Source organism: Methylobacterium amylolyticum (genome assembly GCF_030700245.1).
Lineage (GTDB): Bacteria > Pseudomonadota > Alphaproteobacteria > Rhizobiales > Beijerinckiaceae > Methylobacterium.
Map to the genome: position 1 here is coordinate 1 of NZ_JAUYZI010000037.1, position 54,481 is coordinate 54,481.

The window sequence follows — 54,481 nt, forward strand, 5'->3', positions numbered from 1 at the left end:
CCGGCCTGGGCGTACATCTTCTCCGGGCTGTCCTGGTCCTGGTACAGGTCCGGCAGCGTCAGCGTCCGCACCCGCACACGCCCCGCGTCCAGCGCGCCCCGCTCGGCCAGGAGGTGCAGAACCTGCGCCCCGAACCCGCCCCGCGAGCCCTCCTCCACCGTGATCAGCACCTCGTGGCGCCCCGCCAGATCCAGGATCAGCGCCTCGTCCAGGGGCTTGGCGAACCGCGCGTCCGCCACCGTCACCGGCACGCCCCGCTCCGCCAGGCTGTCGGCCGCCTTCAGCGCCTCCGCCAGCCGCGTGCCGAGCGACAGCAGCGCCACCCGCGGGTTCGCGTCCGCGCGCACGATCCGCCCCTTGCCGATCGGCAGAACCTCGCCCCGCTCCGGAAGCTCGACCCCCACCCCCTCGCCGCGCGGGTAGCGCAGCGCGCTCGGGCCCGCGTCGTGCGCGTGCTGGGTCGCCACCATGTGCACCAGCTCGGCCTCGTCGGCGGCCGCCATCACCGTCATGTTCGGCAGGCAGCACAGGTAGGCCAGGTCGAACGCGCCCGCGTGCGTCGCCCCGTCCGCGCCCACCAGTCCCGCCCGGTCCAGGCAGAACCGTACAGCTAAGTTCTGCAACGCCACGTCGTGCACGACCTGGTCGTAGGCCCGCTGCAGGAACGTCGAGTAGATCGCCACGAACGGCTTGTACCCCTCGGTCGCGAGCCCCCCCGCGAACGTCACCGCGTGCTGCTCGGCGATGCCCACATCGAAGGTCCTGTCCGGGTGCGCCTTGCCGAACAGGTCGATGCCGGTGCCCCCGGGCATCGCCGCGGTGATCGCCACCACCTTCTCGTCGGCGTCCGCGGCCTTGATCAGGCTCTCGCCGAACACCCGGGTGTAGGCCGGCGCGTTCGGCTTGGCCTTGGCCTGCACGCCTGAGACCACGTCGAACTTCACCACCCCGTGGTAGCGGTCGGCCGAGGCTTCCGCGGGGGCGTAGCCCTTGCCCTTGCGGGTGACCACGTGCAGCAGGATCGGGCCCTGCTCGGTGTCGCGCACGTTCTTGAGCACCGGCAGCAGGTGGTCGAGGTTGTGCCCGTCGACGGGGCCGACGTAGTGGAAGCCCATCTCCTCGAACATCGTGCCCCCGCCCACCACCAGCGAGCGGGCGTACTCCTCGGCGGCGGCCGCGCGCTGGTAGAGCGCCCGCGGCAGCAGCTTGCCGAGCTGCTTGGCGGTCTCGCGCAAGCTCCGGTAGGTGTCGCCGGAGGCGAGCCGGGCGAGGTAGGCCGACATGGCGCCCACAGGGGGGGCAATCGACATGTCGTTGTCGTTGAGGATGACGATCAGGCGCGAGTGCAGGGCGCCGGCGTTGTTCATGGCCTCGTAGGCCATGCCCGCCGACATCGAGCCGTCGCCGATCACCGCGATGCTGTTGCGGCGCTTGCGCGCCGGCAGGCCGTTCTGCCTGGCGGCGGCGGCGTCGAGGTCGCGGCCCACCGCCATGCCCAGCGCGGCGGAGATGGAGGTGGAGGAGTGTGCGGCGCCGAACGGGTCGTAGACGCTCTCGGAGCGCTTGGTGAAGCCGGACAGGCCGCCGCCCTGGCGGAGCGTGCGGATGCGGTCGCGGCGTCCGGTGAGGATCTTGTGGGGGTAGCACTGGTGGCCGACGTCCCAGACGATCCGGTCGTCGGGGGTGTCGAACACGTGGTGCAGCGCCACCGTCAGCTCGACCACGCCGAGCCCCGAGCCGAGATGGCCGCCGGTGATCGAGACCGCGTCGATCATCTCGGCGCGCACCGCGTCCGCCACCGCCTGGAGCTCGCTCTCCGGCAGACGCCGCAGAGCCGCAGGCTCCGGGATCCGGTCGAGAAGCGCGGAATGCTCGGAAGAAATCGCCACGTCACCAACCTCTCTCGCGGGGGATCGACCCCGGCTCTCAGGACACGTCGAGCGGCGCCACGCCGTCCGGTCGCCCGTCGGCGGTCAGCGTGATCCTCTGGATCCGCGCCTCGGCACGCTTGAGCAACTGCTCGCAGTGCCGCTTGAGCACCTCGCCGCGCTCGTAGATCGCCACGGACTCGTCGAGCGGCACGTCGCCGCGCTCGAGCCTGCGCACGATCTCCTCGAGCTGTCCCAGCGCTTCTTCGAAGGGCAGGTCGCCCGCGGACGGGTTCGCGTCGGGTCGGCTCGCGTTCATGCCAGACACATCCTTTGGGTCGGTTCTAAGGCGGGCGGCGGCGCGGCGACAACCCGGCCCCCGGGGCGGCCCGCGCCGACGCGGTGCACGGTGTGGTGTTTTGCCGGGTACGGGCGCGTTCGCGCCACAGGCCGGGGGCGGCGTCCCGCGCTCAGATCAGGGCGAGGCTGAACGGCGTCCCCTCGAAGGCGTCGGCGCCGCGGCCGATGCCGGCCACCGCCGCGACCATGCGGCCGTCGCGGCCGAGCAGCCGGTCGGCGATCTCCACGAACAGGCGGTTCGGCGTCGCGGACGGCGCGGCGGCGCGCAGCGCGCGGGCGACCTCCGCTTCGTCGCGCTCCGGCGCCAGGGCGCAGGCGGCGATGTAGGCCGCCGCGGTCGAGCGGCTGATGCCGGCGTAGCAGTGGATCACGAGAGGTTTCTCCCGCGGCCAGCCGCGCACGAAGGCCAGGATCGCCTCCACGTGCTCCTCGGCCGGCAGGACGTGGCCGTCCATCGCCGCGGCGATGTCGCTGACGCCGATCACCGCGTGGTTCTCAAGCGCGATGGCCGCCGGCCGCTCCAGCGGCGTGCCGACGTTGACGAGGGTGAGCACGTGGCTCGCGCCGGTGGCGGCGACGGTCTCGGGCAGGCGCGAGAGCGGACAGACGTGAAGGGTCGGCATCGTCTCTCGGCTCCTGACCGGCGATCGTGTCCGATCCGGGGCAGATCGGCCCGATGCGGGGCCCGCGAACGATCAACGCCCGAAGGGCGGACCGGGTGGGCGTGGGGTGTCGGGGGCTGCCGCCTTCAGAAGGTCGCAGGCCTGAAGGAGGGCCTTCCGGAGATCCTCGCGATCGAGGGTCGGGAAGTTCTCGATGATCTCGTCGACGGAGTACCCCTCGGCGAGATTCTCGAACAGGAGTTCGACCTGGACGCGGGTGCCGCGGAAGATGGGGCGCCCGGCCATGATCCGCTCGTTGCGGACCACCACCGATTCGGGACTGGCCGACATCGTCACACCCGCGTCGCGTTCGCCGACCGCACCATAGGCCTCGGGCCGCAGCCCGGGAAGCGCCGCGCTCTCAGGCTCCGCCGAGTGCCCGGAACCGGTCGAGGAACCGTGCCTGCGCCGCGTCCGTCGGCCACGGCGCGGCAAGCGCCAGGACCGGCTCCGGCAGCGCCACCGCCCGGCCGAAATAGCGCGACGCCTCGGCCTCCGAGAACCCCGCGAGACACACCGCCTCGACATGGGCGGCGATCCGGTCCGCCCGCTTGACCCGGCGGACGAGGTCCGGCGGCGGCGGCGGCAGCCCGAACCGGCGGCGGATCGCGGCGAGCAGCCGGCCCTCCACCCCGCGATAGGCGTCGCCGATCGCGGCCTTCAGGGGCGAGATGATGTCGCCGACGACGTATTCCGGCGCGTCGTGCAGCAGCAGCTCAAGCCCCTCGGCGGCGGTGCAGGCCGGGGCGAGGTGGCGGCCCACCCCCTCCACCAGCAGGCTGTGCTGCGCCACGGAGAACACGTGCGGGCCCGCCGTCTGCCCGTTCCAGCGGGCGACCCGGGCGAGCCCGTGGGCGATATCGGCGATCTCGATGTCCAGCGGCGAGGGGTCGAGCAGGTCGAGGCGGCGGCCCGAGAGCATCCGTTGCCACGCCCGCGGCGGCGGGCTCATGCCCTCCGCCCGAGGGCGGCGCAGGGGCCGTGCCGATGGCAGCCGACGAGGTGATCGTTGACCATGCCGACCGCCTGCATGAAGGCGTGGACGATGGTCGGCCCGCAGAAGGCGAAGCCCTCCGCCTTCAGGGCCTTCCCCATCGCCCGCGAGACCGGCGTCTGCGTCGCGATCTCGCCCCGCGTGCGCGCGGTGCCCTGAATGGGCGCGCCGTCGACGAAATCCCAGAGGAACCCCGAGAAGCCGGGGCCGCGCTCCTCGATCCGCAGCCACGCCCGCGCGCCCGCGATCGTGCCGAGGACCTTGGCGCGGTTGCGGATGATGCGGGTGTCCGACATCAGCCGGGCGACGTCGGCCTCGGTGTAGCGCGCGATCGTTTCGGGGTCGAAATCGTGGAACGCCGCGCGGAATCCGTCGCGGCGGCGCAGGATGGTGATCCACGACAGGCCGGCCTGGAAACCGTCGAGGATCAGCTTCTCGTAGAGCGCCCGGCCGTCGTGCTCGGGCACGCCCCACTCGGTGTCGTGGTAGGCGACGTAGGTCGGGTCGAGGCCGGCCCACCAGCAGCGCGGGCAGCCGTCGGCGTGCAGGACGAGGCCGTCGGCGGGCTCCGCGGCCACGCTCAGACCGCCGTCCCGGCGGGCTCGGGCATCGCGAAGGTGGCGTAGGCCGGCCGCGCCACGCCGAGCAGCCGGCCGTCCGCGCGCAGGGGCTCGCCCGCCGCCAGCGCGTCGCCGAGCCGGTCGAGGCGCAGGGTCACGAGACCCCGCGCGCCCGCGGCGCTGCCGGTGGTGCCGAGGGTCTTTCCGCCCGCGCTCACCTCGGAGCCCGGTGCGGCGGCCGCGCCCTCGGGATACGCCGCCGCCAGGATGCGGGTGCGGGCGGTGCCGCGGTGCTGCATGCGCGAGACCACCTCCTGGCCGACGTAGCAGCCCTTGCGGAAGTCGACGCCGCCGAGCTGGTCCACCAGCGCCTCGTGCGGGAAGGCGTCGCCGAACGCGTAGTCGCGGCCGCCCTCGGGGATCGCCAGGGCGATGCGGTGGGCGTGGTACGCGGCCTCCGACGCGTCGGCCGAGAAGGCGCCCTCGGCCGCGTAGAGCCGCGCGCCGAGATCCGGGTGGCGGGCGTCGGCGACCCGGTCGGTCTCGGCGGCCGGGCTCGCCCCGTCCCAGGCGACGGCCACGGCGACCGTCGGCTCGGCGGCGATCTCGGCCTTGGCGCGCAGCCGGTACAGGCTCAGCCGCTTGGCGAGGTCGGCGGCGCGGTCGGCCGCCGTGTCGAGCCGGAAGCCGTCAGGGATCCGCGAGATCAGGAAGTCGAAGAAGATCTTGCCCTGCGGCGTGAGCAGGGCGCCGAGCCGGGCTTCGCCGGGGCCGAGCGTCTCGACGTTGCAGGTCAGCACGCCCTGGAGCAGCGCGGGGGCATCGGGGCCGGTGACGGTGACGAGGGCGCGGTCCGGCAGCAGGGCGATGGGCATGGGGCTCGATGATCCTCCGGCGGGCTGTCCCGCCGGCAGGTAGGCTTTGCGCCCGTGGGTCTCAACCGCGCGGGCGGCAAGGCTGCATGCTCAGGGGTTCAGTGCTGGAGCGTCGTGGTGAAGGCGCCGCCGCGGATGCGCTCGGGGAAGCCTTCGGCGTAGCGGGCGGTGGCTTCCTCGCCGTAGGTGGTCACGAGTTCCTGGAACGCCGCGAACAGGGCGGCCTGGGCCATGCAGTCGGCGTCGAGTCCGTCCAGGCAGCCTTCCGCGAACGCCTCCGAGACGTAGCTCAGCGCGACGCGTTTCTCATCGACATCGGCCTCGACGGGGGCGGTGTGAGAGATGTGCTGCATGGCGGGGTACTTCCGTTGCACCGGACTGAGACAGTTCGGCGGACGGGAGGATGATAGGCGGCTCATCGCGGGACGGCCAGCCGGTAATTTCGGATCGGTTAACGCGGCCGCGCGAATGCGACGGTTCCGCGGGATGGGTCCGTCCTGTTGCATTCCTGCACCGGAGCGGTCTCCGCCTCACCCCCCGAACCGCCCGGCCAGGGCGTGCGACAGGCGCTCGCCCTCGGCGACGAAGCGGGCGGCCGCCTCGTGGGCCGCGGGGGTGCAGACCCGGTAGGTCAGGGCGTAGCCCCGGTAGCCGCGGTTGTAGGCGCCGGCCAGCCGGTCGCGCCGGGCGGGGGTGACGCCCTCGGCCTCGATCAGCGCCTTCATCCGCGCCGGCCACTCGGCGGCGTCCGGTGCCGCGCACAGAGCGCGCAGGAAGGCGAGCGAGCCGATCACCTCGGACATCCGCATCAGGTCGCGGTCGTAGGGCGCGGGCACGTCGGCGGGCGGGGCCGGCTCCTTCGGCGCCTCCTTGGCCGGGGCTTGCGGGGCGCGGGGGCGCTGCTGGGCGAGGGCGGGGGTGGCGAGGAGACAGAGCAGCGCCATGAGCGCCGCGGATTCCCTCCCCCCTTTGCGGGGGAGGGTGGCCCGCGAAGCGGGTCGGGAGAGGGGAGCGACGGTGCCCGACGGGGCGCTCTGCATCGGCCTCGGCGACCTCGCCTGAAGCCGGGCTCCCCTCTCCCGACCCCTGCTCACGCAAGGGCCACCCTCCCCCGCAGAGGGGGGAGGATGCATGTCGGAAGTCGGACGCCACACCTCTCTGAAGTCCCTCACTCCGCCGCTCTCCGCGCATCGACGCGCGCGAACGCTTCGCGCAGGGTGTCGACGAGCCCCGGCGTCGTCGGCAGCTCCGCCACTTCGGACAGGCTCGCCCAGCGCACGCCCAGAGCCTCGGGACCCGCCTCCGGCTCGCCGCCCCGCCACAGGGCGGCGTGGGGGTGGACGACGTAGTGGTGGCGGGCGCGGCCGTCCGCGTCGCGGACGATGATCTCGGTGGGGGAGAGCACGCCGACGACCTCGGCGGTGAGGCCGACCTCCTCGGTCAGCTCGCGCAGGGCCGCCTCGGCCAGCGTCTCGCCGGCCTCGACGAGGCCCCCCGGCAGGGTCCAGACGCCGCGCATCGGCTCGTTGGCGCGGGCGGCGAGCAGCACGGTCGCGCCGCGGATCACCGCGATCGAGGCGCCGACGAACGGGCGGGCCGGGAAGGCGCGGGACTCGCTCACGGCCGGCCCCCGTCGGGGGCGACCACCGCGACGCGCCCGTCGGCGAGCCCGACGACGAGGCGGAGCGCCGCGCCCTCGCCGAGCGCGGCGACCCCGGTGGCGGCGGGGGCCGGCAGCGTCACGCGCAGGCGCTCCCTGAGCCCGCCCTTCGCGGCGACGACGGCGAGAGCCGGCATCCCCATGACCGGCAGCGCGAGTTCCGGCGCGCCGCCGGTCTCGACGACGGCCGCCAGGTCGGCGTCGCCCTCGCCCAGCGTGTAGCCCGCGGCCTCGCCGGCGGCCGCGAGGCTCGCCGGGCCGAGCGTCCACAGCCGCAGCAGGCCGCGCGCGTCGACGGTGGCCGCCTGCGGCGCGCCGGTCCCGGCGAAGTCGGCGAGGGCGGCGATCTTCAGGGGTGGGCCCGGCGGGGTGCGGGCGGTCACCGCCCAAGTCCTGGAGTCGCCCGCCTTCGCGTCGCCGCCCGGACGGGCGATCAGGGCGAGGCCGCCCGTGTCCTGCCCTGAGAGCGTCGCGGCGAGGAAGACCGGCTGCCCGGCCAGCCGGGTCACCCGCGGACGGTACGGCGCGAACACCGCGTCGTCCCCGGCCGAGACCGTGACGGTCGTGACCGGCACCGGCTTCGGGTCGGCGGAGACCGCCATCGGCTGGCGCTCGCGGATCGTGAGCACGGCGGCGGCCGGCCCGCCATCGGGGGCGCGGGTGCGGCCGGTGAGGTAGGCCGAGAGCGGCCCGGCCAGCGCCCGGCGGGAGCCCGGCAGGGCGCCGCGTGGGGTCTCGGCGGCGGTCAGGCCCTCGATCGCCTCGCGGCCGACCGGCTTCACCGCGACCGAGCCGCCCTCCAGGCTGAGCACCGCGCCACCGTCCTCGCCCCAGACCACGGCGATCGGCGCCTGCTCCTCGTCGCCCGCTGCCTTGCCGTCGCGCTCCGGCCTGGCGCGGGCGATCGGCAGCAGCCCGGAGGTCGCCACCGAGACCGCGGCCTCGCTGCGGGGGCCGCGGATCTCGCGGGTCTTGAACGGCAGGTCGAGGATCCGCACCGCCGGCTCGGCCTGGGCGGGCACGGCCGTGAGCAGGATCAGGGTGCAGGCGAGCCGGCGCGATGCTCCGCCCCATCGCAGGGAGGCGATGGGGATGGCGCGACGCTCGACGGCCGGCACGACGGCCTCCCTCCCCCCTCTGCGGGGGAGGGTCCCCTGCACAGCAGGGGGGGAGAGGGGTGGCGCGACGCTGGAGGATGCGGCCCGTGGCGCGGCCTCTCCGGAGACGGGGCTCCCCTCTCCCGACCCTCGCTCACGCGAGGGGCGCCCATCGGGCCACCCTCCCCCGCAGCGGGGGGAGGGAGAGGGCGTGCGCGGCACGACGCGGCGTGCGAGCAGCCCACCCGCCGCTGGAAAGAAACCGGTCCGTGCCGGTACGGAAGGCCCGGAGCGGGCCTCACACATGCTGGCCGCCGTTGATGTGGAGTTCCGCGCCGTTCACGTAGGACGAGGCCTCCGTGCACAGGAAGTAGATCGCCTTGGCGACCTCGTCCGGGGTGCCGAGCCGCCGCTGCGGAATCTGCTCGACGAGTTTTTCCGTGCCGGGGGAGAGGATCGAGGTGTCGATCTCGCCGGGCGAGATCGCGTTGACCCGCACCCCCAGCGGCCCGAAATCGGCGGCCATCTCGCGGGTCAGGCCGGCGAGCGCCGCCTTCGAGGTGCCGTAGGCCGCCCCCGCGAAGGGGTGGACGCGCGAGCCGGCGATCGAGGTGACGTTGACCACCGAGCCCTTGGCCCGGGCCAGTTCCTCGCGCAGGCCGCGGGCCAGCAGGATCGTGGCGAAGACGTTGACCTGGAACACCCGCTGCCAGTCGGCGAACTCGGTGGCGAGCGCGCCCATGCGCGCGCCGTCCGGCCCCTTGGGCGAGATGCCGGCGTTGTTGACCAGCGCGTGCAGCACCCCGCCCTCGGCGGCGAGCCGGCCGCGGACCTCCTCGACGGCGCGGATCGTGTCCTCGGCGTCGGCCAGATCGACCTGGAGGTGATCCTCGGGGCCCATCTCCCAGGGGCAATTCTCGGGAAAGGCGTGGCGCGAGCAGGTGATCACCCGCCAGCCCGCGGCGGAGAAGCGTTTGACGGTGGCGTGGCCGATGCCGCGGCTCGCGCCCGTGAGCAGCATGATGCGCCGGCGTTCGTTGGCGGGGAGAGCCACGGGTCGAGCCTCGCTGTCGCGTGGGACCGGACGCGGGATGAGCCCGCCGGTGCACTGCAACGTCTAGGCGCGTGGGGGGCAGAAATCCAGCGCGGCCGGCGCCTGCGCAGTCCGCGCGAGGCCCGGCGCCCGCTCACGCCGCCGGCGCGAGCGGCTTGGCCCGCGCGATCCGCTCCCGCTCGTGCGGGGAGTGCAACGCGTTCCACAGGTCGCTGCGGCGCTGCACGTTCAGCCAGAAATCCGGGCTGTTCCCGAAGACGCGTGCCAGGATGAGCGCTGTCGCCGCCGTGACGCTGCGCCGGTCGTTGCACAACTCGTTCACGTGCTTGCGCTGGACGCCCATCGCCTCGGCCAGGGCAGCCTGCGTCAGGCCGAGCGGCTGCATGAATTCTTCGATCAGGATTTCACCGACCGTGGCGGGCTTTCGGGTGGTCATCAGCACGGGTCGCCTCATCGGATTGCCGGTCGAAGAGTTCGCGATCACCGCCTCCGTCTTTGCGAGCGGAGCGAAGCAATCCAGTTGCGCCACGGTTTGAAGTCGCGTGCAGCCCTGGGTCGCTTCGCTGCGCTCGCGATGACGGCGCGGGTTTGGACAACAGAACGGTTCAGCCGGAAATGCTATCGCCCACCGTCCTAACCCATCCATCATGACTCAGCGCGTGGCCCGCTTCCGCGGAGGCGTCCACGTAAGGGCATTGCCTGCGCAGTCCGCGCGTAGCCGGTGCCCCGCGGCATCCGCCCCGGCGTGTCGCCAAGGCGGGCCCCGGTTGCTACAGAGCGCCCGCGAGAGGATGACCATGACACGACCGGAGGCGGGCGAGACGGGGGTGGGGAGCCAGGCGGGGGCGCGGCTGCTCGCGCATCTGGCGGCGGCGGGCTACGCGCCCGTGACGCCGCCCGTGCTGCAACCGGTGGAGCCGTTCCTGGAACTGTCCGGCGAGGACATCCGGCGGCGCATCTTCGTGACGCAGGACGCGGCCGGGGCCGAGATGTGCCTGCGGCCGGAATTCACCATCCCCGTCTGCCGGCTGCACCTGTCGCGGCCGCGATCGGAGCGCGCCGAGGGTGCGGCGGATTACAGCTATCACGGGCCGGTGTTCCGGCTGGCGGCGGACGAGCCGGACGAGTTCTTCCAGGTCGGCATCGAGTCGATCGGCCGGGCCGACACGCCGGCCGCCGACGCGGAGGTGCTGGGATTGGCCCTCGAAGGGCTCGCCCTGTTCGGGCGCGCCAGCCCGGCGGTGCGGCTCGGCGACATGGGGCTGACCGTGGCGCTCCTCGACGGCCTCGGCGTGCCGCCGGCCGCCAAGCGGCGGACCCTGCGGGCACTCGCCGCCGGCCGCTCCCTCGACGCGGTCACCAACGGGGTCGAGGGCACGCCGGGCGAGGATCCGCACGCGGGCTTGCTCGCGGCGATCCAGGGGCAGGACCCGCGCGGCGTGCGCGCCTTCGTGGAGGACGTCCTGGCCATCGCCGGCATCTCGGCGGTGGGCGGGCGCAGCGCCGGCGAGATCGCCGAGCGCTTCCTCGGCAAGGCCGCGGCGCAGGCCAACGGCGGCGCGGGGCTCAACGCCGAGAACCGGGCGATCCTCGACCGCTACCGGGCGGTGGCCGGCGATCCCGACGCGGCGGCCCGCGACCTGCGGGCGCTCGCCGCCGACGCGGGGGTGCGCCACGGACCCCTCGACGCGGCCCTCGACCTGTTCGAGGAGCGCGCCGGCTTCATCGCCGCCCGCGGCCTCGACATCGCGGGCTTCCGCTTCCAGGGCGGCTTCGCGCGCAACCTCGACTACTACAGCGGCTTCATCTTCGAGGTGACGGCCGGGGATGGGACCGCGGAGGGGCCGGTGCTCGTCGGCGGCGGCCGCTACGACGGGCTGCTCGGCCATCTCGGCAGCCCGACCCCGCTGCCGGCGGTGGGCTGCACCTTCTGGATCGAGCGCGTGGCGGGAGCCGGCCGGTGAGTTCCTCGGATGTCCTCGTCCTGGCCGTTCCGTCCAAGGGTCGGTTGCAGGAGAACGCCAACGCCTTCTTCGCCCGGGCCGGGCTGAAGCTCGCGCAGGGGTCGGGCGCCCGCGACTACCGCGGCAGGCTCGTGGGCGTGCCCGACGTGGAGGTGCGCTACCTCTCGGCCTCCGAGATCGCCAGCCAGCTCGCGAGCGGCACGGCCCATCTCGGCGTCACCGGCGAGGACCTGATCCGCGAGACCCTGCCCGACGCCCGGGGCCAGGTGGAGCTGCTGACGCCGCTGGGCTTCGGCAACGCCACGGTGGTGGTGGCCGTGCCCCAGGCGTGGATCGACGTGCGGGCGATGGGCGACCTCGACGAGGTCGCGGCCCTGATGCGCGCCCGCCACGGGCGGCGGCTGCGGGTGGCGACCAAGTACGTCAACCTCACCCGCCGCTTCTTCGCGGAGAAGGGGGTCGCCGACTACCGCATCGTCGAGAGCCTCGGCGCCACCGAGGGCGCCCCGGCGGCGGGCTCGGCCGAGATCGTGGTCGACATCACCACCACCGGTGCGACGCTCCGGGCCAACGCCCTGAAGGTGCTCGACGACGGCATCATCCTGCGCTCGGAGGCGAACCTCGTCGCCTCGCTGAAGGCCGCCTGGGGCGAGACCCAGCGCGGGGCGCTGCGCGCCGTGCTCGGCCGCATCGCCGCGGAGGAGCGCGCCCGCACCACCCGCGAGGTGCGCGCGGCCTTGCCCGAGGACGGGACCATCGACCTCGCCACGCTCGCCGGCCTGCACGAGGCCGAGCTGCCCTACGGCGCCCCGCGCGGGCCCGACGGCGAGATCGTGCTGCGCTGCCCCGAGGCGGCGGTGTTCGACCTCGCCGACGCGCTGGTGCGGGCGGGAGCCCGGGCGGTGAGCGTGCGCCGCATCGACTACGCCTTCGCGGCGGAGAACCCGCTGGCGGAGCGGCTGCTGGCCCGGCTCTAACGCGCGGGCCCGGCAAGCTCGTCCTGGAAGGGCCATCGCCCGGCCGCCCGCGATCGCCTTCGGTTCGCGACGACGGCGCAGGCAGGGGCGACGGTGCGGCTCGGCCGGGGGGATCATACCGTTTCCGGGTGAACCGTTCGGTGATCCGGGCCTGCGCCGTCACCGCGAGCCGTAGGCGAAGCCCCCCAGGGCAGCGCGCGTTCTCGGAGGTCGGCGCCGCTGGGTTGCTTCGCTCCGCTCGTAAGGACGGAGAGCGTCGATCCCGAACCCTTCGGCCGGACGTCGTAGCCAGACAGGGCTCCGGACTCGGGTCAACGATCCGCACCCTGTGAGAGGTGCAACTGCCTCTCTCACGCCACGGTACACGACAGTTCGGCGTTTGCGTCGGCTGATCCCACCAACCCCCTCATCCTGAGGTGCCCCTTGCCTCGGCAAGGGGCCTCGAAGGAGCCCTCCAGCCAGCCGCGCGATCCCTGGAGCCCTCCTTCGAGGCCCGCTCTCGCGGGCACCTCAGGATGAGGGGGTGGGTCGGAAACGCCCTTCGACCCGCCGCGTCGTGTACCGTGCTCTCACGCAGTCCGTCGTTCCGGGCCCTGCTGGGCAGTCCCGGAATGATGGGGCCTCTCGCCAACACCGCTGCCAGGCCGGCGTTGACCCAAGTCCGGAGCCCTGGGCCTATTACACCACCAGATTGACGATCCGCCCCGGCACGACGATCACCTTCCGCGGCGCCCGACCCTCCAGCACCTTCCGCACCGCGTCGAGGGCCAGCGTCGCCGCCTCGACCGCCGCGGCGTCGGCATCCCGCGGCACGGTCACGTCCGCGCGCTTCTTGCCGTTGATCTGGACCGGCAGGGTGATCTCGTCCTCGACGAGCAGCGCGGCGTCGGCCTGCGGCCAGGGCGCGCGGGCGACGAAGCCGTCGCGGCCGAGCACCGACCAGCATTCCTCGGCGAGATGCGGCATCATCGGCGCGATGAGCTGCACGAGGATGCCGGCGGCCTCTTCCGCCGCGGTGCGGGTGACCGGACCGCGCAGGCCCTCCTCCAGGGCGTTGGCCAGGGTGTAGACGTGAGCGACGCAGCGGTTGAAGCGCAGCCGCTCGACATCCTCGCCGACCGCGGCGAGCGCCCGGTGGGCGGCCTTGCGCAGGGCGAGGTCGGCGGTGCCGTCCCCCGTGGCGGCGGACGCCGCGTTGACCAGCCGCCACACCCGCTGGACGAAGCGGGCGGCGCCCTGCACGCCCTCCTCGGTCCAGATCACGTCGCGCTCGGGCGGCGAGTCGGACAGCATGAACCAGCGCGCGGTGTCGGCGCCGTAGCTGACGATGATGTCGTCCGGATCGACGACGTTCTTCTTCGACTTCGACATCTTCTCGATCGCGCCGATCGCGAGCGGCGCCTGGGTTTTCACGTGAAACGCCCGGCGTTCCCCGTCCTCGGTCGCGAGCCGCACGTCGGCCGGCGGCACCCACGCCCCGGCCGCGTCCTTGTAGGTCTCGTGGACGACCATGCCCTGCGTGAACAGCCCGGCGAACGGCTCGGACACGCCGGCCCAGCCGGTCTCGCGCATCGCCCGGGTGAAGAACCGCGCGTAGAGCAGGTGCAGGATCGCGTGCTCGATGCCGCCGATGTACTGGTCCACGGGCAGCCACCGGTCGACCGCGGCGCGGTCGGTCGGGGCGTCCGTCAGCCACGGCGCGGTGAAGCGGGCGAAGTACCACGACGAGTCCACGAACGTGTCCATCGTGTCGGTCTCGCGCCGGGCGGCGGCGCCGCAGCGCGGGCACGGCACCTGCCGCCACGCGGCGTCGCGCTCCAGCGGGTTGCCGGGCTGGTCGAACGAGACCTCCTCCGGCAGCTTTACCGGCAGGTCCGCGACCGGCACGGAAACCGGCCCGCAGGTGTCGCAGTGGATGATCGGGATCGGGCAGCCCCAGTAGCGCTGGCGCGAGATGCCCCAGTCGCGCAGCCGGAACTGGACCTTGCGGCGCGCGGCCCCCTCCCCTTCGAGCCGCGTCGCGACGGCGTCGAAGGCGGCGTCGGTGGTCATCCCGTCGAGGAAGCGCGAGTGGATCATCCGCCCGTCGCCGTCGTAGGCGGTGTCGGTGATCGTGAACGTCGCCGGGTCCTGACCCTCCGGGCAGACCACGGGCGTGTTGCCGAGCCCGTACTTGTTGGAGAAGTCGAGGTCGCGCTGGTCGTGCGCCGGGCAGCCGAACACCGCGCCGGTGCCGTACTCCATCAGCACGAAGTTCGCGACGTAGACCGGCAGTTCCCAGGACGGGTCGAGGGGGTGGCGCACCGTCAGGCCGGTGTCGAAGCCGAGCTTCTCGGCGGTGTCGATCGACGCCTGCGCGGTGCCCATGCGCTGGCACGCGGCGATGAAGTCCGTCAGCGCCGCGTTCCCGTCACCGAGCGCCGTGGCGAGCGGGTGGTCGGCGGCGATGGCCAGGAACTTGGCGCCGAACAGGGTGTCCGGCCGGGTGGTGTAGACGGTGACCGTCTCGGGCTGGCCCGCCACCGCTTGCGACAGGGCGAACTGCACCTCCAGCCCCTCCGAGCGGCCGATCCAGTTCTTCTGCATCAGCCGGACCTTCTCGGGCCAGCGGTCGAGCCCGTCCAGGGCGGTCAGCAGGTCTTCGGCGAAGGCGGTGATGCGAAAAAACCACTGGGTCAGCTCGCGCTGCTCCACCAGCGCCCCCGAGCGCCAGCCGCGGCCGTCGATCACCTGCTCGTTGGCCAGAACGGTGTGATCGACCGGGTCCCAGTTCACCTTGGCGGTGCGGCGCGCGACCAGCCCCTTCTCCAGGAAGTCGAGGAACATGCGCTGCTGGTGCTTGTAGTAGTCGGGGTCGCAGGTCGCGACCTCGCGGCTCCAGTCGAGCGACAGGCCCATCGCCTTCAACTGCGCGCGCATCGCCGCGATGTTGTCGTAGGTCCAGGCGCGCGGGTTGACCTTGCGCTCCATGGCCGCGTTCTCGGCCGGCAGTCCGAAGGCGTCCCAGCCCATCGGGTGGAGCACGTTGAAGCCCTTGGCGCGCTTGTAGCGGGCCACCACGTCGCCCATCGCGTAGTTGCGCACGTGGCCCATGTGGATGCGCCCGGACGGGTAGGGGAACATCTCCAGGACGTAGTAGGTCGCGCGCGGGTCGGCGTTGTCGGTCTCGAACAGCCGCGCCTCGGCCCAGGCGGCCTGCCAGCGCGGCTCGGCGTCCTTGGCGTTGTAGCGCTCGGTCGCGCGCTCCTGGCCGGAGACGGGGTTGGCGGTGTCGGTCATGGCTCGCGATGTCGGCGCTGGGGAGACGGGTGACGGATGTCCAGGGGGACCGGTGCCGCCGCACGGGCCGGGCAGTAGCATATCCGCGCGGCGGGCGGTCAACGTCCCCGCCATGCCGGTCTCGCCGCGATCCTGTGGGACGCGGACGCAACCGGCCGGGTCCGGCGCGGGCCGGAGGCCGAGGAGCCGGACCATCCGGTGCTGGCCGAGACGCGGCGGCAGCGCGCCGCCGACGTCGTCGACGCGCTGCAAACCTTCGCCCTGCCCCTCGACTTCCGCGGCACCGCGTTCCAGACGGCGGTCCGGACGGCGCTGCTCGCGATTCCCTACGGCGCCACCCGCAGCGACGCGGAGATCGCCCGGGCGGTCGGGGCGGCCGGCGCGCCGACCGGCTTCGCGGGCGGGCTCGCGCGCGAGCGCCACCGGCCCGGCCTCGAAGGGGCCGGGATCTTCGCCCTCGCACCGCCTGTTTGACGGGCGAAGGCACCGCACACGAGGACCCGATGACCGACGCCCCCGAAGCCCCCTCCCCGCACGCCGAGCGGCCGCCGGTCGGCGAGGCCGACGTGGCGGCGGGCCTCGCCGAGGTGCGCGCCGGCATCGCGCAAGCGGCCCGCGACAGCGCGCGCGATCCGGCCACGGTGCATCTCGTGGCGGTCTCGAAGACGGTGCCGGCCGAGCACATCCTGCCGGCCCTGGAGGCCGGGCAGCGGGTGTTCGGCGAGAATTACGTGCAGGAATCGACCGCGAAGTGGCCGGCCCTGCGGGCGCGGTTTCCGGACGTGGAGCTGCACCTCGTCGGACCATTGCAATCGAACAAGGCCCGCGAGGCGGTGGCCCTGTTCGACGTGATCCATTCCCTCGACCGCCTGTCGCTCGCCGCCGCGCTGGCCAAGGAGATCGCGCGCTCCGGCCGGGCGCCGAAGCTGCTGATCCAGGTCAACACCGGCGAGGAGCCGCAGAAGGGCGGCGTCGCGCCCGGCCAGCTCGCGACCCTGCTCGCCGAGTGCCGCGACACCCACGGCCTGGCGATCCACGGGCTGATGTGCATCCCCCCCGCCGACGACCCGCCCTCGGCCCATTTCGCCCTGCTCGCCCAGCTCGCGCACGAGCACAACCTGCCGATCCTCTCGATGGGCATGAGCGCGGATTACCCGGCCGCGATCCAGGTCGGTGCGACCCATGTCCGGGTGGGGACGGCGATCTTCGGGGCGCGGACGCGGAAGGTGTAGTATCGTTCCCGGCTAGAGCGCTCTCCGCCGAAGTGGATGCCGGTTCGGCGAAAGAGAGCGCATCAAAACAAGGACTTAGAGTCGAGCACGATTGCAACGCGATCGGGAACGGCTCTAAAGGGTTCGCGTGTCCCGACCCACGCCGTCATCGCGAGCGCAGCGAAGCGACCCAGGGCTGCGCGCGACTTCAAACCGTGGCGCTGCTGGATTGCTTCGCTGCGCTCGCAAAGACGGATGGCACGATCGTGAACCCGTCGATCGGATACCTTTCCGTGTATGCCCGATACGAGGCTCCGCTGTGACGATCCCCTTCAAACCCGTCCGGGATCGCTGGAATCAGGATCCCGCTTACCGGGACGCCTACGCGGCGATCGGGCCGGACATGGAACTCGGCTTCGCGATGGCCGAGGCACGCGCCCGCGCCCGGCTGACGCAGGACGACGTCGCCAAGCGGATGAACACCTCTCAGGGCCAGATCGCCCGTTGGGAACGCGGTCAGGTCATGCCGTCGACGGCGTCCTTGCGCCGGTACGCCGAAGCGGTCGGAGCACGCCTGACGATCAGGCTGGATCCCGCGGAGGTCTGAGGCTCACCCGATCCGCAGGTGCGTGCGCGGCCCGAGCCGGCGCAGCAGGCGGATCAGGTCGGCGCGGGCCAGCGCCACGCAGCCCTCGGTCGGCCGGTAGCCGGGCCGGGCGACGTGCAGGAAGATCGCCGAGCCGTGCCCGCGGCGGATCGGGGCGCGGTTGTAGTCGATGTCGAGCACCACGTCGTAGAGCCCGTCCGCCCGCCACATGGCCTCGGCGCCGAGGCCGGGCACCGGCAGGCGGACCGGGCGGTTGTAGCGGCGGTCGCGGGCATCGTCGCACCAGCCGTCGTCGCGCCGGGTCGCCCGCAGCGGCAGCGCGGTGCGCGGGCGGATCGGGAGATGGTCGGGCCGGTAGGCGCCGCCGCGCAGGCGGAACCGGCCCCGGGGCGAGCCGCCGTCGCCCTCGCGCTTGCGCCCGACGATGCCGCCGGCGCCGAGCGCGCACGGGATCACGCTGGGCCCGACCAGCAGATGGCCGCGGCGGCGGTCGCCGACCGTGGCGCGGACCCGGATCTCGTCCAGCGTCACGCGCGCGAAGGATCGGGACTTGTTCACCTGCGCGCCCGGCTCCTGACCGTGGTCATACCAGCTAAGGTTGCAACTCTGGGAAGTCGATCCCGGCCGGGTAGACGACACCGCATTAATTTGCGTGAAGAATTGCGCGCAAGGCAATTTCCGGCCACAAACGTCACCCTATTGTGATCTGCGAACCCGGGCCGACGAAACCGGGTCCGGGGAACGGAACGCTCGATGCCCGCTTTTGGGTGGCGCTTCGCCTGCCGGATCCCGTCGCTCCATCTGCCGCCGCTTCCCCTAGGGCTTCGTGACGATGTCGAACGCCTATCGCCTGCTGATCTGCGACGATGACGAGATCCTGCGCGACACGCTGATCGAGCAACTCGACCTCTACGAGGAGTTCACGGTGCTGGGCGAAGCCTGCGCGGCGGACGCCATCGCGCGCGTTTCGGGCGACCGGGTCGACCTCGCGGTGATGGATGTCGGCCTGCCGGACATGGACGGGCGCGAGGCGGTGCGCCGGATGCGCGCCGCGGGCTTCCGCAGCCCGGTGATCATGCTGACCGCCCAGGATTCCGAGGAGGACCACGTCGAGGGCCTGGAGGCGGGCGCCAACGACTACGTCACCAAGCCGTTCAAGTTCGGCATCCTGCTCGCCCGCATCCGCGCCCACCTGCGCAGCCACGAGGCCTCCGAGGACGCGGTGTTCCAGATCGGCCCCTACACGTTCCGGCCGGGGGCCAAGCTGCTGATCGGCGACCGCGGCTCGAAGCTGAAGCTGACCGAGAAGGAGACCGCGATCCTGCGCTTCCTGTACCGGGCCGGCCGCGCGGTGGTGAACCGCGACACGCTGCTCGCCGAGGTCTGGGGCTACAACGCCCACGTCACCACGCACACGCTGGAGACGCATATCTACCGGCTGCGCCAGAAGATCGAGCCGAACCCGGCGATGGCGGCGATCCTCGTCACCGAGGGAGGCGGCTACAAGCTCCTCCCCTGATTGTTTAGGGTTTTTCGTGTACGCGGTCCCGCCGGGGTTTTTCGCGCGCGGGGCTGTGGGGCGTTTCGTTGGGGCTCGACGACGACATCGCGATCCTCGCTGCCGCGCCGCTGCTCGGCTTCCTCGACCGTGACGCCCTGCGCCTGCTGACCTTCGCGTCGGAGCGGCGCGACCTCGCCGACGGCGACCTGCTGTTCTCCCGCGGCGACCCGGCCGACGGCGGCTTCGTGGTGATGGCGGGCACGATCCGCCTCGAACCCCGGGCCGCGGGCGCCGAGCCGGTCCGGGCCGGCCGCTCCGCCCTGATCGGCCAGCGCGCCCTGTTCGTGCGAGGGGAGCGCCCCGCCGAGGCGCGGGCGGAGGGCCCGGCGGAGGTGATGCGGATCACCCCCACCCTGATGCGCCGGGTGCTGGAGGAGTTCCCCGGAGCCGCCCGCGCCATCCACGCCGCCCTGGCCGAGGATCTCGCCGGCTTCGTCGCCGATCTCGGCCGGGTGCAGCGCCTGCTCCGGGACGCCTGATACCGTTTCCGGGTGAACCGTTCGGTGATCCGGCCCCGCACCGTCATCGCGAGCCGTAGGCGAAGCGACCCAGGGTAGCGCGCGGTTTGAGACGGTGGCGCTGCTGGATTGCTTCGCTCCGCTCGCAAAGACGGCGAGAGTCGATCCCGAACCCTTCAGCCGGACGTCGTATGAGGCTGCGCGTCCGGGCGGGTCCGGGGACCCCTACCGCTCCGCCGCCCGCACCTCCGCCGTCGCCGCCGCGAGATCGCAGCGGAAGCCGGGATCGCGCAGCAGCACCTCGGCGAGGATCATCCCGGCGATCCGGCCGGCCTCCAGATCGGTGAGGAAGTGCGTGCCGGCCTCCGTCCGGGCGTGGGCGTAGACCTGGGCGCGGGCGAGCAGGGCCCGCCGGCGCTCCGGCACGATCTGGGCGAGCATCGTGGCGGTGAGGGTGCCGAAGGCCGCGTGGCCGCCCGGGTAGGAGGTCGAGTGCGAGCGGTCGCCGAAGGTGCGGAGTCCCGGATCCAGCGTGTAGGGCCGGGGCCGTTGGTACGCGTGCTTGGCCGCGTTCACCGCCGCGCTGCTGGTCTTGTAGAGGCGTGCGACCAGGGCCGCGAGGCGCGGGGCGCGCGCCGCCGTGTAGGCGGGCCCGAGGACGCCGGCGAACTGGTCGAGGGTGTACGTGATGTCGGACTCGATCCGGGCTTCGTCCGCCGGGGTTCGCGCCGCGACCGCCGCCCGCAGGGCCTTCATGTCCGCCTCGGCCTCCGGGGAGGCGGGCTCGGGCGGGGGCGGCAGCACCCGTTCCAGGCCGAGCGTCGCCCCGTCGACCCAGGGCGCGCAGGTCTCCGCCGCCGCCGGCCCCGCGGCCAGCAGCGCCAGGACCGGCACCAGGATCGTGAGCGCGCGCATCATGAGTTCCCCGCCTCAGGTGACAGCCCCGGCGCCCCCTAGTAAGCACGGCCGAGCAACAGCCGGAAGCCTCGCGAGACCATGTCCCACGCCGACCTCGTCGCCACCATCGAGACCGCCTGGGACGACCGCGCCGGCGTCTCGCCCGCCACCACGGGCCGGGTGCGCGAGGCGGTCGAGGCGGCGCTGGAGCTGCTCGATTCCGGGCAGGCCCGGGTCGCCGAGAAGGCGGGCGAGGACTGGCAGGTCAACCAGTGGCTCAAGAAGGCGGTGCTGCTGTCCTTCCGCCTCAACGACATGGCGGCGGTCTCCGGCGGCCCCGGCGGCGCGCCGTGGTGGGACAAGGTGCCCGCCAAGTTCGCCGGCTGGGACGAGGCGCGGTTCCGGGAGGCGGGCTTCCGGGCCGTGCCCGGCTGCTTCGTGCGCCGCGGCGCCTACGTCGCCCCGAACGCGATCCTGATGCCGAGCTTCGTCAACCTCGGCGCCTATGTCGGCGAGGGCACGATGGTCGACACCTGGGTCACCGTCGGCTCCTGCGCGCAGATCGGGAAGAACGTCCACCTGTCGGGCGGCGTCGGCATCGGCGGCGTGCTGGAGCCGCTCCAGGCCAACCCGGTGATCATCGAGGACGACTGCTTCATCGGCGCCCGCTCCGAGGTGGTCGAGGGCGTCATCGTCGGCCAGGGCTCGGTGCTGTCGATGGGCGTCTATATCGGCGCCTCCACCAAGATCATCGACCGGGCCACCGGCGAGGTGTTCTACGGCCGCGTGCCGCCCTACTCCGTGGTGATCTCGGGCACGCTGCCCGGCAAGCCGCTGCCCGACGGCACCCCCGGCCCGGGCCTGTACTGCGCGGTGATCGTCAAGCGCGTCGATGCCGGCACCCGCGCCAAGACCGCGATCAACGACCTCCTCCGCACCTGATTCTCTTCGGACTCGGGAGCCGCCCGATGGACACGACGCGGACGCTCGATCTCGTGGTCGGCGGCCGCGCGCTGCCGACCGTCTGCGACGTGGTCGGCGACGGGCCGGAGGCGCTGCTGCTGCCGGCCCTGTCCACCATCTCGGCCCGGTCCGAGATGCGCGACCTCGCGGGGGATCTCGGTCGGGACCACCGCTGCCTCGTGCCGGACTGGCCGGGCTTCGGGGCCCGGCCGCGGGCGCGGGTGCCGCTGGAGCCCGCGACCTTCCACGCCTTCCTCGACGCGCTGCTCGCCGCCGCCCCCGGGCCCTACGCTCTCGGCGTCGCGGCCGGCCACGCCGCCGGCTACCTCGCCGCCGCCGCGCGCCGCCATCCCGGAACCTTCGCCCGGCTGGTGCTGGTGGCGCCGACCTGGCGCGGGCCGCTGCCGACCGCGATGCCGGGCCGCGCCCACTGGTTCCCCCGCATCCGCCGGGCGGTCGAGGCGCCCGTCGTCGGCGAGGCGCTCTACCGCCTCAACATCTCCCCGCCGATCATCGGCCGGATGATGCGCGCCCACGTCTACGCCGACCGGGACCGCGTCACCCCGGCCCTGGTGCGGGCCAAGCACGCGATCACCCGCCAGCGCAACGGCCGCTTCGGCACCGCCGCCTTCGTCACCGGCGGCCTCGACCCGGTGGGCAGCCGCGACGCCTTCCTGGCGCTGTTCGGCGACGGCCTGCCCCCGACCCTGGTGCTGCGCCCGGACGGCGCCCCGCGCCGCTCGGGGGCGGAGATGGACGCGCTCGCCGGCAGCGGCCGGGTGGCGGCGGCCGCGATCCCTGGGGCGCTGAGCCCGCACGAGGAACATCCGGCCGCGGTCGCCGCCGCCATCCGCGGCGCCTGAAGCGGAGCCTCTGGACAGAATCAGTCCCGTGTGCAGGGACTTGGAGGGCTGACCGGAACGTTGGCCCCGTGAAGCGCCGTCCCGCGCGGGCGGCCCGCCCACCCCGAGCCACGCCAGGACCCGATGCCCCGCACCCCGATCCTGCCGGCCCTGCTCCTCACCGCCTGCCTCGCGACGGCGGCGCACGCGGCCGAGCAGGCCGCGCCCAAGGCCGCGCCGCCGCCGGAGGCGCCCTCCGCCCCCTCGGTGGGCAACGAGACGCTGAAGCCCGGCAAGCCCGCGCTCAAGCCCTACCTGGCCGAGGGGGCGATGCCGGATCCGCTGAAGGTGCTCTCCGCGCCCCCCGCGCACCACTCGCCGCTGGAGATGGCCGACCGCGCCGCCTTCACCACCACCCGGTCGCTCAAGGGCACGCCGCGCTGGAATCTCGCCGCCAACGACGTCGCCGAGGGCGCCGCCGCCGTGCTGGACAACTACGCCTGCATCCTCGGCACCCGCATCGACCAGGCCCGGGTGCCCGCGACCCTCAACCTGCTGGAGCGCGCCCGGATCGACCTCGCCAACGCCACCCGCATCCCGAAGGTGCATTTCCGGCGGCTGCGCCCGTTCGTCGGCAACGACGCGCCGATCTGCGTCCAGCGCACCCAGGCGCTCGCCGACAGCTTCAGCTACCCGTCCGGCCACGCCACGCAGGGCTGGGCCTACGCGCTGATCCTGGCGTCCCTGGTGCCGGAGAAGGCCACCGCGATCCTTGCCCGCGGCCGGGCCTACGGCGAGAGCCGCATCGTCTGCGGCGTCCACTGGCTGAGCGACGTGGTGGCTGGGCGCCTCAACGGCTCGGCGGTCTTCGCCGCGCTGGTCGGCGACGCCGCCTTCCGGTCCGACATGGACAAGGCCCGGAGCGAGCTGCGCGGCGCCCTGGCCGGAGGCGGCGCCGGGCCGGATCAGGCCGTCTGCCAGCGGGAGGCCGAGGCCTTGCGGGAGCCGGCGCTTGAGTTCTGATGCGCGGGGCGCGCTCGCGGCGGGGCCGGACCCGGCGTTCGCACGGCGTCCACAGCGTTCGAGCGGCGCGCGCGCGACGACCGTGATTCGGGAAAGTGTTGTTTCGACTGATGAAGCCGTCTTTAACGCTCGTTATATTCAGATCAGATTGGATAGAGTCTAGATTTTAACTGTTCCAAATGTGTGATTTTTATCACATTTTCGGCTTGATCGCGGGGCCGTGAGCGAGCGAGTTGGGGGCGTGCGCCGCAGGGGCGCGCCTCCGGGGTTCCCGTATGCCGCGCCGTTCCGCCCGCCTCGTCGTCCTGCTCGCGTCCACCGCCCTCGCCGGCCCGGCCGCGGCCCAGCAGGCGGACGTGCGGTTGAAGGAGATCACGGTGGAGGCCGCCCCGCCGAAGGCGCGGCCCGCGCCCGGCGCGGGCGCCGCCGCCCCGGCCCAGCCCCCGCCCCCCGGGCCGCCGACCGCGGCGGCCGCGCCCGTGCCGACGGGTCCCGGCGGCGACAGCGCCGCGACGAGCGGGGGCGGCGGCGGTCCCTCGGGCGTGACCGGCTACGTCGCCCGCGTCAGCCCCACCGCCACCAAGACCAACACGCCGCTGATCGAGACCCCGCAATCGGTCTCGGTCGTCACCCGCGCGCAGCTCAACGACCGCAACGTGCAGGACGTGAACCAGGCGCTGTCCTACACCCCCGGCGTGTCGGCCAACGTGTTCGGCTTCGATCCGCGCTTCGACGCGTTCTACATCCGCGGCTTCCTGGAGACCTACGACGGCATCTTCCGCGACGGGCTGCGTCAGGCGGGCGTCAACCTCGCGGTGCCGCGGGTGGAGCCCTACGGCACCGAGGCGCTGACGATCCTGCGCGGGCCGGCCTCGGGCCTCTACGGCCTCGGCTCGCCGGGCGGCATCGTCGACATCACCTCCAAGCGGCCGGTGTTCACGCGCTTCGGCGAGGCGTGGTTCCAGGCCGGCAACTACGACCGCGTCCAGGGCAATTTCGACGTCGGCGGCCCGGTGGAGGGCACGGACGGCACCCTCGCCTACCGGCTCACCGGCGTGGTGCGCCAGTCCAACACCTACCTGCCGAACGGGGCCGACGACCGGGTCATGATCGCCCCGGCCTTCACGTGGCGGCCCTCGGCCGACACCAGCTTCACCCTGCTCACCGAGTACCTGAACAGCCGCGCGCCCGGCACCGCCACCTTCTACAACGCGCCGGGCTTCGTGGTGACGCGGCTCTACCAGGGCGACGGCAACTTCAACCGCTTCGACGTGGAGCAGTACCGGATCGGCTACGCCTTCGAGCACCGGTTCACGCCGGACCTGATCTTCCGCCAGAACTTCCGCTACCAGAACGTCGACGCCAAGCTCGCCTACACCGAGATCACCGACGTGACCGGCTTCTCGGCCCAGCGCTTCGCCGGCCTGATCCACGACCGGCTCGGAACGGTCGGGCTCGACAACCAGCTCGAGGCGCATCTCACCACCGGCCCCGTGGCGCACACGCTCCTGATGGGCGTCGACTACTACCATTACGACTTTCGGCGCGAGTCCGGCTTCAACTCCGCCGTGCCGGATCTCGACATCGCCGGGGTGACCGACTTCAAGCGGTTCAACTACCGGACCTTCGTCCCGCGCCCGGCGCTCAACAGGGCCTCCGAGCAGTCCCAGGACCAGCTCGGCCTCTACCTCCAGGAGCAGGCGAAGGTCGACCGCTTCGTGCTGACCCTGACCGGGCGCCACGACTTCGTCTCGCAATCCACCCGGTCCGGAACGCCGGCCGCCCTCGGCGCCGCCACCACGCGCAACGATTCCGCCCTCACCGGCCGCCTCGGCCTGAACTACCTGCTGACCCCGAACTTCGTCCCCTACGCGAGCTACGCCACCACCTTCACCCCGCAGGTCGGCGTCGATGCCAGCGGCCGCTCCTTCAAGCCCGCCACCGGCGACCAGATCGAGGCTGGCGTGAAGTTCGCGGTCCCGAACACCAACGTCACCGGCTCGTTCGCCGGCTTCGACATCGTGCAGTCGAGCATCCTGCGCACCGACCCGACCAACTCCGCCAATCAGGTCGCCACCGGCTCGGTCGAGTCGAAGGGATTCGAGGCCGAGCTGACCGCCAATTTCGGGCCCGGCACCAACCTGACCGTCGCCTACACCCACCTCGACTTCCGCTTCCTGCGCTCCACCGACGCGCAGGGGCGCGTGATCGACGGCAACGCCCTGTCCGGCATCCCCGGCGATACGTTCTCGGCCTTCGGCACCTACCTGTTCGGACCGGGCCACCCGCTCTCCGGCCTCCAGGTCGGCGGCGGCATCCGCTACGCGAGCACCAGCTTCGCCGACGACCGCAACACCGTGCGCAACCCCACCGTGACCCTGTTCGACGCGCTGGTCGCCTACGACTTCGCCGCCCTCGACCCGCGGTTCAAGGGCCTGCGCGCGCAGATCAACGGCTACAACATCTTCGACCGGGACTACACCAACTGCCAGGCCGGCTTCTGCTACCGCGGCGCCCCCGCGACGGTGATCGGCAGCCTGATCTTCCGCTGGTAGCCCTGCCCCGCGACACGCTCTCGCCGCAGAGGAATCGTAACGGATCGCCCGCACACTCGTGGCGCGGGACTCCCGGTCCGAGCTAGACGGTACGGCGAAGCGGGGCGGAACGGCGGCGTGATGAGGCGTTCGGGTGGATCGGTTGCGGCGCGGATCGGCCGCCTCGCCTGCGTCGCGGGCCTGACCTTCGGCCTCTCGGCCTGCTTCCGGCCGCTCTACGGGCCGACCGCCTCGGGCGAGTCGATCCAGGCGCTGCTCGCCTCGGTGCAGGTCGACGAGGTGGCGATGGCCCAGGGCCAGGAACGCCTGGGACACTACCTGCGCAGCGAGCTGATCTTCGACCTCGACGGATCGGGCCAGCCCGCCGCCAAGCGCTACCGCCTGAAGCTCTCCGGCTCGGAGGTTGTGCAGACCCCGATCGTCTCCTCCACCACCGGCCGCGCCGAGGCCGGCACGATCGTCGCCAACATCCGCTACAGCCTGGAGGACATGGCCGGGCTCAAGGTGATCAGCGAGGGCGTGGCGACCTCGACGGCGACCTATGACCGCTCGATCCAGCGCTTCGCCAGCCAGCGCGCGGCGCGCGACGCGGAGATCCGGCTGGCGAACGTTCTGGCCGACCAGATCAAGACGCGCGTCGCCTCCGTGCTCTCGACCAAGCCGTGAGCCGGCTTTGACCGCGGTCAAGGCGGGCGAGATCGAGGGGCTGATCCGCCGGGGCCCGGACCCGCGCATCCCGGTGATCCTCGTCTACGGGCCGGATACCGGCCTCGTGACCGAGCGGGCCAAGCGGCTCGCCGAGGATTTCGTCGCGGACGCGGGCGACCCCTTCGCCCTGGTGAAGATCGACGGCGACGCGCTGGCCTCCGATCCCGGCCGCCTCTGCGACGAGGCCGGCACCCTCGGCCTGTTCGGCGGGCGCCGCGCGATCTGGGTCCGTCCGGGGACGCGCAACTACGCGCCCGCCGTCGAGGCCGTGCTCGGGATGCCGGTCGCCGACGCGCGCATCGTGGTGGAGGGCGGCGACCTCGCCAAGAACAACCCGCTGCGGGTCCTGTGCGAGCGCTCGCCGAAGGCGCTCGCCATCCCCTGCTACCCCGACGACGAGCGGGCGCTCGCCGACCTGATCGACCGCACCCTCCAGGAGCGCGGCCTGCGCATCGACCGCGAGGCCCGCGAGACGTTGGCCCGCAGCCTCGGCGGCGACCGCCGCGCCAGCCTGATGGAGATCGACAAGCTCGCCCTCTACGCGCACGGGCAGGGGAGCGTGACGCTGGACGACGTGGAGGCGGTGGCGAGCGACGTGGCCGCCAGCGTCCTCAACACCCTGATCGACGCCGCCTTCGACGGCCGCAAGGCCCTGGTCGAGCGCGACTATCGCCGCTTCCGCACCGAGGGGCTCGATCCCGGAATCGTGCTCGGCGCGGCGCTGCGCCACGCGCTGACCCTGCTCGCCACTCGCCTCGACAACCCCGACAAGACGCCGTCGATGATGGCCGCGGGCTGGCGCGGCCTGCACTTTAAGCGCAAGGCCAGCATCGAGGCGCAGCTCGGCGCCTGGGCGCCCGGCACCCTCCGGCAGGCGGCCACCGCGCTCCAGGAGGCGATCCTCGCTTGCCGCCGGTCGGACCCGGAACTGGCGCACGCCCTGGCCTCGGCGGCGCTGCTGCGGATCGCCGAGGCCGGGGCGCGGCGGCGGCGCTGACCGCGCCGGACACGGAGCGGAGACAGGGCCGGCCTATGCGGCCGCGTCGCGTCCGCCGAACCGCAAGGAGTCCCGATGCCGTTTCCCGCCTCCCGCCGCGGCCTGCTGGCCGCCCTCGGCGCCTCGGCCGCCGGCCTGATGCCGGCGCGGGCCGCCTCGCCCGCGGCCCCGGCCGCTCCGGACGCGGAGGGGGAGGGGACCTGCTGGCTGACGCCGCAGGCCGTCGAGGGGCCGTTCTACCGCGACCCGAAGCTGGTGCGGTCCGACATCCGCGAGGGCCGCCCCGGCGTGCCGCTCCGGCTCGCCCTGCGCGTGATCGAGGCGGGGCGCTGCGCGCCGGTCGCCGGCGCCCGGGTCGATGTCTGGCACTGCGATGCGCAGGGGCTCTATTCCGGCTATCCGGGGCAGGGGGAGACGGGCGCGGACACCACCGGCCAGACCTTCCTGCGCGGCAGCCAGACCACCGACGCCGCCGGCCGCGCGGGCTTCGACACGATCTATCCCGGCTGGTATCCTGGCCGCGCGACGCACGTGCACGTCAAGGTCTTCCTCGACGCCCGCACGATGCTCACCGGCCAGATCTACTTCCCCGACGCGCTCAGCGAGTTCCTGTACGCCCGCGTCCCGGCCTATGGCGGGCGGGCCGTCGAGCGGACGATCATCAACGCCAACGACGGCCTCGCGGCCGACGACCCCGACCGGCGCGGCTTCTGCGCGGTGTCCGAGGAGCGCGACCGCTACCGCGCCGCCCTGGTGCTCGGCGTCGACCGGGCGGCCGACGGCGACGGCGGCCCCCCTGGCCCGGGCCCCGGCGGTCCGCCGCGCCGCCCGCGCGCGCGGATGTCCCCGCAGGAGCGGATCGCGGCGCTGGTGCCGGGCCTGCGGCGGGACCGCTGAGGGTTCGTGCGGTTGGAAGGGTTGAACCTCGGCGGCTCGGCAACCAAGCTCTGGCATCGATCGCTCGAGGCGGGCGAGTCTCGCCGCGAGGAGGCTCTATGAGCAGCACCGACCCTGACATCCCCGACATCGACGATGCCGAGGAAGCCGCGATCCAGGCCGGCATCGCCGAAGATCCGGAGAACCCGGAATGGACCGCGGCGGAATTCCAGGCCGCCCGTCCGATGAAGGACGCGATCCCCGATCTCTATACCGGTTGGATGCGGGATCGCGCGGATCGGAGCGCCCGACCGGTCTCAAATTGACGATGTCACGCGCGCTTCCGCCCGTCTTTGCGAGCGGAGCGAAGCAATCCAGCAGCGCCACGTTTGCCGGCCCCGCGCTGCCCTGGGTCGCGTCATTGCGTTCGCGATGACGACGCGGGTTGAACGACCGAAGCGGTCAACCGAAAATCGTATCAAGCCTCATCCGACACCCGGAAGCGGTTCAGCAGCGCCTGGAGTTCGTCGCGGTTGGTGTAGCGGATGCGGATCTCGCCCGAGTCCTCGTCCTTGGGGCGATAGCTGACATCGACGCCGAGCGCGCGGTGGATCCGGCGCTCCAGGTCGCGCACCGGCGCGGGCCGCTCGGCGGAGAGGCGCGGGCGGCCGGGGCGGGGGGTGTCGGAGGTTTGCGCCTCGGCGGCGGCGAGCGCCTCGACCTCGCGCACCGACAGCCCCTCCGCCACCACCCGGCGGGCGAGGCCTTCGGGATCGCGCACCGAGAGGAGGGCGCGGGCGTGGCCGGCGGTGATCTCCCCCGCCGAGACCCGCGCCTGCACCGCCTCCGGCAGGTTCAGCAGCCGCAGGGTGTTGGCGAGGTGGCTGCGGCTCTTGCCCAGGATCTCCGCCAGCTCGCGCTGCGTGTAGGAGAAGTCCTGCATCAGCCGCTCGTAGCCGGAGGCCTCCTCGATCGCGTTGAGATCGGTGCGCTGGACGTTCTCCAGGATCGCGAATTCGAGGGAGGCGCGGTCGTCGATCTCGACGACCACCACCGGCACCTCCTCCAGCCCGGCCCGCTGCGCGGCGCGCCAGCGGCGCTCGCCGGCCACGATCTCGAAGGCGCCGGGCACGTCGGCGAGCGGCCGCGCCACGATCGGCTGGATGATGCCGCGCTGCTTGATCGAGACCGCGAGCTCGGCCAGCTCCTCCTCGCCGAAGATGCGCCGCGGGTTGCGCGGGTTCGGCCGCAGGAACTCGACCGGCACCCGGCGCTGGCTCTCGGGCTTCACCGCCGGCGCGGCGTCCCCGAAATCGCCGATCAGGGCCGCGAGCCCTCGCCCCAGCCGGGGCCTGGTTGCGCCCTCGTCCGCCATCGTGTCCACCCGTTCCTGGTCCGCTACGCGCCCGCCGTCCCTCGCCTCGTCCGGCGCAGTCTCCTGCGGGAAGGACAAGATCCAGGGGACGAAGGGCCAGACGATCACGCCGCCGCCGGTATCCGGCCCTCGCGCTGGATCACCTCTGAGGCGAGGCGCAGGTAGGCTTGGCTGCCCGCGCATTTGAGGTCGTAGAGCAGCGCCGGCTTGCCGTGCGAGGGCGCCTCGGAGATGCGCACGTTGCGCGGGATCATGGTCTCGTAGACCTTGTCGCCCATGAAGCCGCGCACGTCCGCCACCACCTGCGCCGAGAGGTTGTTGCGGGGATCGAACATCGTCAGGACGACGCCCTGGATGGTCAGCCGCGGGTTGAGGGCGCCGCGCACCTGCTCGACCGTGCGCAGGAGCTGGCTCAGGCCCTCCAGCGCGAAGAACTCGCATTGCAGGGGCACCAGCACGGCGTCGGCGGCGGCGAGCGCGTTGATCGTCAGCAGGTTGAGGGAGGGCGGGCAGTCGATCAGCACGTAGCTGACCGTCTCCAGCCCCTTTGCCCCCGAGATCCCCTTCAGGACGTTGCGCAGGCGGTGCGCCCGGTCCGGCGCGGTCGCCATCTCCATCTCGAGGCCGAGCAGGTCCATGGTCGAGGGCGCGATCGACAGGCGCGGCACTGCGGTCGGCATCACGGCCTGGGCGAGCGTCGCCTCCCCGGCCATCACCTCGTAGGTCGAGAGGCGCCGCCGTGCGCGGTCGATGCCGAGGCCGGTCGAGGCGTTGCCCTGGGGATCGAGGTCGATCACCAGCACCTCCTCGCCGATCGCGGCGAGCGCGGTGCCGAGGTTGATCGCCGTGGTCGTCTTGCCGACGCCGCCCTTCTGGTTGGCGAGCGCCAGCACGCGCAGGGGGCGCGCCGCCGGACGGGGGGCGCGGTCCGCGGGCCGCTCTGGGGCCTCGCCGGTCGTGGCGTCGGTCATCGGGGGCTCGGATCGGTGAGGGCTGTGATGCGCACGATCCGGGCCTCCGCATCGGTGCGGCTCGGAACGAGATCGTGGGTGAATGTCCACCGCGCGGCGGCCCGGGTCAATTCCGCCTCGACATCACGGCCCTTCGGAAACAGGCCGGTGGTGCCGAATTTCAACAGCGGCGCGGTCCAGGCGAGGAGCTGGTCGAGGGGCGCGAGCGCCCGGGCGCAGACGACATCGACGCCGGATAGATCCGGGACGACGGACTCGATCCGGGCGTTGCTCACCTGGGCCGGCGCCCCGGTGATTCGGGCGGCCTCGGTCAGGAAGGCGCATTTGCGGGCGTTGCTCTCGACCAGCGTGACCCGGATGCCCCGCTCGGCGCCGGCGATGGCCAGGATCAGCCCCGGGATGCCGGCTCCGGAGCCCAGATCCGCCCAGGTCCGCGCGTCCGGCGCCAGGGCGAGGAGCTGGAGGGCGTCGGCGACGTGGCGGCTCCAGACCTCCGCGAGCGTCGCCGGCCCGACGAGGTTCTTGACCGATTGCCAGCGGTTCAGTTGCTCCACGTAGAGATCGAGCCGGGCCGCTGTTTCACGTGAAACATCGTAGGCCGCGAGCGCCCGTGCGCGGTCGGCCTCCCTCATCGCGCGGCGGGGGAGGGCGCCGGTGCGCCGCGCTTGGCGTGTGCAGCCAGCAGCGTCAGCGCCGCAGGCGTCACGCCCTCGATCCGCGCCGCCTGGCCGAGGGTCCCGGGCCGCACCGCTTCGAGCTTCACCCGCATCTCGTTCGACAGCCCGCTGATGCCGGCATAGTCGAGGCCGGCCGGCAGCCGCACCGCCTCGTCGCGGCGGAAGGCGGCGATGTCCGCGCTCTGCCGGTCGAGATAGACCGCGTAAGTCGCGTCGGTGCGCAGCCGCTCGGCGATCCGCGGGGGCACGCCGGCCAGCTCCGGCCAGACCGCCGCGAGGCGGGCCCAGTCGAGGTCCGGATAGGCCAGGAGCTGGAACGCCGTGCGGCGGATCCCGTCGCGGTTCAGGGCGATGCCGCGGGTCGCGGCCTGCGTCGGCGTCAGGCTCAGCGCGTCGAGCTGCTCCCGGGCGGCCCGCAACGCAGCCTGCGCGGTAGCGAAGTGGTCGGCGCGGCGGGCCCCAACCACGCCTAGGGCGAGGCCGCGCGGGGTCAGCCGCTCGTCGGCGTTGTCGACCCGCAGGGACAGCCGGTACTCGGACCGCGAGGTGAACATCCGGTAGGGCTCGCTCACCCCGTGGGTGACGAGGTCGTCGATCATCACGCCGAGATAGGATTCGGCCCGGTCGAAGGTCGCGACCGCCGCGCCGCCCGCGACCCGCGCCGCGTTCAGCCCGGCGACGAGGCCCTGCGCCGCCGCCTCCTCGTAGCCGGTGGTGCCATTGATCTGGCCCGCCAGGAACAGGCCGGGCAGGCGCTTCACCTGCAAGCCGGCGTCGAGCTCGCGCGGGTCGACGTAATCGTACTCGATCGCGTAGCCCGGCCGCAGGATCGTCGCCCGCTCCAGCCCCGGGATCAGCCGGATCATCGCGCCCTGCACGTCCTCTGGCAGGGCGGTCGAGATGCCGTTCGGGTAGACGGTCGGGTCGTCCAGCCCCTCGGGCTCCAGGAAGATCTGGTGGCCCTCGCGATCACCGAAGCGCACCACCTTGTCCTCGATCGAGGGGCAGTAGCGCGGGCCGCGGCTGCTGATGCCGCCGGAATACATCGGCGAGCGGTGCAGGTTGGCGCGGATCAGGTCGTGCACCGCCCGGGTGGTCCGGGTGATGCCGCAGCGGATCTGCGGCGTGGTGATCCGCTCGGTCAGCGTCGAGAACGGCACCGGCTCGTCGTCCGCCGCCTGCATCTCCAGGGCCTCCCAGGCGATGCCGTCGCGCGCGAGCCGGGGCGGGGTGCCGGTCTTGAGGCGCCCGAGCCGCAGGCCGAGCCGGTCCAGGCTCCGGGCCAGGCCCACGGCGGGCGCCTCGCCGACCCGACCGGCCGGAATCTGCCGCTCGCCGATATGGATCAGCCCCCGCAGGAAGGTGCCGGTGGTGAGCACCACGGCACCGGACGAGAGCATACGCCCATCCCCGAGGACCACGCCGGCGAGCCGGCCGTCGGCATCCCAGGAGACGTCTTCACAGGCTCCCATAACCACGCTGAGCCCCGCCGTCTCCGCGACAGCGGTCTGCATGGCCGCCGCGTAGAGCTTGCGGTCCGCCTGGGTGCGGGGGCCGCGGACGGCCGGCCCCTTCCGGCGGTTGAGCAGCCGGAACTGGATCCCGGCCGCGTCGGCCACCCGGCCCATCAACCCGTCGAGGGCGTCCACCTCGCGGACGAGGTGGCCCTTGCCCAGGCCGCCGATCGCCGGGTTGCAGGACATGGCGCCGATCGTCGCCGGATCGTGGGTCACGAGGGCGGTGCGGGCGCCGCACCGGGCCGCGGCGGCGGCGGCCTCGACACCGGCATGGCCGCCGCCGACGACGATGACGTCGAAGCGGGCAGGGGAGTCTGTGGACATGCCCGTGCTTACGCGGAGGCGATCGGGCGGGTCAACGCGGCGCCGCCGGTCGGTTCGGGGTCGGCCTATGGATGGCCACGGGCTCCGAACTCGGGTTAACGCAGGCTCGGCAGCGGTGTTTGCGAGAGGCCCCGTCATTCCGGGATTGCGCAGCAGGGCCCGGAATGACGGACTGCACGTGATAGGGCTTCGGGCTGAAGGTTCGGGATCGACGCTCTCCGTCTTTGCGAGCGGAGCGAAGCAATCCAGTGGCGCCAACGTCCGACGAACGCGCGCTGCCCTGGGTCGCTTCGCCTACGGCTCGCGATGACGGTGCGGGACCGGATCACCGAACGGTTCACCCGGAAACGGTATCACAGGTTGCGGGTCGTTCACCCGATTTCGGAACCCTGATGGATGGCCCCGGCCGTCGGCGGCCTATCTACCCGTCGTGGCGACCAAGGTCTCGGATCAGAGCAAGGTCCTCATAACGGTATAGCGAGACGGGGGCGTCCCAACCACTCTTCATCCCAAGCCGCCGGGCCAGCAGCTTCCAAGGAGCCGACCGGAAGCCCGCCGAGTGGTGCGCGTGATCGGCCCGCCGACGCACCCCTGTTTCACGTGAAACAGCGCGTCCCGCCTCAGCCGGTCATCGCCGTCGCCGTGTACCCGGCCTTGGTCAGCGCCTCGGCGATCGTCAGGCTCTGTGCCGACGTCTGGATCGCGACCCGGCCCCCCGCGAGATCCACGTCGACCGCTGCACCCGGATCGATCCGCTGCACCGTCCGAGTGACGGCGGCGGCGCAGCCCCCGCAGGTCATGCCCTCGACCCGCATCACCAGATCCGCCCGCGTCACGTCCATCGTGTTGTCCCCATCGTCGTCGCGGCGCGTCCGGAGAACACACCCGCCGGAAATCCGGGGGGTGAGCCGGATCCGCGGCTTGCCGTGTGTCCTCGCCTCGGCGACAACGCTGGACAGCCGGCTTCTTTCCGCGGGACGGCTCGCGGCCGGCATGCGCCCCTCACAGGTGTTCCTTCGATGGCCCGGGTCCTCGGCCGGCACGCGGGACTGCTGACCGCCGGCCTCATCGGCATCGTGGTGATCGGACCCATCGCGGCGCTGGCGCCGGCCTGGGGTGCCCTGGCGCTGGGCGTGACGGCCGTGGTGGCGGCCGGGCTCGCCCAGGCCCGCGCCGCGACGCTGCGGGCGCGCTGCGACAAGCTCTCGGCCGAGATCGACCTCCTCTCCAGCCGCCTCCTGAAGGCCGAGCGCGCCCAGGCCGCCCCGCCCGACCCGCCCCCGCGGGACGAGGAACTGCGCACGGAGGTTGAGGAGCTGACCGTCGAGATCGGCCTGCTCAGCGGCATCCTGCGCGACCTGACCGCCGTGGTCCGCAGCCAGGACGGAGAGATCGCCCGCCTCAAGGCCCTACCTCCGCCGGCCCCGCCCCCCGAGCTGCGGCCGGCACCGTTCGAGGTCGCCCCTCCACCCGCGGCCGTTCCCGCTCTCCCGGTGGTATCCGCTCCCTCGACCGTCCCGGCGCCGGCCCCGATCGACCCGGCCGCCGGCCGGATCCGGGCCGAACCGGAGGCCGAGCCCCCCGCGCGTCCGATCCCGCCGCGACGGGTGACGGCGCCCCCGCCGGACGACGGGCAGGTTCTGCGCGCCTTCGAGGCGGGCGACCTCGAGATCCACCTCCAGCCGATTGTCACCCTGCCGCAGCGCAAGGTCGTCGCTTACGAAGCGCTTGCGCGTCTCCGGGTGGGCGAGCGGCTCGCCGGCCCGCCGGATTTCCTACCCGCCCTGGAACGCCACGGCCGCACCACCGAGCTGGATCGCCGGATGCTCCAGCGGGCCGCCACCGTCACGCGCCATCTCGCCCGGCGCGGCAGCGAGGCGGGTGTGGGCTACGCCCTGTCGCCCCTGTCGCTGTTCGAGCCCGGCTTCCTGCGCGAACTCGGACGCCTCGCCGGGGACGATCCCGCTTTGGCCGGGCTCACGGTGGCGCTCTCGCAGGCGAGCTGGCGCGGCCTCGACGGGGGCCAGCGGGACCTGCTCGCCGCGCTGCGCGGCCGTATCGGCGTCGGCCTCGATCGGGCGGACGACCTGCACGTCGACGCGCGCGATCTCGCCGGCCTGGGCGTCACCCAGGTCAAGGTCACCGCCGACCTGCTGCTGCGGAGCGGACCCGGCCGGTCGGACATCGCCGCCGAGGATCTCGCCCCGGCGCTGGCCCGGGCGGGGCTCCGCCTCGTCGCGGTGGGCGTCGAGGCCGAGGCCGACGTGCCGGACCTGATCGACCTCGACGTGCCCTTCGCGCAGGGCATCGCCTTCGCGCCGCCGCGGCCCGTCCGCTCCGAGATTCTGGCCGCTCCGCCCCCGGCCGACCCGCCGCCCGCCGAGCCGCCGCCGGAGCGCCGGTCGTTCCGGTCCGTCCTGCGCCGGGCGGTGTGACGCCGGTCCCGGCCGACGGGTTCGTGTCCGACCGTCCCGGCGCGCGCGGCGATCTGGGGCAGCAGAACCTCCGGGGCCCGCGCGCTGGCCGGGCCGAGCCGAAGCACGGACGGGAGATCCCCGCCCCCGGGCGCTACACGGCGACGTTGTCGATCAGCCGCGTCCGGCCGAGGCGGGCGGCCACGAGGACCCGGGCGGGGCCGGCGACGCGCGCCACCGGGGCGAGGCTGCCGGCGTCGCAGACCGCGAGGTACTGCACCTGGAAGCCCGCCGCGGTCAGCGCCTCGGTCCCCGCCGCGACGGGACCGGCGACCGCGGCACCGTCGCGGGCGGCCGCGGCCACCTCGGCGAGGACCGCGTGGAGCCGCGGTGCCACGGCGCGCTCCTCCGGCGACAGGTAGCGGTTGCGCGACGACAGCGCGAGGCCGTCCGCCTCGCGGATCGTTGGCACGCCGCGGATCTCGATGTCGAGGTCGAGGTCCGCCACCGCCCGCTGGATCACCCGCAACTGCTGGAAATCCTTCTCGCCGAACAGGGCCACGTCCGGCCGCACTTGGTTCAGGAGCTTGGTCACCACCGTCGCCACGCCGGAGAAGTGCCCCGGCCGGAAGGCGCCGCACAGGCCTTCGGTGAGCCCGGCGACCTCCACCCGCGTGCCGAAGCCGGCGGGGTACATGGTCTCGACGGAGGGGATCCAGGCCGCGTCGGCGCCCGCCCGGGCGAGGGCGTCGAGATCCGAGTCCAGCACGCGCGGATACCGCGAGAAATCCTCGGCCGGGCCGAACTGGGTCGGGTTCACGAAGATGCTCGCCACCGCCCGGCGGCCGAGCCGCCGCGCCTCCGCGACGAGGGCGACGTGGCCCTCGTGCAAGGCGCCCATCGTCGGCACCAGGGTCACGCGCTCCCCGGCGCGGCGCCAGCCGGCGACCGTCTCGCGCAGGCGCGCGAGGTCCGAGATGTGCAGCGGCGCCGAATCGGTCACGGGTGGGGCTCCGGAGGGTCCGGGGCGCTGATCTAGGCGCTTCCGCCGGCCCGCGCCAGCCGCGCGGGGCGCCGGCCGTCAGGGGCAGTAGGGCAGCAGCGAGCGGCCGAACGGGTCGTCGACACCCAGCGGCGGTGTGAAGCCGTAGTAGCTCGGGTGCCCGAGGCCGTAGGCGGAGCCGACGTAGCTCGGATCGTCGGGCGCGTTGGTCGGCACCGGCGCGCGGCGCGGGATGCAGCCGACGGGGAGCGGACGGGGGAGGGCGCCGACGCGGGACCGCCTCTCGCTGCCGTCGCCGCGCGGGAAGAAGCGCGGCGCGCCGCCCGGCCCGGGTCCGTAGCCTGACGGCCCGTCGAGGTCGGCGGCCCCGGCCGGCCCGGCGAGCAGGGCGAGCGCCGCCGCCGTCCGCAATCCCCGCCGCATCGCCATCCCGATCCCCCGCATCGCGGCGAGCGTGACGGGGTAGGGTAAATGAGCGGTTACCGGCGCCGCACCGCGTCGCGCCGGGATCCGGGCGCTCCCGATCCCGACTCGGAGCGCCGATGCGACAGGACGCCGAATTCGGATCGCCGCCGTGCCGCCCCGGCGGCCAGTCGGCACCGCCGTCAGTGCGGGGCCGCGCACCGCAGCCCGGAACCCGCAGCCGAAGGGCGTGCCAGGCAGGGCGGCCGACGGTGCTTCCGGATCCCGGGCTCGCCTCCGGCGCCGCGGGATGACGGGATGCCAAGCAGATCCGGCGTAGAGACGAGCGGAGGCGGTGTCTCGCGGATCCGTGTTCGGAGCGCTGGCCAACGCGAAGCGCCGCTTGGAGCCGCGCTGGATCGTCGTATGATGCGGTTCCGCGACAGGGGACCACCCATGGACGATCCCACCCGTGTGAGCGCGAGCGACCTGCTCGATGATTTCGGGGCGTTCGCCGACAGGGCGCTCACGGCACCGATCACCATCACCCGGGATGGCGCGGACCGCTTGGTGCTGCTCTCCGCCGAGGAATATGCGCGCCTGCTGCGACAGGATCGTCGCGTCGTCGCGTCGGCCGACCTGCCGGACGCCGTACTGGACAGGATCGAGCGGACCGAAATGGACGGGCGACACGCGTCGCTCGACGCACTGATCCCCGCCTGGAGACCGTGAGGCTTCCCGAACCCGAACCCGGTCTCGTCGTCCGCTACGCCTATCTCTGGCTGCGCGAACACCGGGCTGGACGCGAAGAAGGCGTGAAGGATCGCCCCTGCGCCATCGTCCTCTCGCTGGGCACGGAAGCCGGGCAACGCCGCGTGCTCGTCGTGCCGGTGACCCACGCGCCGCCTGCCGACCCCGAAGCGGCGCTCGAACTACCGCCCGCGATCAAGCGGCATCTCGGCCTCGATGCGGAACGGTCCTGGGTCGTCCTCTCCGAATGCAACGACTTCGCTTGGCCAGGGCCCGACCTTCGCCGTATCGAGGGGCGCGGCGACGCATCGGTCGCCTACGGCTTTCTCCCGCCACGCTTCTTCGCCGCGTTGCGCCACCGCTTCGTCGCCCTCGCACGAGCCCGCAGAAACGTCCGCGTCCATCGCAGCGATTAGGCGGCGTCCCTCAGGTCAGCGGCGCCACCCGCGCCCCGAGCACCGCCACGAGGTCGCCCTCGGCGAGCCGGATCTGAAGGCCGCGGGCGCCGCCGTTGACGTGGATCTCCGCCGCCGGCTCGGTGAGCGAGCCCGCGTCGACCGCGGTCGGGAACGCGCGCTTCTGGCCGAGCGGGCTGATGCCGCCGACGTGGTAGCCGGTCAGCCGCTCGGCGTCGGCGGGCTTCAGCATAGCCGCCGTCTTGCCGCCGAACGCGGCGGCGACCCGCTTCATCGCGGCCTCGCGGTCGGAGGCGACCAGCAGGCAGACGGTCCGCCCGTCGACCGCCGCCATCAGGGTCTTCAGCACCCGCCCCGGCGCCACGCCCAGCGCCTCCGCGGCCTGGAGGCCGATGCGCGGCGCGTCCCCGTCGTAGGCGTAGGCGTGCAGGCTGTAGCGCAGGCCGGCGCGGTCGAGGGCCTGGGTCGCGCGCGTCGTCTTCTGGACCATGCCCCGTCCGGTCAGCGGCCTCCCGCGGCGGCCGCCACCAGCCGGCCGATCTCGGCGTAGGCGGCGTCGATCTCGGCCGCCGACGCCGTCGCCCCGGTGAGATATACGGCCGCGATCAGCGGCGCACGCCCCGGCGGCCGCAGCAGCGCGACGACGTTGGCGGTGCCGTTGTCGCCGCTGCCGGTCTTGTCGCCCACCGTCCAGTCCGCGGGCAGGCCGGCGCGCAGCCGCTTGAAGCCGGTCTGCGCCCCGACCATCCAGCCCTCCAGCCGATCCCGGGAGGCCGGGGACAGGACCGGGCCGAGGAGGATGCGGCCGAGGGTCTCGCGCATCGCCGCCGGGGTCGTGGTGTCGCGCGGGTCGCCCGGGATCGCGGTGTTCAGCTCGGTCTCGGTGCGGTCGAGGCGGGTGGTGCCGTCCCCGAGCCCGCGCAGCCACGCGGTGAGCCCGGCCGGACCGCCGAGCGTGGCGAGTTGCAGGTTGGCGGCGGTGTTGTCGCTCCACACCACCGAGGCGGCGCAGGCGGCGTCCACCGTCATCCGCCCGACCCCGTCCGCGCCCATCGCCTTGCGAGAGACCGGCGCGTAGCTCAGGAGTTCTGCGGGGCCGAAGGTCAGCGTCCGGTCGAGCGACTCCGCGCCCGCATCGACCCGCGCCAGGACGGCGGCGGTGGCGAGCGCCTTGAAGGTGCTGCACATCGGGAAGCGCTCGTCCGCCCGGTGGGCGAGCAGCGGGGTCGCCCCCGCATCGGGCGCCCAGCCGAGCGACACGCCGAGCCGGCCGCCGACCCGGCGCTCGATCTCGGCGAGGGATGCCTCCGCCGCCCGGGCCGGGCGCAGCAGGGGCGGGACGGCCAGGGTCGGGACGGCCAGCGCGCCGAGCGCGAGGCCGACGGTGCGGCGGGTCACGGACGGCATCGATCCTCCTGGGCGTCGCGGGTCTCCACCATCGCCTGCGCCGCGGGTGCGGCTGTTCGATGGCCGCCGACATGATACAGGTGGCATCGCGGACAGCGGGCTCTCCCGGGCTCGCGTCGAACGGCCCGCGCGCCGGCGGATTCCGCAGGCGACGCGTCCCGGCCCCGCCCCCCGGGATGCGGGGTTCGCGGACGGGACGCCGCACCCCCATCACACCCTCTGCCGCGATGTCAGCCCCCGACACCGACACCCTCTTCGCCCCCGCCAGCGGCTTCGGGCGCGCCGCCGTGGCGGTGATCCGCGTCAGCGGCCCGGCGGCGCGGGATGTGCTGATCGCGCTCGGCGGCGGCGTCCCGGCTCCCCGCCGCCTGTCGCTGCGGACGCTGCGCGACCCCGCCGACGGGCGGGTGCTCGACGCGGCGCTGGTCGCCTTCTTCCCCGGGCCGAACACCTACAGCGGCGAGGACATGGCGGAGCTGCACCTGCACGGCGGCCTCGCGGTGCGGGCCGGGGTCCTGGCGGCCCTCGCCCGGCTGCCGGGCTGCCGACCCGCCGGGCCGGGCGCCTTCACCCGCCGCGCCGTGCTCAACGGCCGCCTCGACCTCGCCGAGGCCGAGGCGGTGGCCGACCTGATCGACGCCGAGACCGAGGGGCAGCGCCGTCAGGCGCTGCGGCAGCTCGACGGCGCGCTGAGCCGGCAGGTCGCCGCGTGGCGCGCCGAGGCGATCGACTGCCTCGCGGGCGCCGAGGCCGCCCTGGATTTCTCCGACGAGGGCGACGTGGACGATGCGGGCCTCGACGCCGCGCTGTTCGGGCGCGCGGAGGCGCTCCGCGGGGCGATCGCGGCGGCGCTGGCGGACGGGCGCCGCGGCGAGCGCCTGCGCGACGGCTTCTTCGTGGTGCTCGCGGGCGCGCCGAACGCGGGCAAGTCGACGCTCCTCAACGCGCTCGCCCGGCGCGAGGTGGCGATCGTCTCGGACGTGCCCGGCACCACCCGCGACGCGATCGAGGTGCGGCTCGACCTCGGCGGCCTGCCGGTGGTGCTCGTCGACACCGCCGGCCTGCGCGAGACCGACGAAGCGATCGAGGTCGCGGGCATCGGCCGGACGCGGGCGCGCATCGCCGACGCCGACCTCGTCCTGGCGCTCGTGCCGCCGGACGGCGCGGCGCCAGACCTCGGCGCGGCCGGCGCGCGCACGCTCACCGTGAGGACCAAGGGCGATCTCCGCCCCGGCTCGACGGAGGGCGGCCTGACCGTGTCCGCGCGGACCGGCGCCGGGCTCCCCGCACTCCTCGACGCCGTCCGGCTGGAGGCCGAAGCCGGTCTCGGCGCGGGCGACGCGCTGATCACCCGCACCCGTCACCGCGCGGCGCTGGAGGCCGCGCTCGCCCATCTCGACCGGCTGCTGGCCGGCGCCGGCCGCGCCTTGCCGGAACTCGCGGCGGAAGACCTGCGGCTCGCCGTCCGGGCGCTCGGGGAAGTCGGCGGCCATGTCGGCGTCGAGGACGTGCTGGACCGCCTCTTCGCGGGCTTCTGCATCGGGAAGTGAGGGGGACCGCGGAGCGCCCGATCCGCAGCCCCGCGAGGAGGTCTCAGGGCGCGGCCAGCCCCGGATCCTGCCCGCTGGCCCGCAGCCGCTCCGCCACGAACCCGTCCGCCTTCGCCGCGGCGACGAAGCGCGCGAGGTAGGCCGCCCCGGCCTCCCGACCGAGCGGCAGGCCCATCGCCTGCGGGATCTCCATGAAGTGCCCCGGCAGCAGCCGCGTCTCGGGATGCGACGCGGCGTAGGCGGCGAGCGGCTGGTGGACGCCCGCCGCCACGTCGAGCCCGTCCCGGGCGAAGGCCGTCACGGCCTCGGCCGAGGTCGGCGCCCGGACCAGGGTCGCGCGCGTCAGGGCCCGGGTGAGGAACAGGTCGTAGGCGCTGCCGCGGCCGACCGAGACCCGGATGCCGGCGCGATCCACCGCCTCCGTCGCCCGGATCGGCGAGGCGGCGGGCACGAGGTAGCTGCCGGCGATCAGCACGTAGGGGGCGGTGAAGGCGATGCCCTCCGCCCGCTTCGGGTCGATCGCCAGGAAGCAGATGTCCCAGGCGCCCGACCCGGCCGAGCCCGAGACGGCGCCCGCCCCCGGATAGGTGACGAAGCGGACCGGTACGCCGAGGCGCTCCGCCAAGCGCCGGGCGAGATCGACCGAGACCCCGCGCGGCCCGTCGGGGCCCTCGGCGGCGAGGACCGGGTTGCCGAGGTTGATCGCCGTTCGCAGCGTCCCGGTCGGCGCGAGGTCGCGCAGGACGGCCGGGTCCGGCTCCCCGGCGCGGGCCGAGGCGGCGAGGGTGATGGCGAGGGCGGCGGCGAGGAGGCGCATGGCTGTTCCCGGCAGGAGAGGGACGCATGTAGGGTGGCGGGACGCGTCCGCCCGCGCGTCGCCGGAGACGGGAGCGATGAGCACGCCGTTGCAGATCCGCCCAATGGACGCTGCCGACACGGGGACGGCGATGGACTGGGCCGCCCGGGAGGGCTGGAACCCCGGCCTGTCGGACGGGCCGCTGTTCCGGGCCCTCGATCCGGCCGGCTTCCTGGTCGGCACGCTCGCCGGGGACGTCGTCGCCACCCTGAGCGTCGCCGCCTACGACGCGCGCTTCGCCTTCCTCGGCCTCTACATCGTCCGGCCCGACCTGCGGGGGCGGGGGCACGGCCGCGCCCTCTGGGCGGCGGGTCTCGCCCGCGCCGGGGCGCGGATCGTGGGTCTGGACGGTGTCCTCGCCCGCGAGGGGACCTACCGACGCGGCGGCTTCGCGACCGCCCACCGCAATATCCGCTTCGCCGGCCCCGCCGGACAGCCGCGCCCGACCGATCCGCGGGTGGGGCCGCGCGACCCCGTAGCCCGCGATCCGGACGCCCTCGTCGCCTTCGACGCCCGCCACGTCCCGGGCCGGCGGCCGGCCTTCGCCCGCGCCTGGATCAAGGCGCCGGGTCACGGCGTCCGCGTCGCGCGGGTGGACGGCCGGATCGCGGGCTACGGGGTCGTGCGGCCCGCGCGGGAGGGCCACCGGATCGGCCCCCTGTTCGCGGAGCGCGAGGATCTGGCCGAGGCGCTGTTCACGGCGCTGTCGGCGACCTGCGCGCCGGGCGAACCGCTGGCGCTCGACGCGCCCGAGCCGAACGCCGCGGCGGCGCGGCTCGCCGAGCGCCACGGCCTGAGCCCGGTCTTCGAGACGGCGCGCATGTATCGCGGCCCGGCGCCCGACCTGCCGCTCGGGCAGATCTACGGCCTCGCCAGCCTCGAAGTCGGCTGAGGCCGCCCCTCAGACCGCCGCGTCCTCCACCAGGATCTCGCGCTTGCCGGCGTGGTTGGCCGGGCCGACGATGCCCTCCGTCTCCATCCGCTCCATCAGCGAGGCGGCGCGGTTGTAGCCGATCTGGAGCCGGCGCTGGATGTAGCTCGTCGAGGCCTTGCCGTCGCGCAGCACCACCTGCACCGCCTGCTCGTAGAGATCGCCGCCGGCCTCGCCGAAGGCGCCCGCGTCGAACACCGTCCCGTCGACCTCGAGCTCGGGCGTCCCCTTGCCCTTGCCGCCCTTCTCGGGCGCCCCCTCCTCGTCGTCGGCGGTGACCGCGTCGAGGTAGCTGGGTCGGCCCTGGCGCTTGAGGTGGGCGACCACGCTCTCGACCTCGCTGTCCGAGCAGAACGGGCCGTGCACCCGCGTCGTGCGCCCGCCGCCGGCCATGAACAGCATGTCGCCCTGGCCCAGCAACTGCTCCGCGCCCATCTCGCCCAGGATCGTCCGGCTGTCGATCTTGCTCGTCACCTGGAAGCTGATCCGGGTCGGGAAGTTCGCCTTGATCGTGCCGGTGATCACGTCCACCGACGGACGCTGCGTGGCCATGATCAGGTGGATGCCCGCCGCCCGCGCCATCTGTGCCAGCCGCTGGATCGCCCCCTCGATGTCCTTGCCCGCCACCATCATCAGGTCGGCCATCTCGTCGACCACGATCACGATGTAGGGGAGGGGCGCGAGGTCCATGGCCTCGTCCTCGTAGACCGCCTCGCCGGTCTGCCGGTCGAAGCCGGTCTGCACGGTCCGGGTCAGCACCTCGCCGCGGGCGGCGGCCTCGGCGACGCGGGCGTTGTAGCCGTCGATGTTGCGCACGGCGATCTTGGCCATCTTCTTGTAGCGCTCCTCCATCTCGCGCACGGCCCATTTGAGGGCGATGACCGCCTTCTTCGGGTCGGTGACGACGGGGGAGAGCAGGTGCGGGATGCCGTCGTAGACCGACAGCTCCAGCATCTTCGGGTCGACCATGATCAGTCGGCACTCCTCCGGCTTCAGTCGGTAGAGCAGGCTGAGGATCATGGTGTTGATCGCCACCGACTTGCCCGAGCCGGTGGTGCCGGCCACGAGCAGGTGCGGCATGCGCGCGAGGTCGGCAATGATCGGCTCGCCGCCGATGTTTTTCCCCAAGCACAGCGCGAGCTTCTGCTGCGTGTCGACGAAGTCGGTCGAGGCCAGCAGCTCGCGCAGGAAGACCGTCTCGCGCTTGGCGTTCGGCAACTCGATGCCGATTGCGTTGCGGCCGGGCACGACCGCGACGCGGGCGGACACCGCCGACATCGAGCGGGCGATGTCGTCGGCGAGCGCGATGACGCGGCTGGACTTGGTGCCGGGCGCGGGCTCCAGCTCGTAGAGGGTGACGACCGGGCCCGGGCGCACCGCCAGGATGTCGCCGCGCACGCCGAAATCGCCGAGCGTCGCCTCCAGCAGGGTCGCGTTCTGCTCCAGGGCGTCGGCGGAGATCAGGCTGGCCTGGGTGGGCCCCCGGGGCTCGGCCAGGAGGTCGAGGTCGGGCAGCTCGTAATCCTCGGACCGCACCGGCGGCGCCGACGGGCGGCGGGCCGGGACCGGCGCGGCGGCGGGGGCCGAGACTCGCGACGGGGACGCCTGCGGCCGCGGCGCGACCGGGTCCGGCTCCGCCTCGTCCAGCTCGTCGTCGTGCAGCACCGGGGCCGCGCGCGGCGTCCGGGCGGGGGCGTCGAAGGCGGGCTCGCGCCGGGTCTGCGCCGGCGGCGCGTGCTCGGCCCACGGGGGCTCCGCGTCGGAGAAGGCGAGGCGCGCGGCGGTGACCGGCGAGGCGGCGTCCGCCCCGTAGCTCTCGGCGCGGCCCTCGCGCCACGCCTCGACCCGCCCGGCCACCGCCGAGCGCGCCCGCATCAGTCCCTGCGCCACGGCGCCGACGCCCACGAGGCCGAGGCCCGGCTCGTCGTCCTCGCGCTCGCCGCGGGCCCCGCGCCGGTCCGGAGCCCGGCGGGCGGGGTAGGGCTCGTCGAGGACGGCCTCGTCCTCCTCCGCCGGCGGGAAGCGGCAGGCCCCCGTCAGGCTCAGGATGGCGATCCCGGCGTAGACGAAGCCCACGAGGTGGCCGAGGCCGGTGGACACGATTCCGACCACCCCGCGGGCGGCGGCGAGCAGGGCGTCGCCGGTCACGCCGCCGAGTCCGGTGGGCAGGGGCCAGCGGGCGGTGGGCGGCAGGGCGCTCGCCACCGCGCTCGCCGCGCAGAAGCCGATGATCCATAGGCTGACCCGCAGGCCGCCGCGCGGCAGCTCGCGCTCGCGCATCAGCCGCACCCCCCAGAGCGCGGGCGGCAGCACGAAGGCCAGGGAGCCCAGACCCAAGATCTGCATGGCGAGGTCGGCGAGCACCGCGCCGGGCTGGCCCAGCACGTTGTGGGCGCGGTGGTCGGTGGCGTGGTTGAGGCTCGGGTCGTCGATCGACCACGTGGCCAGCGCCACCGTCAGCGCGACGGCACCGGTGAACAGCACGAGCCCGCCGAGCTCCGTCAGACGCTTGCCCATGAACGGGCGGAAGCCGTCGACGAAGGTCTCGAAGGGCGACGCGGGACGGCGAAGCGAGCGCATGCGGGACCGGACGCGGTACGGGGACTCTGCCCCGAGGCTAGGCACGCACGCCTTAACGACCGGCTAAGGTTGAGGAAGGCTGACCAGGCCGGCGACCGCCCTGACGGGACCGGCCGCTCCCCGACCGGGCTCCGGACCGACGAGCCACGGTGTGCTTGCGCGGAGCCATGGTGTGCTTGCGCACATGGGCGACGAAAAAGCCGCTGTCATGCACGCCGTTCAACCTTCGGTGGGTTGCAGGGTGCAGTGCAGCGGCTTAGGTCTGTCGCGTCGGGTCGCGATGGCGTCGCGGTCCGGCTGCCCTTCTTTGAGGGCGTTTCCTCCCAAGACTTCGGGCCGCTCCCTCACGGGGGTGGCCTTTTTTCTTGTCTCGAACGCGGCTTGTAGCCGCCCCGCAGGCGCCACTCAAGCGCGGCGCCATCGACGCCCGTGGATCGTCCGCGCCCGCCCGCACCGTTTCCGCTCCCCGCCGTCCCCGCGGCGTCGCCCGGCACACGCCGCGGGTGCAAAATCCGCCCCGATATGGCACAGCGGCGGCCATGAACATCGACGGCAAGCCCTACCGCACCATCTTCCCCGACCCGGACGGGGAGAGCGTCCAGGTCATCGACCAGACCCGGCTGCCCTTCGCCTTCGAGCTGAAGCGCCTCGCCACCCTCGACGACGCGGCGGTCGCGATCCGCACGATGATCGTGCGCGGGGCGCCGCTCATCGGCGTCACCGCCGCCTACGGGCTGGCGCTCGCCATGCGCGCGGACCCCTCCGCCGACGGGATCGACCGGGCGGCCGCGACGCTCGCCGCGACCCGGCCCACCGCGATCAACCTGCGCTGGGCCCTGGAGCGGGTGGCGGCCAACCTCCGCCAGATCGAGCCGCACGAGCGCTTCGTCCGCGCCTTCGCCGAGGCCGGGCGCATCGCCGAGGAGGATGTCGCGAGCTGCCGCGCCATCGGCGCCCACGGCTCCCGGCTCATCGCCGACCTGCACCGGGCGAAAGGCCGGCCGATCACCGTGCTGACCCATTGCAACGCCGGCTGGCTCGCCACCGTCGACTGGGGCACGGCGCTGGCGCCGATCTACGCCGCGCACGAGGCCGGCGTGCCGGTGCGGGTGCTGGTGGACGAGACCCGCCCGCGCAACCAGGGCGCGGCGCTCACCGCGTTCGAACTCAACGGCCACGGGGTGCCGCACACGGTGATCAGTGACAACGCCGGCGGCCACCTGATGCAGCACGGACAGGTGGACCTGTGCATCGTCGGCTCGGACCGCACCACCGCATCGGGCGACGTGTGCAACAAGATCGGCACCTACCTGAAGGCGCTCGCCGCCCGCGACACCGGCGTGCCGTTCTACGCCGCGCTGCCGTTCTCGACGATCGACTGGACCCTGCACGACGGGGTCAAGGAGATCCCGATCGAGGAGCGCGACGGGCGCGAGGTCACGCACCTCACCGGCCGCCTGCCCGACGGCGGCTTCGCCACGGTGGAGGTGGTCTCCCCCGGCAGCCCCGTGGCGAACCCGGCCTTCGACGTGACGCCGGCCCGGCTGGTGACCGGCCTCATCACCGAGCGCGGCGTGTGCGAGGCGACCCCCGAGGGGCTGCTCGGCCTCTACCCGGAGCGGCGCGCGGCGGCGTGACCGGCGGTCCCGGCGCCTGGTGACACCGGCGCGGCCGTCCGGGCGTGCCGTCAGAGGGCGGCGCTCAGCAGGGTCGAGACGGCGGCGTCCGGGTCCATGAAGGCCGGTGCGGCGGGGGCCGGCTCGGCGGCGAAGCGGTCGAGGGCGTGCCGCAGGCCGTCCGCGTCGAGTGCGGCCAGATCGATCTGCCGCGCGCGGCCGTGGGCCTCGGTCCAGCCGGCGAGGGCGTCGTCCTCGCGCCAGCCGGGACGGCGGTGGTAGAGGAGCGGCACGGCGTTGCGCACCGCCTCCGCGGCGATGCCGTAGCCCAGCTTCGCGAGGCACGCGTCGCAGCTCGCGAGCAGGTCGATGAACGGCCAGTCCAGCCCGTCGACCGCGACCGTCGACTTCGCCGCACTCCACCGTGCGGGGACGAGGAACGTGGTGCCGGCGCAGGCGAGCAGGTCGGTCCGCGGCGGCGGGGGCGCGCTGTTGCCGAACGCGCACAGCACGAGGCGCTGCCCGCGCGGCAGGCCGAGACGGGCGCGCAGCGCGTCCCCGCGGGGTCGCCCGGCCTCGGCCGCCGGGCCGAGGGAGATCCGCCGCCGCCACGCGGCCTCGGCCGTCGTCGGGGCGAAAGCGAGCAGGGCCTCGGCGGAGGCGTAGGCCGCGTCCATCAGGTCCAGGACCTGCGCCCGCTCGCCGGCCCAGTAGCCCGCCAGCACCGTGTGCCAGTCGAGCGAGGCGAGCCCGAGCGACGGGATGCCGAGCTCCGCGCCCGCCGCGAGGGGGACGAAGCCGACATTGGCGACGATCAGGTCGGGGCGAACGGCGGCGATGTCGGCCTTGGCCCGGCCGAGCACCTCCGGCCAGCGCGCGGCCATCCGGTCGTAGGCGCGCCCGGTCTCGGGCAGGTCGACGTCGAAGCCGTTGCGGATCCGGACGCCGAAATCGTCCTGCGCATCCAGGTAGGCGACCGGGAAGCCCAGCCTCTGCTCGATCCGCGCCCGGTCGAGGCTGGAACGCACGGTGATCGCGATGTCCGGATGCCGGGCGTGGACCGCCTGCATGAGGGCGGCCGCCTGATTCAGATGCCCGAGGCCGTGGCCGGACACGGAGAAGAGGATGCGCCGCACGCCTTCGCTTCCTGGCACCGCGGCGCATCCGGTGCGCGGCGGGTTCGAGACCTCTGGGTGCCGGACAGGCTGACAGGATCCGGTTGAGGAACCGTGCGAGCCGGCGGGGCGGCCCCCGTATCCCCGGCTCAGCCCGGCCGGCCGGGCGGGTCGCGCCGCGTCGCGATCCACACCACGTGCCGCGGGCCGCCGCGTCCGTCGGCGTGGGGGCGGACCTCCTCGACGGTGAAACCGACGCGCTGGAGGCGCGCCTTGAACCTGCGGTCGGGCGTGTCCGACCAGACGCCGAGCACGCCCCCGGGCCGCAGCGCCCGGCGCGCCCGTTCCAGGCCGGGGCCGTCGTAGAGGCGGTCGTTCTCCCGCCGCACGAACCCCTCGGGTCCGTTGTCGACGTCGAGCAGGATCGCGTCCCAGCCCCCGGGCTCGCCGAGGATGAGCGCGTCGACATCGGCCTCGCGCAGGTCGACGCGGGGGTCGTCGAGGCAGCCGGCGAACACGTCCGCGAGCGGGCCGCGCGCCCAGGCCGCCACCGCGGGCACCAGCTCGGCCACGGTCACCCGCGCCCCGGGCCCGAGGTTGCGCAAGGCGGCGCGCAGGGTGAAGCCCATGCCCAGCCCGCCGATCAGCACCCGCGGCGCGGCGCGTCCGCGCACCCGGGCGCAGGCGAGGATCCCCAGAGCCTCCTCCGAGGCGCCGCGGACGCTGTTCATCAGCTCGATCGTGCCGACGATGATCGAGAACTCGTGGCCGCGCTGCATCAGGTGCAGGGGCGTGCCGCCGCCGGGGACGGGGCCGGTGTCGAGGTGGGTCCAGACGGTCACGGATGTCCTTCCCGCGGGTGCGGCCCGCGGATCCGCCTTCGGGTGGAAGGCGTTCAGGTCGGAGGGGGGCCGAAGCGTGCGTCCGGCGCGCAGCAGGCCAGGGCCGCGTGGGCTGTCGCGCCGGCCGCGAAGCCGGTATCAGCGCCTATGGCCAAGCGTATCAAGTCCCTGCCGAAGGTGCAGGGTTTCGTCCTGTTCGACGTCGTCTACACGGACGGCAGTCAAGCCTCGAACCGGCGCGTGCCGGCGGAGATCCTCGGAGGGCTCGACGGCGACGAGCCGGCGCGCACCCTCATCGCCGAGCAGGACGAGGGAATCGCCCGCAAGGCGGGTCGGCCGCGGCGCGAGATCGCCAGCCTAACGCGCTCGCCGCCCCCGAGCCAGAAGCCCGCCGCGTGAGAGGGGCGGCCCGAGCGGCCGCCCCCGTCGCGTCTCAGACGGCCTTGAGGTTGGCCGCGCTCTCCTTGCCGCTGCGCCGGTCGGCCTCGACGTCGTAGGAGACCTTCTGCCCCTCGATCAGGTTGCGCATGCCGGCGCGCTCGACGGCCGAGATGTGGACGAACACGTCCTTGCCGCCGCTATCGGGCTGGATGAAGCCGTAGCCCTTGGTCTCGTTGAACCACTTCACGGTTCCGGTGCTCATCGCAGTCTCCGCTTCCCCGCAGGCCACAGATCGGGTGCGGGACGCGGCGCGGCCCGCTCGACGAGAATGTGACGGGATGTTCGGGGCCGGCCTGCGAGGGCGTGACGGTCCGAGCGATCCAGTCACGCGCCGATCGCGTTGACCTATGGCGTCGGCCCCGCCGGGGCAAGCCGAAACCGCGTCCGGGGGCCGGATTCGCCGGAGCCGCCGCCCGCGCGCGGGCGGGGCGGGCCGCCGCTCAGGCCAGGGCGAACCCCGCGTAACCGTCCCGGGCGACGCCGTCGCAGATCTCCCGGTAGCGGTTCATCCCGCCGGCATAGGGCATGAACGCCCGCGGCTTCCCCGGCACGTTGGCGCCGAGATACCAGGAGCTGCTCGCCATCGGCAGCAGGGTGGCCGCGGCCGCCGCCCGCACCTGCTCCCCCCAGGCCGCGCTCACCTCGGGCCGGGCCTCGATGCGGCCGAGGCCCCGCGCCCGGAGATGGGCGATGCAGTCGGCGATCCACTCGGCGTGCTGCTCGATGGCCACCGGCATGTTGGTGAGCACCGAGGGGCTGCCGGGGCCGGTGATCGTGAACAGGTTCGGGAAGCCCGGCACACCGAGGCCGAGATAGGTGCGCGGCCCCTCCGCCCAGACCGCCTTCAGCGGCAGGCCGTCGCGGCCCCTGATGTCGAGCGCCAGCAGCGGCCCGGTCAGCGCGTCGAAGCCGGTGGCGAACACGAGGATGTCGAGGGCGTGGGTCCCCGCCGCCGTGCGCACGCCCTCGGGCACGATCCGCTCGATCGGCGTCGCCTTCAGGTCGACGAGGCTGACGTTGGCGCGGTTGAAGGTCTCGAAGTAGCCGCTGTCGATCGGCGGGCGCTTGGTGGCGAAGGGGTGGTCGCGCGGGGTCAGCGCATCCGCCGTCGCCGGATCCGTCACGACCTCCCGGATCTTGGCGCGGATGAAGTCCGAGGCGGTGGCGTTGGCCTCGGGATCGAGGAGGATGTCCTTGAACGCCGCCCGGAAGCGCAGGCCGCCCCGCTGCCACGCCGCCTCGTAGATCGCCGCCCGCTCCTCCGGCGACACGTCCAGGGCGCCGTGCACGGCCACGTCGAACGGGTGGCCGTTGGTGGACGCGCGCGCCTTGGCCCGGTTCTCGGCGGCGTTGTCGCGGACCCAGGCCCTGAACGCGTCGTCCATCGGGCCGTTGCGGGCGGGCACGCTGTAGTTGGCGGTGCGCTGGAAGACGGTGAGATGGGCCGCCTGCTCGGCGATCACCGGCGCCGCCTGGATGCCGGTGGAGCCGGTGCCGATCAGCCCGACGCGCTTGCCCGTGAAATCGATTCCGTCCTGCGGCCAGCGGCCGGTGTGGAACCAGGAGCCGGCGAAGTCGTCGAGCCCGGGGATCGTCGGCACGTTGGCCGACGACAGGCACCCGACGGCGGTGATCAGGAACGGCGCCTCGAACCGCTCGCCGCCCTCGGTCGTCACGGTCCAGAGGCCGGCCGCCGCGTCGTAGGCCGCACCGGTGACCCGGGTCCCGAGCTGGATGTCGGGCCGCAGCCCGAACCGGTCGGCGACGTGGTCGAGGTAGCGCCGGATCTCCCCGTGCGCGGGGTAGCGCTCGCTCCACGCCCACTCGGCCTCCAGTTCGCGCGAGAACGCGTAGGAGTAGTAGTAGCTCTCGGAATCGCAGCGCGCGCCGGGGTAGCGGTTCCAGTACCACGTGCCGCCGACCCCGTCGGCCGCCTCCAGCACGCGCACCGACAGGCCGAGCCGGTCGCGCAGCAGGTGGAGCTGGTAGAGGCCGGCGAAGCCCGCTCCGACGATCACCGCGTCGTAGCGGCCTCCGGCCGCCTCCCCCTCGGTCGCGGGCGTCGTCGCCATGGCGTCATCCCTCCCCGGGCGGGTCGGGCGCGGCCCGGCACCGCCCTCCGCCGAGCCTAGCACTTGCGCGCCGCGGGGCGACAGGTCTGCAACCGAACCGTGCAGCCCGCCGGATCTGTCGCGGGCGATGCCGGGGCTCAAGCCCCGACAGGTCCGGCCCGGCCGCGACCGGGCGGGCTCACTCCGCCTCGACCGCCTTGGGCTTGGCCTTGCGCGGGCGCCGCGGCGCGGGCTGCGCGGCGTCGGCGGCCGCCTCCTCCGGGGCCGCCTCCGGGGCCGTGTCGGCGACGGGTTCGGCGGAATCCTCCGCGGCGCTCTCCCCGGCCTCGTCCGCCGCGACGCGGGGACGGCCGAGGCCGAGGTCCCGGGCCAGCGCCGAGCGCGCCTCCGAGTAGCCCGCGGCGGTGGTGGGGTAATCCGCCGGCAGGCCGTAGCGCTCGCAATATTGCCGGACGGTCAGCCCGTGGCTCGTCAGGTGCCGCTTCAGGGTCTTGTACGGCTTGCCGTCGATGAAGCTGATCAGGGCGTCGTGGGTGATCGATTTGCGGATCTGGGCGGGGGTCGGCCGCTCGACGGCCGCGGTCTCGGGCGCGGTCCCCGAGCCGAGGGAGGCGAGGCCGGCATGCACGGTGGCGATCAGCGCAGCCAATTCCCCCGGTCGGACATGGTTCTTGGAGACATACGCGGCCACGAGATCGACCGTGGCATCGACAAGACCTTGTCGTTTCTCGTTCGCGACTTCGTCCAACTGACCCTCCTGCACAAGCCTTGGTCCACAAGAGCGAAGCGCATCGGCGCAAAGTCAAGGCGTTTGGTCGATCACAGGATGCATCTCTTTGGATAATTCGTGTCACTACATGGGTAAGGATCGGCAGTTTCGATGAAGTCGGTCCACCTCTCCGTCAGGTTCGACCCGGTGCGGCGCCGCACGGCCGGAGATCTCGGAAGGGGCGCCCGATCCGCGGCGGCCGGATCCCGGTGTGCGGGCGCACCGTCGCCGGAGCCGGCCCGCCCGATGGTGCCCCTGCCGCCGAACGACGCGCGGCGAGGACACCACGATGCAGGATACGACGAAGATGCCGGCGTGGCTCGCGCGCCGGGGATACTCCGCGCGCCTCAAGCAGCGCTTGGCGCAGGGAGGCCGGCAGGTGGAGGAGCCCGCGCAGGCGGCCCCGCGGGCACCGGAGGCCGCGACGCCCGCCCGGCCGCCCGGCGGGATCATCCTGCCTTTCCCGGCGCGCGGCCGGCGCGCCCTGCTCGGATGAGGGCCGCGTCCCGGGGACGCACGGCCCGCCCTTGCCCGGAGCGGCGCAGCGGACGATAGCGGCGGGCCTTGAGAAGACGCGGGGCCCCTCGTGGCGCGATCCGGATATGTCGCCGCCGCTGCGGCGATGCTGGCGGCGACGCTGCTGGCCCTCCACGGCCGGCTGTCCCCGTCGGCGGAGGATCCGCCGCCGGAGCCGGCGCGGAGACTGTCCCCCGTCGCCGCCCCCGCGGTGGCCGCTACACCCACGCTCTACTGCGAATTCAACAATTTCGCCGCCCTCACGCCGCTGGTCGGCTACTTCTTCGCGCTCGACCCCGCGGCCGGCACGGCGAACGGCCAGCCCGCCTACGCGCAGATCTTCCGACGCGAGCAGGACGGGTCGGAGGTGATCTACGGTGGCCCCGAGACGCCGCGGCCGCTCTGGACCTACGATGGCGCGAGCAATCCCGCCGTCCTGCACGATCCGGGCGGGGAGACGATCAACCTGTACGACGACGATGCCGCCGCACGCGGTACGCGGTGGTTCGAGGCCGGGCTGCGGAGCATCCGCTACCGGAATCTCGGCGGTCGCTGTCGGCGCAGCGGGCCGCCCGTGTCGCCGCGCGACCCGTCTTCGGGCGCGTCCGCGGGGCCGGAGTGACGGTTGCCGCGCTGACCGACGCGCCCGGAACCGCGGCGGGCACGCGCAGCGCCTTGCTCACGTCTTCGGTCCAATCATTAAGAGTAATAATAGCCTGGGCTGAGCGATTATTAAGACTGTGAGAAGCTGCATTTTGCTATAAGGCGATCGTCCTGTAACGAGGACGTATATCCCTTACCTGCACGTCGGCTCAGATGCCGACGTGCCTTCTTGTCGATCGTCGGTCCGGATCCGACCTCGTCGCGACACCGGATGCGCCCGTCATCGAACACGCGGCCGGGAACACGCGGCCGGCCTGAGCAGGCCGCCGTCCGACCTATCCGACCGCCGCCCCGCTCAACGGTTCCCGCCCCCGGCGTTGCGCGGGTCCTTGGTGGTGCGCGTGTCCTGCGTCCTGTTGCCGTCGGCCCCCGCGTCCGATCCGGGATTGGCCGAGTTCGGCAGGGAGCCCGCCTTGTCGCCCGCCCGCATCTTGTCGGCCTCCTGCCCCGGTGCGGCGCTGTTGCGCGAGGTCGGCGCCTGGCCCTGGGCGAGGGCGGGTCCGCACGCCGCGCACAGCGCGGCCGCGATCAGCAGGGATGTCGTTCGCATGGTCATCTCCGTGTTCCGTGTGAAGACAACCGGGATGCGATGCCATCGTTCATTACAAATTCGGGATGAAAATCACTTCAATGGATCTTATTACGTCTTAATATCCGCGCATCATGCCGAATGTACCCGCATGATCGCCGCTGTGCTGGCAGGATTCTGGTCCGCACCGCGTGACGGGGCGTGCTACGAGACGGTGGCGGACGGCATCCCGCGGCCGACGCCGACCGATCCCATGAGGCTGGCGACGATGACATCGACCCCGACGCGCCGCGCGACCGCGGCGCTCGTCCTGACCGCGGCGCTGGCGCAAGCCGTTCCGCCCGCGGCGCTGGCCCAGACCGTCGAGGACGGGTCCGAGGCCGCCATCGGGGCCGCCGACACCCGCACCGTCCTCGACCTGATCGCGCGGAACCTGAACAGCCCGGACGCGAAGGTCTCCGCCTTGCGTCGGGGCGGCGGCGGCGTGATCTGCGGTTCGGTCAACGTGAAGAACCGCGACGGCCTGTACACGGGCGAGCGCGGCTTCCTGGTCGACCTCGCGGCGGGCAGCTTCGGCCGGGTTCCGGACGGGCCCGAACTCCTCGACCCACGCGTGAAGGGCTTCGCGCAGCAGGAGCGGGTGCGCCAGCAGTACTTCGCGGCCTGCCTCGACTGACCGGCGGCCCGGCGCAACCCC

Annotated in this window: 58 protein-coding genes; 25 read left to right on the forward strand and 33 right to left on the reverse strand. The window is 73.6% G+C overall.

What is annotated here, in order from left to right; genetic code table 11:
- The 13 genes from dxs to Q8W71_RS22785 all read right to left on the reverse strand — a co-directional run.
- Positions 1-1,889, reverse strand: a 1,889-nt coding sequence (dxs, locus tag Q8W71_RS22725; protein ID WP_305527690.1) for a 1-deoxy-D-xylulose-5-phosphate synthase, incomplete at its 3' end; no start/stop codon positions are given.
- A gap of 37 nt (positions 1,890-1,926) precedes the next feature.
- Positions 1,927-2,187, reverse strand: coding sequence for an exodeoxyribonuclease VII small subunit (locus Q8W71_RS22730; RefSeq protein WP_305527691.1), 261 nt, complete (start codon positions 2,185-2,187; stop codon positions 1,927-1,929).
- A 151-nt stretch (positions 2,188-2,338) separates the two neighbouring features.
- Positions 2,339-2,851, reverse strand: coding sequence for a tyrosine phosphatase family protein (locus Q8W71_RS22735; protein WP_305527692.1), 513 nt, complete (start codon positions 2,849-2,851; stop codon positions 2,339-2,341).
- Between the two features lie 72 nt (positions 2,852-2,923).
- The gene (locus Q8W71_RS22740; RefSeq protein WP_305527693.1) at positions 2,924-3,181 is read right to left on the reverse strand and encodes a DUF433 domain-containing protein; all 258 of its coding nucleotides are present in this window, start codon (positions 3,179-3,181) and stop codon (positions 2,924-2,926) included.
- A gap of 70 nt (positions 3,182-3,251) precedes the next feature.
- A complete protein-coding gene (locus tag Q8W71_RS22745) occupies positions 3,252-3,842 on the reverse strand; it encodes an HD family hydrolase (protein ID WP_305527694.1) in 591 nt (196 codons plus the stop codon).
- Positions 3,839-4,462, reverse strand: a complete 624-nt coding sequence (locus Q8W71_RS22750) for a DNA-3-methyladenine glycosylase I (protein WP_305527695.1) — start codon at positions 4,460-4,462, stop codon at positions 3,839-3,841. The genes Q8W71_RS22745 and Q8W71_RS22750 overlap by 4 nt, the downstream gene beginning before the upstream one ends.
- Positions 4,463-4,464: 2 nt before the next feature.
- Complete coding sequence (gene ygfZ / locus Q8W71_RS22755) at positions 4,465-5,319, reverse strand: CAF17-like 4Fe-4S cluster assembly/insertion protein YgfZ (protein WP_305527696.1); 855 nt, start codon at positions 5,317-5,319, stop codon at positions 4,465-4,467.
- A 98-nt stretch (positions 5,320-5,417) separates the two neighbouring features.
- A complete protein-coding gene (locus Q8W71_RS22760) occupies positions 5,418-5,672 on the reverse strand; it encodes a hypothetical protein (RefSeq protein ID WP_305527697.1) in 255 nt (84 codons plus the stop codon).
- Between the two features lie 177 nt (positions 5,673-5,849).
- Entirely contained in the window at positions 5,850-6,263 is a 414-nt protein-coding gene (locus tag Q8W71_RS22765; protein WP_305527698.1) for a TIGR02301 family protein, read from the reverse strand.
- Between the two features lie 224 nt (positions 6,264-6,487).
- Positions 6,488-6,940: an NUDIX hydrolase gene (locus Q8W71_RS22770; protein WP_305527699.1), complete on the reverse strand. Its 453-nt coding sequence runs from the start codon at positions 6,938-6,940 to the stop codon at positions 6,488-6,490.
- Complete coding sequence (locus Q8W71_RS22775; protein WP_370875508.1) at positions 6,937-8,097, reverse strand: hypothetical protein; 1,161 nt, start codon at positions 8,095-8,097, stop codon at positions 6,937-6,939. Before Q8W71_RS22775 ends, Q8W71_RS22770 begins: the two co-directional genes overlap by 4 nt.
- 277 nt (positions 8,098-8,374) lie before the next feature.
- Complete coding sequence (locus Q8W71_RS22780) at positions 8,375-9,097, reverse strand: SDR family NAD(P)-dependent oxidoreductase (protein ID WP_305527756.1); 723 nt, start codon at positions 9,095-9,097, stop codon at positions 8,375-8,377.
- Positions 9,098-9,263: 166 nt separating this feature from the next.
- Entirely contained in the window at positions 9,264-9,572 is a 309-nt protein-coding gene (locus Q8W71_RS22785; RefSeq protein ID WP_305527700.1) for a HigA family addiction module antitoxin, read from the reverse strand.
- A gap of 355 nt (positions 9,573-9,927) precedes the next feature.
- On the opposite strand from Q8W71_RS22785, the gene Q8W71_RS22790 reads away from it, so the two are divergent.
- Together Q8W71_RS22790 and hisG are read left to right on the forward strand one after the other, a co-directional pair.
- Positions 9,928-11,094, forward strand: coding sequence for an ATP phosphoribosyltransferase regulatory subunit (locus Q8W71_RS22790; protein WP_305527701.1), 1,167 nt, complete (start codon positions 9,928-9,930; stop codon positions 11,092-11,094).
- A complete protein-coding gene (gene hisG, locus Q8W71_RS22795; RefSeq protein WP_305527702.1) occupies positions 11,091-12,071 on the forward strand; it encodes an ATP phosphoribosyltransferase in 981 nt (326 codons plus the stop codon). Before Q8W71_RS22790 ends, hisG begins: the two co-directional genes overlap by 4 nt.
- Positions 12,072-12,749: 678 nt before the next feature.
- Here hisG and leuS read toward each other — a convergent pair.
- Positions 12,750-15,350: a leucine--tRNA ligase gene (gene leuS, locus Q8W71_RS22800; RefSeq protein ID WP_305527703.1), complete on the reverse strand. Its 2,601-nt coding sequence runs from the start codon at positions 15,348-15,350 to the stop codon at positions 12,750-12,752.
- Between the two features lie 198 nt (positions 15,351-15,548).
- Here leuS and Q8W71_RS22805 point away from each other — a divergent pair, with 198 nt between their 5' ends.
- The 3 genes from Q8W71_RS22805 to Q8W71_RS22815 all read left to right on the forward strand — a co-directional run bounded on the left by Q8W71_RS22805 (position 15,549) and on the right by Q8W71_RS22815 (position 17,168).
- On the forward strand, positions 15,549-15,824 hold the full coding sequence (locus Q8W71_RS22805; RefSeq protein ID WP_305527704.1) for a methylated-DNA--[protein]-cysteine S-methyltransferase: 276 nt from the start codon (positions 15,549-15,551) through the stop codon (positions 15,822-15,824).
- A gap of 29 nt (positions 15,825-15,853) precedes the next feature.
- Entirely contained in the window at positions 15,854-16,582 is a 729-nt protein-coding gene (locus tag Q8W71_RS22810; protein ID WP_305527705.1) for a YggS family pyridoxal phosphate-dependent enzyme, read from the forward strand.
- Positions 16,583-16,880: 298 nt separating this feature from the next.
- Positions 16,881-17,168, forward strand: coding sequence for a helix-turn-helix domain-containing protein (locus Q8W71_RS22815; protein ID WP_305527706.1), 288 nt, complete (start codon positions 16,881-16,883; stop codon positions 17,166-17,168).
- 3 nt (positions 17,169-17,171) lie between these two features.
- Here the strand turns inward: Q8W71_RS22815 and Q8W71_RS22820 are convergent, their stop codons facing one another.
- Positions 17,172-17,726: a L,D-transpeptidase family protein gene (locus Q8W71_RS22820; protein ID WP_305527707.1), complete on the reverse strand. Its 555-nt coding sequence runs from the start codon at positions 17,724-17,726 to the stop codon at positions 17,172-17,174.
- 274 nt (positions 17,727-18,000) lie between these two features.
- On the opposite strand from Q8W71_RS22820, the gene Q8W71_RS22825 reads away from it, so the two are divergent.
- Together Q8W71_RS22825 and Q8W71_RS22830 are read left to right on the forward strand one after the other, a co-directional pair.
- Positions 18,001-18,687, forward strand: a complete 687-nt coding sequence (locus Q8W71_RS22825) for a response regulator transcription factor (RefSeq protein WP_305527757.1) — start codon at positions 18,001-18,003, stop codon at positions 18,685-18,687.
- Between the two features lie 68 nt (positions 18,688-18,755).
- Positions 18,756-19,208 carry a cyclic nucleotide-binding domain-containing protein gene (locus Q8W71_RS22830; protein WP_305527708.1) on the forward strand — a complete coding sequence of 151 codons (453 nt, stop codon included), beginning with the start codon at positions 18,756-18,758 and terminating at the stop codon, positions 19,206-19,208.
- Between the two features lie 204 nt (positions 19,209-19,412).
- Here Q8W71_RS22830 and Q8W71_RS22835 read toward each other — a convergent pair whose 3' ends face one another.
- Positions 19,413-20,105, reverse strand: coding sequence for a phosphatase PAP2 family protein (locus tag Q8W71_RS22835; protein ID WP_305527709.1), 693 nt, complete (start codon positions 20,103-20,105; stop codon positions 19,413-19,415).
- A 78-nt stretch (positions 20,106-20,183) separates the two neighbouring features.
- On the opposite strand from Q8W71_RS22835, the gene dapD reads away from it, so the two are divergent.
- From dapD to Q8W71_RS22875, 8 genes are all read left to right on the forward strand, one after another.
- On the forward strand, positions 20,184-21,026 hold the full coding sequence (gene dapD, locus Q8W71_RS22840; protein ID WP_305527710.1) for a 2,3,4,5-tetrahydropyridine-2,6-dicarboxylate N-succinyltransferase: 843 nt from the start codon (positions 20,184-20,186) through the stop codon (positions 21,024-21,026).
- 26 nt (positions 21,027-21,052) lie between these two features.
- Positions 21,053-21,910: an alpha/beta fold hydrolase gene (locus Q8W71_RS22845; protein ID WP_305527711.1), complete on the forward strand. Its 858-nt coding sequence runs from the start codon at positions 21,053-21,055 to the stop codon at positions 21,908-21,910.
- Between the two features lie 123 nt (positions 21,911-22,033).
- Positions 22,034-22,912 (forward strand): acid phosphatase, encoded by an 879-nt coding sequence (locus Q8W71_RS22850; protein WP_305527712.1) that lies wholly within the window; start codon positions 22,034-22,036, stop codon positions 22,910-22,912.
- A gap of 275 nt (positions 22,913-23,187) precedes the next feature.
- On the forward strand, positions 23,188-25,467 hold the full coding sequence (locus Q8W71_RS22855; protein WP_305527713.1) for a TonB-dependent siderophore receptor: 2,280 nt from the start codon (positions 23,188-23,190) through the stop codon (positions 25,465-25,467).
- Between the two features lie 120 nt (positions 25,468-25,587).
- Entirely contained in the window at positions 25,588-26,133 is a 546-nt protein-coding gene (gene lptE / locus Q8W71_RS22860) for an LPS assembly lipoprotein LptE (RefSeq protein WP_305527714.1), read from the forward strand.
- A 7-nt stretch (positions 26,134-26,140) separates the two neighbouring features.
- The gene (gene holA, locus Q8W71_RS22865; RefSeq protein WP_305527715.1) at positions 26,141-27,172 is read left to right on the forward strand and encodes a DNA polymerase III subunit delta; all 1,032 of its coding nucleotides are present in this window, start codon (positions 26,141-26,143) and stop codon (positions 27,170-27,172) included.
- A 75-nt stretch (positions 27,173-27,247) separates the two neighbouring features.
- Complete coding sequence (locus Q8W71_RS22870; protein WP_305527716.1) at positions 27,248-28,069, forward strand: intradiol ring-cleavage dioxygenase; 822 nt, start codon at positions 27,248-27,250, stop codon at positions 28,067-28,069.
- Between the two features lie 98 nt (positions 28,070-28,167).
- Entirely contained in the window at positions 28,168-28,374 is a 207-nt protein-coding gene (locus tag Q8W71_RS22875; RefSeq protein WP_305527717.1) for a hypothetical protein, read from the forward strand.
- 152 nt (positions 28,375-28,526) lie between these two features.
- Here the strand turns inward: Q8W71_RS22875 and Q8W71_RS22880 are convergent, their stop codons facing one another.
- From Q8W71_RS22880 to Q8W71_RS22900, 5 genes are all read right to left on the reverse strand, one after another.
- Complete coding sequence (locus Q8W71_RS22880) at positions 28,527-29,423, reverse strand: ParB/RepB/Spo0J family partition protein (RefSeq protein ID WP_305527758.1); 897 nt, start codon at positions 29,421-29,423, stop codon at positions 28,527-28,529.
- A 104-nt stretch (positions 29,424-29,527) separates the two neighbouring features.
- A complete protein-coding gene (locus Q8W71_RS22885; protein ID WP_305527718.1) occupies positions 29,528-30,394 on the reverse strand; it encodes a ParA family protein in 867 nt (288 codons plus the stop codon).
- Positions 30,391-31,026, reverse strand: coding sequence for a 16S rRNA (guanine(527)-N(7))-methyltransferase RsmG (gene rsmG, locus Q8W71_RS22890; RefSeq protein ID WP_305527719.1), 636 nt, complete (start codon positions 31,024-31,026; stop codon positions 30,391-30,393). The genes Q8W71_RS22885 and rsmG overlap by 4 nt, the downstream gene beginning before the upstream one ends.
- Positions 31,023-32,912 (reverse strand): tRNA uridine-5-carboxymethylaminomethyl(34) synthesis enzyme MnmG, encoded by a 1,890-nt coding sequence (mnmG, locus tag Q8W71_RS22895; RefSeq protein ID WP_305527720.1) that lies wholly within the window; start codon positions 32,910-32,912, stop codon positions 31,023-31,025. The genes rsmG and mnmG overlap by 4 nt, the downstream gene beginning before the upstream one ends.
- 620 nt (positions 32,913-33,532) lie before the next feature.
- Positions 33,533-33,754 (reverse strand): heavy-metal-associated domain-containing protein, encoded by a 222-nt coding sequence (locus Q8W71_RS22900; protein ID WP_305527721.1) that lies wholly within the window; start codon positions 33,752-33,754, stop codon positions 33,533-33,535.
- 177 nt (positions 33,755-33,931) lie between these two features.
- On the opposite strand from Q8W71_RS22900, the gene Q8W71_RS22905 reads away from it, so the two are divergent.
- Positions 33,932-35,347, forward strand: a complete 1,416-nt coding sequence (locus Q8W71_RS22905; protein ID WP_305527722.1) for an EAL domain-containing protein — start codon at positions 33,932-33,934, stop codon at positions 35,345-35,347.
- Positions 35,348-35,480: 133 nt separating this feature from the next.
- On the opposite strand, the gene panC is transcribed toward Q8W71_RS22905, so the two are convergent.
- On the reverse strand, positions 35,481-36,329 hold the full coding sequence (gene panC / locus Q8W71_RS22910; protein ID WP_370875509.1) for a pantoate--beta-alanine ligase: 849 nt from the start codon (positions 36,327-36,329) through the stop codon (positions 35,481-35,483).
- A gap of 78 nt (positions 36,330-36,407) precedes the next feature.
- Positions 36,408-36,752, reverse strand: coding sequence for a hypothetical protein (locus Q8W71_RS22915; protein ID WP_305527723.1), 345 nt, complete (start codon positions 36,750-36,752; stop codon positions 36,408-36,410).
- Between the two features lie 435 nt (positions 36,753-37,187).
- Here Q8W71_RS22915 and Q8W71_RS22920 point away from each other — a divergent pair, with 435 nt between their 5' ends.
- Both Q8W71_RS22920 and Q8W71_RS22925 read left to right on the forward strand, forming a co-directional pair.
- Positions 37,188-37,463, forward strand: coding sequence for a type II toxin-antitoxin system Phd/YefM family antitoxin (locus tag Q8W71_RS22920; protein ID WP_305527724.1), 276 nt, complete (start codon positions 37,188-37,190; stop codon positions 37,461-37,463).
- Positions 37,460-37,897: a hypothetical protein gene (locus tag Q8W71_RS22925; protein ID WP_305527725.1), complete on the forward strand. Its 438-nt coding sequence runs from the start codon at positions 37,460-37,462 to the stop codon at positions 37,895-37,897. The genes Q8W71_RS22920 and Q8W71_RS22925 overlap by 4 nt, the downstream gene beginning before the upstream one ends.
- A 10-nt stretch (positions 37,898-37,907) precedes the next feature.
- On the opposite strand, the gene Q8W71_RS22930 is transcribed toward Q8W71_RS22925, so the two are convergent.
- Entirely contained in the window at positions 37,908-38,387 is a 480-nt protein-coding gene (locus Q8W71_RS22930) for an aminoacyl-tRNA deacylase (RefSeq protein WP_305527726.1), read from the reverse strand.
- A gap of 11 nt (positions 38,388-38,398) precedes the next feature.
- Positions 38,399-39,304: a class A beta-lactamase gene (gene bla / locus Q8W71_RS22935; protein WP_305527727.1), complete on the reverse strand. Its 906-nt coding sequence runs from the start codon at positions 39,302-39,304 to the stop codon at positions 38,399-38,401.
- 227 nt (positions 39,305-39,531) lie between these two features.
- On the opposite strand from bla, the gene mnmE reads away from it, so the two are divergent.
- Positions 39,532-40,854 carry a tRNA uridine-5-carboxymethylaminomethyl(34) synthesis GTPase MnmE gene (gene mnmE / locus Q8W71_RS22940; RefSeq protein WP_305527728.1) on the forward strand — a complete coding sequence of 441 codons (1,323 nt, stop codon included), beginning with the start codon at positions 39,532-39,534 and terminating at the stop codon, positions 40,852-40,854.
- Positions 40,855-40,897: 43 nt separating this feature from the next.
- Here the strand turns inward: mnmE and Q8W71_RS22945 are convergent, their stop codons facing one another.
- Complete coding sequence (locus Q8W71_RS22945; protein ID WP_305527729.1) at positions 40,898-41,671, reverse strand: ABC transporter substrate-binding protein; 774 nt, start codon at positions 41,669-41,671, stop codon at positions 40,898-40,900.
- Positions 41,672-41,747: 76 nt separating this feature from the next.
- Here Q8W71_RS22945 and Q8W71_RS22950 point away from each other — a divergent pair, with 76 nt between their 5' ends.
- A complete protein-coding gene (locus Q8W71_RS22950) occupies positions 41,748-42,602 on the forward strand; it encodes a GNAT family N-acetyltransferase (protein WP_305527730.1) in 855 nt (284 codons plus the stop codon).
- Between the two features lie 9 nt (positions 42,603-42,611).
- Here the strand turns inward: Q8W71_RS22950 and Q8W71_RS22955 are convergent, their stop codons facing one another.
- Positions 42,612-45,221, reverse strand: a complete 2,610-nt coding sequence (locus Q8W71_RS22955; protein WP_305527731.1) for a DNA translocase FtsK — start codon at positions 45,219-45,221, stop codon at positions 42,612-42,614.
- 539 nt (positions 45,222-45,760) lie between these two features.
- On the opposite strand from Q8W71_RS22955, the gene mtnA reads away from it, so the two are divergent.
- On the forward strand, positions 45,761-46,858 hold the full coding sequence (mtnA, locus tag Q8W71_RS22960) for an S-methyl-5-thioribose-1-phosphate isomerase (protein WP_305527732.1): 1,098 nt from the start codon (positions 45,761-45,763) through the stop codon (positions 46,856-46,858).
- Between the two features lie 50 nt (positions 46,859-46,908).
- On the opposite strand, the gene Q8W71_RS22965 is transcribed toward mtnA, so the two are convergent.
- Positions 46,909-47,973, reverse strand: coding sequence for a glycosyltransferase family protein (locus tag Q8W71_RS22965; protein WP_305527733.1), 1,065 nt, complete (start codon positions 47,971-47,973; stop codon positions 46,909-46,911).
- A gap of 128 nt (positions 47,974-48,101) precedes the next feature.
- Positions 48,102-48,794, reverse strand: a complete 693-nt coding sequence (locus Q8W71_RS22970) for a spermidine synthase (protein ID WP_305527734.1) — start codon at positions 48,792-48,794, stop codon at positions 48,102-48,104.
- Between the two features lie 147 nt (positions 48,795-48,941).
- Between Q8W71_RS22970 and Q8W71_RS22975 the strand changes: the two genes are divergently transcribed.
- Positions 48,942-49,193, forward strand: a complete 252-nt coding sequence (locus Q8W71_RS22975) for a hypothetical protein (protein WP_305527735.1) — start codon at positions 48,942-48,944, stop codon at positions 49,191-49,193.
- A 34-nt stretch (positions 49,194-49,227) separates the two neighbouring features.
- Here the strand turns inward: Q8W71_RS22975 and Q8W71_RS22980 are convergent, their stop codons facing one another.
- The 3 genes from Q8W71_RS22980 to Q8W71_RS22990 all read right to left on the reverse strand — a co-directional run bounded on the left by Q8W71_RS22980 (position 49,228) and on the right by Q8W71_RS22990 (position 52,055).
- The gene (locus Q8W71_RS22980; RefSeq protein ID WP_305527736.1) at positions 49,228-49,437 is read right to left on the reverse strand and encodes a cold-shock protein; all 210 of its coding nucleotides are present in this window, start codon (positions 49,435-49,437) and stop codon (positions 49,228-49,230) included.
- A gap of 238 nt (positions 49,438-49,675) precedes the next feature.
- The gene (locus Q8W71_RS22985) at positions 49,676-51,307 is read right to left on the reverse strand and encodes a flavin-containing monooxygenase (RefSeq protein ID WP_305527737.1); all 1,632 of its coding nucleotides are present in this window, start codon (positions 51,305-51,307) and stop codon (positions 49,676-49,678) included.
- Positions 51,308-51,485: 178 nt separating this feature from the next.
- Entirely contained in the window at positions 51,486-52,055 is a 570-nt protein-coding gene (locus tag Q8W71_RS22990) for a Ros/MucR family transcriptional regulator (protein ID WP_305527738.1), read from the reverse strand.
- Positions 52,056-52,365: 310 nt separating this feature from the next.
- Between Q8W71_RS22990 and Q8W71_RS22995 the strand changes: the two genes are divergently transcribed.
- On the forward strand, positions 52,366-52,572 hold the full coding sequence (locus Q8W71_RS22995) for a hypothetical protein (protein WP_305527739.1): 207 nt from the start codon (positions 52,366-52,368) through the stop codon (positions 52,570-52,572).
- Positions 52,573-52,662: 90 nt separating this feature from the next.
- A complete protein-coding gene (locus tag Q8W71_RS23000) occupies positions 52,663-53,214 on the forward strand; it encodes a hypothetical protein (RefSeq protein WP_305527740.1) in 552 nt (183 codons plus the stop codon).
- 336 nt (positions 53,215-53,550) lie between these two features.
- On the opposite strand, the gene Q8W71_RS23005 is transcribed toward Q8W71_RS23000, so the two are convergent.
- Positions 53,551-53,805, reverse strand: coding sequence for a hypothetical protein (locus Q8W71_RS23005; RefSeq protein WP_305527741.1), 255 nt, complete (start codon positions 53,803-53,805; stop codon positions 53,551-53,553).
- On the opposite strand from Q8W71_RS23005, the gene Q8W71_RS23010 reads away from it, so the two are divergent.
- Entirely contained in the window at positions 53,804-54,460 is a 657-nt protein-coding gene (locus Q8W71_RS23010) for a hypothetical protein (protein WP_305527742.1), read from the forward strand. The genes Q8W71_RS23005 and Q8W71_RS23010 overlap by 2 nt on opposite strands.
- Positions 54,461-54,481: the final 21 nt, after the last annotated feature.

Bases quoted from the DNA above. Each gene is read 5' to 3' on its own strand.
- bla (WP_305527727.1), bottom strand. From the start codon at position 39,304: ATGCCGTCCGTGACCCGCCGCACCGTCGGCCTCGCGCTCGGCGCGCTG.
- Q8W71_RS22735 (WP_305527692.1), bottom strand. From the start codon at position 2,851: ATGCCGACCCTTCACGTCTGTCCGCTCTCGCGCCTGCCCGAGACCGTC.
- Q8W71_RS22915 (WP_305527723.1), bottom strand. From the start codon at position 36,752: ATGCGGCGGGGATTGCGGACGGCGGCGGCGCTCGCCCTGCTCGCCGGG.
- rsmG (WP_305527719.1), bottom strand. From the start codon at position 31,026: ATGAGGGAGGCCGACCGCGCACGGGCGCTCGCGGCCTACGATGTTTCA.
- Q8W71_RS22765 (WP_305527698.1), bottom strand. From the start codon at position 6,263: ATGGCGCTGCTCTGTCTCCTCGCCACCCCCGCCCTCGCCCAGCAGCGC.
- Q8W71_RS22835 (WP_305527709.1), bottom strand. From the start codon at position 20,105: ATGATGCGCGCGCTCACGATCCTGGTGCCGGTCCTGGCGCTGCTGGCC.
- Q8W71_RS23010 (WP_305527742.1), top strand. From the start codon at position 53,804: ATGGTCATCTCCGTGTTCCGTGTGAAGACAACCGGGATGCGATGCCAT.
- Q8W71_RS22730 (WP_305527691.1), bottom strand. From the start codon at position 2,187: ATGAACGCGAGCCGACCCGACGCGAACCCGTCCGCGGGCGACCTGCCC.
- Q8W71_RS22930 (WP_305527726.1), bottom strand. From the start codon at position 38,387: ATGGTCCAGAAGACGACGCGCGCGACCCAGGCCCTCGACCGCGCCGGC.
- Q8W71_RS22780 (WP_305527756.1), bottom strand. From the start codon at position 9,097: ATGCTGCTCACGGGCGCGAGCCGCGGCATCGGCCACGCCACCGTCAAA.
- leuS (WP_305527703.1), bottom strand. From the start codon at position 15,350: ATGACCGACACCGCCAACCCCGTCTCCGGCCAGGAGCGCGCGACCGAG.
- Q8W71_RS22955 (WP_305527731.1), bottom strand. From the start codon at position 45,221: ATGCGCTCGCTTCGCCGTCCCGCGTCGCCCTTCGAGACCTTCGTCGAC.
- Q8W71_RS22870 (WP_305527716.1), top strand. From the start codon at position 27,248: ATGCCGTTTCCCGCCTCCCGCCGCGGCCTGCTGGCCGCCCTCGGCGCC.
- Q8W71_RS22745 (WP_305527694.1), bottom strand. From the start codon at position 3,842: ATGAGCCCGCCGCCGCGGGCGTGGCAACGGATGCTCTCGGGCCGCCGC.
- Q8W71_RS22850 (WP_305527712.1), top strand. From the start codon at position 22,034: ATGCCCCGCACCCCGATCCTGCCGGCCCTGCTCCTCACCGCCTGCCTC.
- Q8W71_RS22845 (WP_305527711.1), top strand. From the start codon at position 21,053: ATGGACACGACGCGGACGCTCGATCTCGTGGTCGGCGGCCGCGCGCTG.
- Q8W71_RS22985 (WP_305527737.1), bottom strand. From the start codon at position 51,307: ATGGCGACGACGCCCGCGACCGAGGGGGAGGCGGCCGGAGGCCGCTAC.
- Q8W71_RS22790 (WP_305527701.1), top strand. From the start codon at position 9,928: ATGACACGACCGGAGGCGGGCGAGACGGGGGTGGGGAGCCAGGCGGGG.
- Q8W71_RS22980 (WP_305527736.1), bottom strand. From the start codon at position 49,437: ATGAGCACCGGAACCGTGAAGTGGTTCAACGAGACCAAGGGCTACGGC.
- Q8W71_RS22950 (WP_305527730.1), top strand. From the start codon at position 41,748: ATGAGCACGCCGTTGCAGATCCGCCCAATGGACGCTGCCGACACGGGG.
- Q8W71_RS22740 (WP_305527693.1), bottom strand. From the start codon at position 3,181: ATGTCGGCCAGTCCCGAATCGGTGGTGGTCCGCAACGAGCGGATCATG.
- lptE (WP_305527714.1), top strand. From the start codon at position 25,588: ATGAGGCGTTCGGGTGGATCGGTTGCGGCGCGGATCGGCCGCCTCGCC.
- Q8W71_RS22995 (WP_305527739.1), top strand. From the start codon at position 52,366: ATGCAGGATACGACGAAGATGCCGGCGTGGCTCGCGCGCCGGGGATAC.
- Q8W71_RS22920 (WP_305527724.1), top strand. From the start codon at position 37,188: ATGGACGATCCCACCCGTGTGAGCGCGAGCGACCTGCTCGATGATTTC.
- dapD (WP_305527710.1), top strand. From the start codon at position 20,184: ATGTCCCACGCCGACCTCGTCGCCACCATCGAGACCGCCTGGGACGAC.
- Q8W71_RS22825 (WP_305527757.1), top strand. From the start codon at position 18,001: ATGTCGAACGCCTATCGCCTGCTGATCTGCGACGATGACGAGATCCTG.
- Q8W71_RS22810 (WP_305527705.1), top strand. From the start codon at position 15,854: ATGACCGACGCCCCCGAAGCCCCCTCCCCGCACGCCGAGCGGCCGCCG.
- mnmE (WP_305527728.1), top strand. From the start codon at position 39,532: ATGTCAGCCCCCGACACCGACACCCTCTTCGCCCCCGCCAGCGGCTTC.
- Q8W71_RS22900 (WP_305527721.1), bottom strand. From the start codon at position 33,754: ATGGACGTGACGCGGGCGGATCTGGTGATGCGGGTCGAGGGCATGACC.
- Q8W71_RS22855 (WP_305527713.1), top strand. From the start codon at position 23,188: ATGCCGCGCCGTTCCGCCCGCCTCGTCGTCCTGCTCGCGTCCACCGCC.
- Q8W71_RS22905 (WP_305527722.1), top strand. From the start codon at position 33,932: ATGGCCCGGGTCCTCGGCCGGCACGCGGGACTGCTGACCGCCGGCCTC.
- Q8W71_RS22945 (WP_305527729.1), bottom strand. From the start codon at position 41,671: ATGCGCCTCCTCGCCGCCGCCCTCGCCATCACCCTCGCCGCCTCGGCC.
- Q8W71_RS22875 (WP_305527717.1), top strand. From the start codon at position 28,168: ATGAGCAGCACCGACCCTGACATCCCCGACATCGACGATGCCGAGGAA.
- Q8W71_RS22760 (WP_305527697.1), bottom strand. From the start codon at position 5,672: ATGCAGCACATCTCTCACACCGCCCCCGTCGAGGCCGATGTCGATGAG.
- Q8W71_RS23005 (WP_305527741.1), bottom strand. From the start codon at position 53,805: ATGCGAACGACATCCCTGCTGATCGCGGCCGCGCTGTGCGCGGCGTGC.
- ygfZ (WP_305527696.1), bottom strand. From the start codon at position 5,319: ATGCCCATCGCCCTGCTGCCGGACCGCGCCCTCGTCACCGTCACCGGC.
- Q8W71_RS22885 (WP_305527718.1), bottom strand. From the start codon at position 30,394: ATGACCGACGCCACGACCGGCGAGGCCCCAGAGCGGCCCGCGGACCGC.
- Q8W71_RS22880 (WP_305527758.1), bottom strand. From the start codon at position 29,423: ATGGCGGACGAGGGCGCAACCAGGCCCCGGCTGGGGCGAGGGCTCGCG.
- Q8W71_RS22975 (WP_305527735.1), top strand. From the start codon at position 48,942: ATGGCCAAGCGTATCAAGTCCCTGCCGAAGGTGCAGGGTTTCGTCCTG.
- mnmG (WP_305527720.1), bottom strand. From the start codon at position 32,912: ATGTCCACAGACTCCCCTGCCCGCTTCGACGTCATCGTCGTCGGCGGC.
- mtnA (WP_305527732.1), top strand. From the start codon at position 45,761: ATGAACATCGACGGCAAGCCCTACCGCACCATCTTCCCCGACCCGGAC.